We start from the raw sequence: 57323 nt of genomic DNA on the forward strand, positions 1-57323 counted from the left end.
GCCAGGATCAAACTCTCCACAAAAACATTTCAGTAAAAGAAACCGAGCCGTGAAAAGCCCAAACCCAACCAAAACAAAACCACCCAACAAAAAACGTTGGACTGGCAATCCTTTGAAAAAACGTTGGTCATGTATCCGACGAGGAAAAACCACAACCAACAAAAAATAGTGAAACCATCACACGTCCCACCGTCCAACAGCACCACCCAAAGAAAAAGCAGCACTGCCACCGGCACACACCACAACAAAAATCATGGCGCACACGCACAACAATCACACCAAACAAAAAAGTATTGGCACACTATCGAGTTCTCAAACAACACACGCACACCTGACAGCTGCGATTTCGCTTCTGTCAAAAGCGGCTTGAAAAACATTACCGAGAGTAACGAATCATGTCAACTCGTTGACTTTCTGCAGTTGTTCCGACTGCCGAAGCAGTGGGCTAAACATTAGCCACACGCTTCGAATGAATGCAAACTGCGCTGCTCAAACGGCATTTCTGAGATATCGGTACCGACTCACACGCGTTTTACGCCCGCGAAGTTCTTCTTGCCGCGGCGCAGAACGAGCCACGTGCCGTGAAGGAAACCCTCGTCGCTAGGCACCCAGTCCTCGGATTCCACGCGCTGGTTGTTCACGTACACACCGCCCTCCCTGATCGAACGGCGGGCAGCGCCCTTCGAGTCGGCGAGGCCAGCACCAACGACCAGGTCGACGATCTGTGGCACGTCGCCTGCAGACACTTCGAACACCTCGGTCTCGGACACGGCGGACGCAAGGGTCTTCTCGTCTAGCTCGGCCAGGTCCGCTTTGCCAAACAGCGCCTCCGCAGCCAGCTCAGCTGCCTTGCGGGCATCTTCTCCGTGAACCAAATCCGTCATCTCCTGCGCAAGACGGCGCTGGGCTTCACGCTTGAAGGGTCGCTCTTCAACTTCCTGCGCTAGGCGGTCGAGCTCCTCCTGATCCAGGAACGTAAACCAGCGGAGGTAGCGGACCACGTCGGCGTCAGCGGTGTTCAAAAAGTACTGGTACCACGTGTACGGGCTGGTCATTTCCGGGTCCAGCCAAAGAGAGCCGCCACCGGTGGATTTGCCAAACTTCTTGCCTTCGGAATCGGTCACGAGCGGCACGGTCAGCGCATGCACGGAAGCGCCGTCCATGCGGCGGTTAAGGTCGACACCTGCCACGAGGTTGCCCCACTGGTCGCCGCCGCCAATTTGCAGCACGCAGTCGTACTCGCGGTGGAGCTGCACGAAGTCGTTCGCCTGCAGGAGCATGTAGGAGAACTCGGTGTACGAGATTCCGTCGGACTCCAACCGGCGCTTGACCGTCTCGCGACCGAGCATTGTCGAAATGGAAAAGTGCTTGCCCAGGTCGCGCAGGAACTCGATCACGCCGAGCTTGCTGGTCCAGTCCGCGTTGTTCACCAGAAGTGCGGCGTTGTCCCCCTCGAAGGAGACGAAGCGGGACAACTGCCCGGAGATTCGGTCGGCCCAGTCCGCAACGGTGTCGGCGGAGTTGAGGGTTCGTTCGCCGACGTCTCGCGGGTCGCCGATCATGCCGGTGGCGCCGCCGGCGAGCACGATCGGGCGGTGGCCAGCCATCTGGAAGCGGCGCAGCATCAGCAGCGGCACCAAGTGGCCAGCGTGCAGCGACGGTCCGGTCGGGTCGAAGCCGCAGTACAAGGTGATGGGCGATTGCGCGGCGCCGCGGAGCGCGTCTAAGTCGGTTGACTGGTTGATCAGGCCGCGCCAAGCGATTTCGTCGACGATGTTCTGGGGGGAAGACATGAAAAAAGAACGCTCCTTCTTACGCGTGGTGGGCGGGGTGGGGCTGCGCTTCGTCGATAAGCAGCACCGGAATGCCCCCATCTATCCGGTACGCGACACCGAGCCGCTCGTTGATCAACAGCTGCTCATCTTCGCTATATCGCAGCGGACCTTTGTCCTGCGGGCAGACCAGAATGTCGAGCAAACGCGGATCGAGACTCATAGGGCTAATCGTACCTGCCCGCGATCTCCTCGCCGCCGTCGAGGCCGGGCAGGGCGCCGAGTTGGTTGCGGAGGAATTTCGCCTGCGAATCCATCGCACGCAAGTTGTCGTCCACAATGCCCTGCTTGATCCGGCCGACGGCGCTGGTGAGGGTGGAAAGCGAATCGGTCACCACTGCCACGGCGCGCGGGTCCTGGCGCTGCGGGGCTGCAAGGTAGGTCTGTGTGACCTCCGGGTAGTACACCTTCACCACGTCCCACATCGTCTGACGGTGCTCGGGCGTGGGTGTGAGATGGTCCCACTCCCCCAGCACGAAGCGGACGTTGCTTTCCAGCTCCTGCGCCTGGCGGACCACGGCGGCCGGTGCGGCGGCCTGCCGCAGCTGGGCTGCGGTCCGGTTCAGCGCGTCGTCGAGAAGTGTGGGCGTCGGCGTCGTGGCGGACGGAAGCGCTCGCTGCTTCGGCGGCGGGGTGAGCACGGCCCCGGCACCGTACGCGGCGATGGCCGCGACCGGCCAGAGCGGCCCGAAATTGAACGCGATGTGGAGGACCACCACTAGGATGGCCACGAGGAGGCCGACTTGGTTCTTTCGCGACAATAGGTAGTTGGTTGCCTTACTGGAATCCACGGATCTCCTTGAATGCCGAAGCCAGATCGCCGTTCATGGCGTCGAACACCGCGCCACCGGTCAGCTCGGCGAGCTGTTCCATTTCGGACGCGTTCGAGTTGCCGTACAGGATGATAAAGACCGGAACACGGCGCAGCTCCGCCGGTAGTTCGCGGTACGCCCTGCTGAACTCGTCAAAGTTTTCGCCCATGTTCGCCTGGCCGTCGCCAAGAAGCACGATGGAGGGGATGCCGTCGGAGGTGTCGGTCGCGGCGAGCGCCGCCAACAGCGCCGGGTAGAGTGCGGTCCCGCCGCCGGCGGCGAGGCTGTCGACGTACCCGTTCAGCTGCGCCGCGGAGTCGGGGGTCGCCCGGTCGAAGACCACGGTGAGCGGTTCGTTGGGGACATCGTCGAAGGACCACAGGGTCACGGTCTCGCGGTCCCGAAGCGAGACGTCGCCGGTGAGGGTGGACGCGGTGCCGTCGATAAGCGAATGCATGATCTGCTTCAGTGAAGCTAGCCGCGTTCCCTCCATCGAACCGGAAACGTCGAGCACAAACGTGGTGGTGCCAGGTTTGCGGTACTGGTTGTTGTAGGCGTAGAGCAGGTCGTCGACGACCCCCTGGTTCGCGGGGAACGGCAGCTCAATGACCTGCTGACCTGCGATTTCCGCAGGCACGCTGGCAACCTGAGCGACGGGGCGGCGGTAAGTGTTCGCGACGTCGTCTTGGTGCTCCAAGAGCCAGTCGGCGAGCGCGCGGACGCGATCCCCTGCCTCCGGCGACGCCGGATTTGCGAGGGTAGATAAGGGGTAATCGGCGGAGATGACGCCGTCGCTCGGCACGATGACCTCGATCGGCTGGCCGTCCGCGCGCAGCTGGTGCAGCGTCGCCTCGTAGTTCACGATGGCGTCCGCGCGCGACGGGTCCGCCACGAACGCGTCGGCCAACCAGCCGGAGGAACCAGAGACCAGCGACTGGGCCTGAAACAACCCCTCCAGCGTGGTGCTTACCCGCTCCAAATCCGCGGGACTAATCGCCTCGCCAGTGTCAGCAACCGCCGTGGCGACAGACACGAGCGCCGAGAATCCCGAGTTAGACGACGACGGGTCGGTCATACCGAAGCGGAACTCGCCCGATTCAGCGGCGGCGGCGAAGTCCGCCCATGTCGGCTGGTTCGCGTCCCAACCGAGGCGCTTCGCAGCTTCATCCCAAACGCCAAAAGCAACGGGGCTAGTGGCGATTTTCGTCTCGTCTGCAAGCTTGCCCGACGCACCGATGAGGTTCACGTACCGGTTCGTTGCAAACCACGTGGCGTCGACTGCACCATCGAAATCGCCGCGGGCGAGCGACTGCGAGTTGTCCAGCGTGCCGCCGGGGAACTGCATCTCAATTGAGAATCCCAGTTCGTTTGCAGCTTGCTGCACCAAGTCTTGGATGTCTTTCAGCTCAGTCGCCGCGACAATGGTCAGATCCGAGGCGCTTCCGGGGCCCCCTGACGAACTCGAGGTGGTTTCAGTCGAGCACGCGGCCACGGCCACCGTTGCCAGCAGCGCAGTGATCAGCGCCCAAAGTTTCTTCACTGCTCTTCCTCCTCCTTCTTCAGCGGCGGGGCGATCGAGCCGTAGCGCGTGCCGACGCCGTCGATTAGCTGTTCCAAGCGGTCGTAGTTCGGCGCGTCGATGGAGTTGACGTAATCGGACGGCGCGGGAAGGCCGCGCTTTTCCATTTCGGTGGCCAGCGACCCCTGGTTTGCGGGCCGGAACCCGTGGCGCGCGGCGAGCTGTTGCAGCTGCGGATCGTTGGTGAGCAAGCGCCCGAGTTCTTTACCTTCCTCCGTCACCCCAACAATGCCGTGGTTCGCCAGCACGGTCGGGCTCAGCTGCAACAACACCATGTCGTCGCGGATTCGCGAGGTGTCGCTCATCAACTCACCGAGGTACTGCGCCTCATACACCATCACCATGGGTGCGGCGCCGATGCCTTGGCTTAAGTACTCCGCAAACGGTCCGGAAGACGAGGACTCGGAGTACCCCTGACCGGTGAAGAATGGCGCGATCTCCCCGACCAAGTACTGCGTGTCTTCTGCACGGTCCGGGTCGCGCTGCTGAAACTCCCAAGCCAGGAGGGACAAGTACATCGCCGCAGAATTAGACGTGCGGATATCCGTGGAACGGATCTGCACCGTGCGCGGCGACGGGAATGCGTCGGAAAAGTCGCGCCAACGAGCACCCGAGCGGGCGAGGTCGACGTAGCGCGCCATATCCATCACATAGGCACCGTTGTCCTCGGTCACCACGCCCTGCTCCTGCAGAATGTCCGCGATCGTCTTCCAGCTGGCCACCGCCATCGGCGAGAAGAACGGGTACTCCACGGAGTAGCCCGACCCCTGCTCGCGGACTTTCTGCGCCGCGGGCGCTGATGACGGGAACACGAAATCTTCAGCGGCAATGTCGGTGCCCGTTGCAATCTGGCGGGAGCCGGCGGTGGTGACGTGCACCTCGTACCCCAACTCCGCCAGCCGGGCCGCTACGTCCGGGTCCTCGAAGTAGGCGCGCTTCTCAGAGCCAATGACGCCGTGCACCTGGGTGAGACCGCCGTCCGCCTTTTCGGAGCCCGGGAAACCGGTCGACCCGTTGCGGCCAAGGACAACGGCGGCGATAACCACCGCAGTAAGTAAAGTCCCAAGCGCGATCGACACTATCCGTCTCCCGCGCTTGGGACTTTGCGTGCTCGTCGCACTGCTCGGAACGCTCATACGCACATCGTAGAGCGCGCCGGACGCCGGTGCTGCCTATTCGGGGCGCACCGGAGTAGCCGCCCACTGCCGGTAGCCGGCGCTTGCAGCTGCGACGCGCTCGCGCTGCTCCTCAACGCGCACCTTGGCGGTGCCGCCGCGGGTGGTGCGCGACGCTACCGCCCCGTCGATGGTGAGCACCTCACGGACCTCAGGGAGCAGTCGCTTATCGACGCCCGCGAGCTCCTCATCACTGAGCTCATCAAGGCCAACCCCCCGAGACTCGGCGATGCGCACGCAGGCGCCTGAAGCCTCGTGCGCCTCGCGGAACGGCACGCCCTGGCGCACCATCCACTCCGCCAAGTCGGTAGCCAGGGTGTAACCAGCGGGCGCGAGCTCGCGCATGCGGTCTTCGTGGAAGACAAGCGTGGACACCAGCCCGGTGAAGGCGGGAAGAACAATGCTCAGCTGGCTGACGGAGTCGACCAGCGGCTCCTTGTCCTCCTGCAGGTCGCGGTTGTACGCCAGCGGCTGCGCCTTCAGCGTGGCTAGCAGGCCGGTTAGGTTGCCGATCAAGCGTCCAGACTTGCCGCGCGCCAGCTCCGCGACGTCGGGGTTCTTCTTCTGCGGCATGATCGACGACCCGGTCGACCACGCGTCGTGCAGCGTAACGTAGCCGAACTCCGGGGTAGACCACGCAATGATCTCTTCCGCGAAGCGTGACAGGTCCACCGCGATCTGAGCGAGCACGTACGCCGCCTCGGCGGCGAAGTCGCGCGACGCCGTGCCGTCGAGCGAGTTGTCGGCAGCTGAATCGAAGCCCAGCTCCTCTGCGATCGCCTCGGGATCGAGTGCGAGCGAGGACCCGGCGAGCGCGCCCGAGCCGTACGGCGACACCGCCAGGCGCTTGTCCAGGTCCTGGATGCGCTCGAGGTCGCGCAGCAGTGGCTGCGCGTGAGCGAGCAGCGAGTGCGCGAGCAGGATCGGCTGAGCTGCCTGGAAGTGCGTTTTGCCCGGCATAATCGCGTCCGGGTGCGCCTTCGCCTGCTCCACAATCGCGTCGATCAGGTCAGCCACCTCCTGCGCGATATCGCGGATTGCGTCGCGCAGCCACATGCGGAACATCGCCGCGACCTGGTCGTTGCGGGAACGGCCGGCGCGCAGGCGGCCGCCCACTTCCGGCCCGACACGGTCGATCAGGCCCCGCTCCATGGCGCCGTGCACGTCCTCATCCGTCGGCAGCGGACCAAACGATCCGTCGGCGACGTCGGCGCCGAGCTGGTCGAGGCCGGTCAGCATGGTGTGCAGGTCGGCGTCGCTAAGCAACCCTGCCCTGTTGAGCACTTTGGCGTGAGCCTTGGAAGCGAGCACGTCGTAGGGCGCTAACACCCAGTCGAAGTGCGTGGACACGCTGAGGGCGAACATCGCCTCGGAGGGGCCGCCGGAGAATCGGCCGCCCCACAGCGCACCCTCGTTGGTCTTGTGCTGCTGCATACCGGGCCTACTTCTGCGCGCCAGCTTCGCGGTCGCGCTTGTTCGCGATCTGGGAGCTCAGGCCGTGCAGGCGCACAAAGCCCTTGGCCAGGGTCTGGTCGAAGGTGTCGCCCGTGTCGTAGGTGGCCAGGTTGAAGTCGTAGAGCGAGTGGTTGGAGCGGCGGCCGTTAACCGTCGCCTTGCCAGCGTGCAGCACCATGCGGATGTCGCCGGTGACGTGCTCCTGGGTCGACTCGATGAACGCGTCGAGGGAGCGCTTCAGCGGGCCGAACCACAGGCCGTCGTAGACCTCCTCGGACCAGCGCGCGTCAATGAGGCGCTTGTAGCGGGCCAACTCGCGCTCGACGGTGACGTCCTCCAGCGCCTTGTGCGCGGTGATCAGGGCGACCGCGCCCGGTGCCTCGTAGACCTCGCGGGACTTGATGCCCACCAGGCGGTCCTCCACCATGTCCAAGCGGCCGATGCCCTGCGCACCGGCGCGGCGGTTCATCTCCTCGATCGCCTGGAGCACGGTGACCTGGCGGCCGTCGATAGCCACCGGCTTACCGCCCTCGAAGGAGATGATGACCTCGTCCGGAGCGTTGCCCAAGGAGGGATCCTCCGTGTACGAGTACAGGTCCTTGGTGGGCGGGTTCCACAGGTCCTCCAGGAAACCGGTCTCAACGGCGCGGCCCCAGACGTTCTGGTCGATAGAGAACGGGCTGGCGGCGGACTGCTCGATCGGCAGGTCCTTGCCTTCCGCGTACTCAATGGCCTTGTCGCGGGTCCAGGCGTAGTCGCGCGCCGGGGCGATGATCTCCAGGTCCGGGTCCTGGTTTAAGAAACCGACCTCGAAACGCACCTGGTCGTTGCCCTTACCGGTGCACCCGTGAGCCACGTGGGTGCCGCCGAACTGGTGGCCGGCCTCGACGAGGTGCTTCACAATCAGCGGGCGCGAGATGGCCGAGACGAGCGGGTACTCGCCCTGGTACATGCCGTTGGCCTTAATGGTGGGCAGGCAGTACTCCTCGGCGAACTCGTCTTTCGCGTCCACGACGATGGACTCGACTGCGCCGCAGTCCAGCGCGCGCTGGCGCACAGACTCCATGTCCTCGCCGCCCTGGCCGAGGTCGAGAGAAACGGCGATCACTTCACCGCCGGTCATCTCCGCCAGGTACGGGATAGCCACGGAGGTGTCAAGGCCGCCGGAGTACGCCAGAACGACGCGGTTGGTCATGGAAATTGCTCCTTGTAGATGAGTAGAAGTTGCGGTTAGTTAGGTTACCCGCGGTCGCTCTCGCGTTTGCGGGGGGAGCTGGCAAAGAGTTGATCTGCCAGATCCTTGCCGGTGAAGGGTTCGCGGGCCAGGACGAAGATGGTGTCGTCACCTGCGATGCAGCCGGCGACTTGGTCGAGGCCCACCCGGTCGATGTAGCTGGCCAGGTACTGCGCTGCCCCAGGCGGGGTGCGCAGCACCGCGGTGGAGTACGAGTGGTCCACCGACACCACCAGCTCTTCAATCATCCGGCCGAGCTTTTCGCGCGGGCCGGTCTGGATGTCGTGCGAGGTCTCGGCCACGGCGCCGACGGTGTAGTAGGCACCGCTGCCGTCCATCGGGCGCACCTTGCGCGCCCCCAGTTCATCCAAGTCGCGTGACAGCGTGGCCTGGGTGATGTCGATGCCCTCGGCCAAAAGTAGGTCAGAGAGCTGCACCTGCGAAGCAACACGGGTGGCGGCGAGGATTTCGAGGATTCGCGCTTGGCGCGCGGTGCGCGACACCGGCTGCGTCATGGCTGGTGCTCCAGAAGCCAAGTCAGCAGCGCCTTCTGGGCGTGGAGGCGGTTCTCCGCCTCGTCGAAGACGCGCGATGCCGGGCCGTCGATGACCTCGGCGGTCACCTCGTTGCCGCGGTACGCGGGCAGGCAGTGAAGGAAGATCGCTCCGTCCGCGGCCGCATCCATCGTCGCCTGCGAAACCTGGTACGGCAGGAACGGCGTGCGGCGGTCCTTGCCGTCGCTTTCCATCCCCATCGACACCCACGTATCCGTGATCACCACATCTGCCCCGTCGACGGCGCCGACGTCGCTGGTGACCTCGATCTTCGCACCAGTCTCCTCGGCGCGGCGGCGGGCGCGGTCGACGAACTCGGTGCGCGGCAGGAAGCCCTCAGGGCCGATGACGGTGATGTCCATGCCTGCGGTGGCGAAGCCGATGAGGTAGCTGTTCGCCATGTTGTTGTCGCCGTCGCCCAAGTACACGGCGCGCTTGCCCGAAAGGCCAGCTGCGCCCTCCTCCGGGCAGAGGTTCTCGATGATCGTTTGCAGATCCGCAAGGATCTGGCACGGGTGGAGGTCGTCCGAGAGCGCGTTGACGATTGGGACAGTGGCCGTTTCCGCCATGTCCAGCAGGTTCTGGTGGGCGTAGGTGCGCCACACGATCGCGGAGACGTACCGGCTCAGTACCGCTGCGGTGTCTTGGTAGGTCTCCCCCTTGCCCATCTGGGAGTTGCCGGTTTCCGTCACAATCGCGTGGCCGCCTAGCTGCGCGATGCCCGTGTCGAAGGAGAAACGCGTGCGCGTCGACGTTTTGTCGAACAGCACGGCGACGGACTGCGGCCCTTCCAGCGGACGGTACTTGTACGGGTCGCGCTTCATCTCCGCCGCGAGCGCAAGCACCTCCGCCTGCTCCGCAGGCGAGAGGTCGTCGTCGGCGAGAAAGTGCCGTGGGGTGTGGTGTGCCATCAGTTCTCGTTCTCCGTGTTTTCCGTCTTCTCTTTCGCTTCCGCAATCACCGCTTCGACACGCGCGGCGGCTTCGCTCAGCTCCTCGTCCGCAATCACCAGCGGCGGGGTGAACCGCAGCACGTTGGGCTTAGGTGCGTTGACAATCACCCCGTGCTCGTACCCGAGTGCTTGGGCTTTTGCTGCCCAGTCGCCGTCAAGGACTGCGCCCAGCATCAGGCCGCGCCCGCGGACCTCCTTCACTCCCTCGATGGCCGCAACGCGCGACGCGAACGCCTCGCCCTTGCGGCGCACCTCGGCCAAGAAGGCCTCGTCCATGGTGTCCAGCACGACCTCGGCCGCGGCGCAGGAAACGGGGTTGCCGCCAAAGGTGGTGCCGTGCATGCCAGGGGTGAACCTCGCCGCGACCTCGCCGGTGGCGATCACCGCGCCGATCGGCATGCCGGCGCCAAGACCCTTCGCCATGGTCACCACGTCTGGGCGCACCCCAGGGGCAAGATCGTGCTCAAACGCGAAGAAGGTGCCGGTGCGGCCGACGCCGGTTTGCACCTCGTCGGTGATAAGGAGGATGCCGTGGGCGTCGGCAAGCTGCCGAAGCTCTTGCAAAAAGCCCTCGGGCGCGGGCACCACACCCGTTTCACCCTGGATCGGCTCGAGGAAGATCGCCGCGACATCCTCGGGGTCGATCTCGACGAGCTTGCGCACGTAGTCGATGTCGCCGTAGGGGTAGAACTCCACGCCGCCGGCGACCGGCTGGAAGGGCTTGCGTTTCGACGGCTGCCCGGTCAGCGCGAGCGAACCCATTGTGCGGCCGTGGAAGCCGTTGGCTGCAGCGAGGATCCGCGAGCGCCCAGTCAAGCGGGCAAGCTTGAACGCTGCTTCGTTGGCCTCGGCACCGGAGTTGCAGAAGAACACGCGGGCGTCGGGGTCGCCGAAGCGCTCGATCAGTTGAGTTGCCACGTTCACCGCCGGCCGGGAGGCGAAGATATTGGACACGTGCGCGAGCTGCGAGACCTGCGCGCTCACCGCCTCCACCACCGCCGGGTGCGCGTAACCGAGGGAGTTGACCGCAATGCCGGCGAGCAGGTCGAGGTACTCGCGGCCGTCCTCGTCCGTGACCGTCGACCCGGTACCGGAGACCAGCGCCACGGTCGGGGTTCCGTAGTTGCCCATCAACGCGGCTTGCCAGCCGCTGACAATCTCGCTCATTCGTTGTCGTCCTTCCGAAAGACTGTGCCTTCTGGGTACTCCGCCGCGTCGTAGACGTCCGGCAGCACCATTGTGCCAATGCCGCCCATGGTGAGAAGCTCCAGCAAAACCGAGTGCGCGATCCGGCCGTCGATGACGTGCGCCGCCTTCGTGCCGCCGCGCACCGCTGTCAGACACGCCTCCATTTTCGGGATCATCCCCGAATCCAGTGACGGCATCATCTTCTCCAGCTCGCCCACGGTGATCTTGGACAACAGCGAATCCCGGTCGGGCCAGTCGGTGTAGAGGCCCTCCACGTTGGTCAGCACCACGAGGCGCTCCGCACCGATCGCCGCGGCGAGCGCGCCGGCAGCCTCGTCGGCGTTGATGTTGTACACGTTGCCGTCGTCCCCCGGCGCAATGCCGGAGACCACCGGGATGCGCCCGGCCTCAATGATGTCCATCACCGCGGACGGGTCGACGTGGGTAATCGTGCCCACCAGCCCGATGTCCCGCAGCTCACCGTCGACCTCCACCAGGCGGCGCTCGGCGGTGAACAGCCCCGCGTCTTCGCCCGAGGTGCCGACCGCGTACGGGCCGTGGGAGTTGATTTTGCCTAGGAGGTCGCGGCCCACCTGGCCGAAGAGCACCATGCGCGCCACGTCTAGGATCTCCGGGGTGGTCACGCGGAAGCCGCCCACGAACTCGCCCCCGTCGAGCCCCAAGCGCTGCATCATCGCGCTGATCTGCGGCCCGCCGCCGTGCACGACGACCGGTTTCGCGCCGACGGTGCGCAAGAAAACCATGTCGGCGGCGAAGGCGTTTTTCAGCTCCTCGTCGATCATCGCGTTGCCGCCGTACTTCACCACGACGATTTTGTCGCGGTAGTGCTGCAGCCAGGGCAGCGCCTCGGCCAGCACATGGGCGCGCGCCTCGTTGCTCAACCGCTCGCTGTGGGGGTAGGTCATCGCAGTCGCTCCTTTTCTCTTACGTGCTGTACGCGGAGTTGATCTCCACGTATGAGTGGCTTAAGTCGGTTGTGCGCACCGTGGCCACGCCCGGCCCGCCAGTACCTAAATCCACTTCGACGTCGATGTCCACACCCGACAGGTCGACCTCGCGCGCACCCGGCGCACCGGTGGACGCCACGCACACGGGCTGACCGTTGAAGCTGACCGAAATGTTGTCGGGGTCCATCTCCGCATCCGCCATGCCGACGGCAGCCAGCGTGCGGCCCCAGTTCGGGTCGGAGCCGAACATGGCGCACTTGAACAGGTTGTCGCGCCCAATCGTGCGCGCGGCGTTGAGCGCCTGCGCGTTGTCGCCCGTCCCGCGCACGGTGATGCTCACGCGCTTCGTCACGCCCTCGGCGTCCGCCTGCATCTTCCCGGCCAGTTCCTGACACACGGTGAGGATCGCATCGTCCACCTCGTCCTGCGCGGGGGCGACACCGCTGGCGCCTGACGCCATCACGATCACGGTGTCGTTCGTCGAGGTCGACCCGTCAATGTCCAGCGTGTCAAAGGTCACGGCGGCCGCCTTGCGCAAGGCTGCGTCGAGGGCTTGGCTGCTTACCGACGCATCCGTCACCACCACAGCCAGCATCGTCGCCAACGACGGCGCGAGCATGCCCACGCCCTTGCCCATCGCGCCGACCGACCAGCCGTCGCGCTGCACAAACGCTTCCTTCGCCACGGTGTCCGTGGTCAGAATCGCCTCCGCGGCCGCGCGCCCGTTGTCGCCGAGCGACCCCGCCACCGCAGCGATACCGGCGCGCACCTTCTCCATCGGCAGCAGCTCGCCGATCAATCCGGTGGAGCACACCGCTACATCGTTCGGCTCAAGGGCAAGATGCTTGGCGACGCCCACCTGCATCTCCCCCGCATCCTCATCCCCCTGCTTACCGTTGCACGCGTTCGCGTTGCCAGAGTTGATCAGCACCGCTTTCAGCTGCCCGTCGCGCACCGCCTCACGGCTCACTTTCACCGGCGAGGCCGTCACGCGGTTGCGGGTGAACACCGCGGCCGCGTTGAACTCCGGCCCCTCGTTGACCACGAGCGCCATGTCCGGCTTGCCGGAGGGCTTGATGCCGGCCGTGGTCGCGGCAGCGACAAAGCCTGCGGGGGTGGACACCGAACCGTCAACCATTGTTTCCTCTCCCATTACGTTTCGCCTTCTCTGGTCTAGGGCGCGACAGCCTGGCGCGGCAACCCTGCGGTCTCGTCCAACCCCAGCGCGATATTCATGCACTGCACGGCCGCACCCGCGGTCCCCTTGACCAGGTTGTCGATCGCCGAGGTCACGAGCAGCACACCCGCGTCCTCGTCCACCTCGACCTGGACGTGGCACATGTTGGAGCCGACCACGTTCTGCGTCTGCGGCTGCACCCCCTCGGGCAGCACCCACACGAACGGTTCGTCGGCGTAAAACTCCTCGTACGCTGCGCGCACGCTCGCGGCGTCGACGCCGCTGTGCAGCGGTGCGGTGATCGTGGTGAGGATGCCGCGGGGTAGCGGCGCAAGCACCGGTGTGAAGCTCACGGTGATCGGTGCGTCGGTGGCCTCAGCGACGTTCTGCTTGATCTCCGGGGTGTGCCGGTGCGCGCCAGCGGTGCTGTAGGCCTTCAGCGAGCCCATGGTCTCTGCACCCAGCATCGCCACCGAGGCCTTCTTCCCCGCCCCGGACACGCCGGTCACAGACACAATCCGCAGGTCCGGCTTGGCGACGCCCGCCTGCACCGCCGGGTACGCCGCTAGCGTGGCACCGGTTGGGAAACACCCAGGCACCGCAACGCGTTTCGCTTTTGCAATGTCCTCGCGGTGGCCCGGCATTTCCGGGATGCCGTACGGCCACGAGCCTGCGTGCTGAGAGCCGTAGTAGCGCTGCCACGCGGCGGGATCCTTCAGGCGGAAGTCCGCCGCGCAATCCAACACCAGCGTGTCATCCGGCAGCTGGTTCGCGATCTCCGCGGAGAACCCGTGCGGCAGGCCGAGGAACACCACGTCGTGGGCCGCAAGCTTTTCCGCGGTCGTGGCCTCGATGACCCGGCCGGCCAGCTGCGGCAGGTGCGACAACACCTGCGCCGCCGGTTCACCCGCGGTCGAATTGCCGGTCAGAGCCCCGATCTCCATCTCGCCGGAGACGTAATCCGGGTGACCGAGCAGCAGCCGGAGGATCTCACCGCCGGCGTACCCTGTGGCGCCGGCAACAGCGACGGTGTAACTCATGCAAACGAACCTAGTACTTTATGCATTGGTTCGCAATTTATACCGAGCCGCTGCGACCTAGATGCCGCGCACCGCCGCTCCGTGCTCGGCCTCGGCGGCCTTGGCGGCGCGCAGGCGCGCCTCCGACGCCTCGTCCTCGGTCAATGTCTTGTCCACGGCGCGGAACACCAGGGCAAACGCCAGGGACTTCTTGTCGGGGCCGAGCTGATCGGACTCGTAGACGTCGAAAAGCGAAACGCTCTCGAGCAGCTCCCCTGCCGAGGCCTCGATGGTGCGCCGCACCGCCTCGGCCGGCACGTGCTTATCCACCACAAGCGCGATGTCCTGGTTGACCGCCGGGAACGCGGAGAGTACCGGCGCGGGCAGCGTCTCCGTAAGCGGCAGCGCGGTCAGATCGATCTCCGTGGCGCAGGTGCGCTCCGGCAGGTCGAGGGCCTCGAGGACCTGCGGGTGCAGCTCACCCGCGTAGCCGACGACGGTGCCGCCCACCTTCAGCGCTGCGCAGCGTCCCGGGTGCCACGGCAGCTGCTGCGCAGCCTCAACCTCGAGCGCAACACCCGCGGCCGCCGCGACCACCTGCGCGGACTGGATCGCGTCGGCCCAGGTGTAGGCGCGGCCCTTCCCCAGCGGGCCGTCGAGCTCGCTGTGGCCGACAGCTACGGTCGCCGCGTGCAGGTGCTGATCCGGCAGCGACTCGATCAGCTCGGTAATCGTCGCCTCATCCGGGCGCTCGGCAACGCTCGGCAGCGGCGAGGAGTCGCCGCGCTTCACAGCGGTTTGCGCCACCGAGAAGATCTGCAGGTCGTGGCGGCCGCGGGCCACGTTGCGGCCCACAGCCTCGAGCATCGACGGGAGCAGGGTCGTGCCCAGCACGCCGTAGTCGGCGTCGAGCGGGTTTTGCACCTTCACCACGTTGCGGCGCGGATCGTCGGCATCCAGGCCCCACGTGTCGAACGTGGTGTTCTTGATAAACGGCGTCGGAATGATCTCGGCGTAGCCGGAGTACGCCAGCGCGTGCGTCACAGCGCGGCGGCGTTTCTGCAGCGGCGACAGCCCGCGCCCGCCCACCGGGGTCGGCAGGATGGACGGGATCGCGTCGAGCCCTTCCAGCCGCACGATCTCCTCAACGAGCTCAACGGGAACGGTGAGGTCTCCGCGCCACGTCGGCGGGGTGACCTTCAGTGTGTCGTCGTCGGCTTCCACCTCGCAGCCGACCTCACGCAGGCGCTGCTCGACCGTCTCCGCGGTGTACTCAACGCCCGTGATTTCCGACGGCCGCGCCGCCCGCATCGCAATCGGCTCTCGCGCCGGCACCTCGCCGACCAGCGTGCGCCCCGCCTCCACGGTGCCGCCCGCGATCTCGGCGAGCAAGGCGCAGGCAATGTCGAGCGAGACCTCAACAATCGCCGGGTCCACGCCGCGCTCGAAGCGGCGCGACGCCTCGGAGGACAGCTTGTGGTGGCGGGCCGTCTTCGCCACGGTGAGTTCGTCCCACGTGGCCGCCTCGAAGTAAACGTTGGTGGTCTCATCCGAAATCTCGGAGGTGGTGCCGCCCATCACACCGGCGAGCGACTGGATGCCGTTGTCGTCGGCAATAACGACGTCGGTAGCGGTCAGCGTGCGCTTGACGTGATCGAGCGTTTCAAAAGTCTCGCCCGCTTCGGCGTTGCGCACGTGCAGACCACCGGCGATCTTGTCCGCGTCGAACGCGTGCATCGGCTGGCCGGTCAGGAGCATGACGTAGTTGGTCACGTCGGTCGCCGCGTTGACCGAGCGGATGCCAGACAGCATTAGCTCTCGCTGCATCCAGAACGGCGCGGGCGCTGCCGGGTCAATGCCGGCAACCTTGCGCACGCCGAAGCGCTTCGCCTTGGTCGACTCGTCGACGTTCACCTCGAGCACGTCACCTGCCGGGGCCGGCACGCCGGAGACGTCAATACCGGCGACGGACGGGTCTTCCGCCACGTCGGTGTAGCGCAGGTTAAACGCGGAGGCGATCTCGCGGGCCAGGCCGCGGGCCGACAGCGCGTACCCGCGGTCCGGCGTGACGTTGACGTCGAAGACCGTATCGTCGCTGCCGAGAATCTCTCGGGCGTCGGTGCCGGGGGTCGCGGTGCCGTCGGCAAGCGTAATAATGCCCTCGCTCTTCGCGGTGAGACCGAGCTCCGCCGCGGACGCCATCATGCCGTTGGAGATGTGGTCGTAGGTCTCGCGCGCGGCGATCTCGAACCCTCCGGGGAGTACCGCACCGGGCAGGGACACAACCACAAGGTCGCCCTCAGCGAAGTTGCGGGCGCCGCAGATAATGCCCTGCGGCTCACCGGTGCCGTTGGCCTGGCCGACATCCACCTGGCAGTAGCGGATCGGCTTCTTGAACCCGGTCAGCTCCTCGATCTCGAGGACGCGGCCGATCACCAGCGGCCCTTGGATCTCCGGCAGCGGCTGGTAGCCCTCCGTTTCAAAGCCGACGCGCACGAAGCCTGCGTCGAGCTCTTCGTCGCTCACAGTCCAGCCCTCGTTGCCCGCGTTTTGCAGCAGGGAGGTAATCCACTTCTTCGAAATCAGCATTATTGTTGCTCCTTACGCCTGCACGCCGAACGGGATAGTGAAACGGACGTCGCCCTCAACCATGTCGCGCATGTCCGTCAGACCGTTGCGGAACTGCAACGTGCGCTCAAGACCCATGCCGAACGCGAAACCGGTGTAGACCTCCGGGTCCACGCCCACGGCGCGCAAGACGTTGGGGTTGACCATGCCGCAACCGCCCCACTCGATCCAGCCCGCGCCGCCCTTCTTGTTGGGGAACCACACGTCCACCTCGGCCGACGGCTCGGTGAACGGGAAGTAGTTGGTGCGCATGCGGGTCTTCGTCTCCGGGCCGAAGAGGGTCTTGGCCAGGTGGTCGAGCGTGCCGCGCAGATGCGCCATGGTCAGTCCCTTGTCCACAGCGAGGCCCTCAACCTGGTGGAACACCGGGGTGTGGGTGGCGTCCAGTTCGTCGGTGCGGAATACCCGGCCCGGGCAGGCGATGTAGATCGGCACGTCGCGCTCGAGCATGGTGCGCACCTGCACCGGCGAAGTGTGGGTGCGCATGACCTGCTTGGAGCCCTCCTCGCCGATGTAGAACGTGTCCTGCAGCGTGCGGGCCGGGTGGTCCGGGATGAAGTTCAGCGCGTCGAAGTTGAAGTACTCGGCCTCCACCTCGGGGCCCTCGGCGACCTCCCACCCCATGCCGATGAAGATGTCGGCGATCTGCTCGCTCAGCGTCGTGATCGGGTGCATGCCGCCGGCCTGGCTGCGTGCGGTGGGCAGAGTGACGTCGACCGTCTCAGCCTTCAGCTGCTGCTCCCGGTACTCAGCCTCGCGCACCTGGCGAAGTTGCGCGTACTGCTTCTCGGCCTTGCCGCGGGCCATGTTGACGAAGCGCCCGGCGTCCTTGCGCTGGTCCTTCGGCAGGGTGCCGAGCGAGCGACGCGCGAGCGAGATCGGGGACTTCTCCCCCAGGTGCTCGCGGTGCGCCTCCTCCAGCGCGGGCAGATCCGGTGCTGCCTCGAAGGCTGCGATCGCCTCATCAGCAGCCCGGTTCAGGGCTTCCTCTGTCAGTTCAATCTGTGGGTTTTCGGAGCTCACTGCTCGCCCGCACCTTTCCTTCACGGCTGGGTTTCAAAGGGTTTCAAAACGCAGACAAGCATACCTGCGGGGGCTACGCCGTCCCGCGACGAGGACACGTTCTCGGCGCCAGCGATGCGGTACTCTGTCGGCTGACGACTCAGGAGCAGCGCGGGAGGTGGCGACATGCAGCTAAACGCCGGAGCAGAGCTTGTAAACGTTCTCGAGGAAACCGGTAGCTTCCCAGAATTTTCGGTGCCCGCCCGCGAACTGGACGATGCGCGGGTGCCGTTTCAGTCCTGCTAGCTCCCCTTTACCAGCTGCTGTCTCGATGGGTCATAGGTGTAGTCGACGATCTCACCCGACATAATTAGCTCGATCGCCCGGTTGATCACGTCTAGCGGAACAAGGAACCATTCGTTGGCGGCAACCGACCCACCGGCCTCGTCCACAATCGCAGCATCCAACCGTACAGCTGCAAAAAGTCGGTGTAGCAGGTGCTCAAGCGCGGACGGGCGGAGACTATACACTCGGTAAATCGCGACCTTCTCTACGGGGGCCATAAGGTATGTAGGGCTCTTCTCTGCACCCCGAATGCGCTTGTCCACCGGCGTGGTGGAGAAGCCAATCTTGTACAAGTCCTTCAGCCCCCGAATATCGGGGTGATCGCTCTTCGACCGAAGGACGTAGATAAACCCAGTATGCAGATCCGCGTCGCCAATCTCGGCGGCAGTGAAACCGGTACGAGTGATGGCAAAACCGCCCTGCTCCCCCATCCGCGCCCCGAACGACTGTCGGTACATGGCTGACTCGGTGCCATTTTCAAAAATGACACGCAAGCGCTCTTTGCGTTCTTCCTTGTGCTTGAGGCTCACCATCTCGGATTCTCGGACTTCGGCGATAAATGCCATCAGTCCTCTGAGGATGAAAAAGGCCCCAGGCACTACCGTCTGTGCACCCTTAAACTCTGTCATTGCGCAAGTTCCATCCGCAAGTTCAGCATGCTTCTGTTTGAACAACGGCTCGAACTTGTCGAAATCTTCACAGCGGCGGCGCAGTTCCCGCTCAGATTCTTTTGGCTTATCCCGCTTCGGCAGCGACGAGGTGTCGAAGATACCTCCAGCATCCCCGAGCAGATCGAGGGCGTCGGAGCTTAACAGATCATCAACCGAGATGGGAGCGTCCTGCACCTCAAGCAACCCATGCTCATCAATGTCGCTTAGAGCTTCGGTCTTAGTCTTGCTTGCACGGATACCCACAAGCCGAGCTCCGAATTTTCGCTCAGAGATGTTCATGGTTTCCGGATCCGGTTCGCGCCCCTGCGCGGACACAAACTCGTTGACTTCCAGGAAAGCACGCCGCAAACGATCCGTTTCGGTGACCGGCAGTGGTTTCTCCGGCATGTCAAGGAGACCATCCTCATCCGCCGCTATAAGGGCATCCAACTTTGCGAGGAACGCTTCTTCAGCCATTACTCATCCCCTTCCTGGTTCTCTGCGCGAGATTTCAACTCAGATTTCCGTTCGTTGACCACTTTCCGCATCACTAGCAGCGCCTCTGCCAACTGCTTCTCTTCCGGGTTGTCAGAACGCCGGTCAGGTTCGCGGCCTTCCATTTTCATCCATGCCTGCACCTTGGGGAACAGCTCCATCGCCTCTTCCGCCGTCATCTCAATCCGGGTGGTCGCAATTGCGTCCTGAATAAGCGACAGCAAACTGGGTGTCACTGACTTGGATAGGATCTCGAAAGCCCGCTGGAACGGGTTAATGGAGTCGATGAGGTTGATACTCAGCTCATCGACGTTGATGAACTGATTCGCCATCTGAATGAACCGTTTGTCCCCAACCTCCTTCACCTCGCCGGTCTTGACAACCGAATCCACGACTACTCGCTGGCGAACTTCCTCAACTTCGTCATCGCTGAGGTCTGGGTACTGCTCTCGGATAATTTTGGGAATGAGGACTTTGTTCGTGGTCTCCGGGTCCACCTTGCCCACCGCCGCTCGTGCGAAGGTGGGGTCTTGCAAAATCGTCGCCTTTAGATCGTTGAGGTCCGTGTCCACAATCTGCTTTACCCGGGGTGTGGACGGCTCTTTAAACCCGTCGATCTTCACCGTGTTTCCCTCGGACTTGTCATCCGGATCATGCTTGGGTTTGAACTCGAAGTTTTGGGCCAGCACCTGTTCCATGAGCAACGACGCGGTGATGGCCTTGAGCATGTTATTCACCGAGATGGTGACCTCGCTCTGCACCGCATCCGGCTCTGCCAGCAAGTTTGTGAACTGCGCGTGCGATTTGCCCTCGCTGTCGCGCGTGACCCGCCCGATGATCTGGATGATCTCCGTCAGGGAGGAACGGTAGCCGATGGTCAGGGCGTGCTCGGCGAACGGCCAGTCGAAGCCTTCCTTTGCCATGCCCAGCGCGATGATGATGTCTACCGCGTCCTGGTCCTTCGAGGCCACATCCACCAGGTAGTTCAGGGTGCGGGCGCGGGCCTTCTGGTCAGTGTCGTCCACTAGGTCAGCGATGCGGAGCGTTTCACCATTGTCGTGGCGCCGCACCACGATGATGCCGGTGTCCTCTTCCTCTTCAATCACCACGCCGATTGAATCGATGATGGCGCCGACCTCCTCGATTTTGTCCTTGGTGGATTCGCCGGAGTTCACGTTCGGGATGTGCAGGATGGTTTTCTTGTCTAAGTCGAGCACTTCGCCCACCGCGTCGGTGTAGCGTCCCTGGTAGAAGTGGTGCCCGATGCCCAGGGACTTCAGATGCTGGTACCCGTTCAACTGGTCGTAGTAGTTGAACGTGACGGGCGTGAACTTCGCTTCGTCTTCCGGCAGAAGCACGGGCACCGTGTCGCCGCGGAAGTAGGAACCAGTCATGGCCACGATGTGGGCGTCGGAGCCGTTCATCACTTCCCGCAGCAGGTAGCCGAGGCGGCTGTTGTCCAGGTCGGCGGAGACATGGTGGAACTCATCGATAGCCAGCACCGTGCCGTTGAATGCATCGGGTGTAAGTTTCTCGAATGCGAAACGTAGCGTAGCGTGCGTGCACACAAGCACCGCATCTGGCCCCTCAAGGAAGCGGATGAACTGCGCTACCTTGCTCGTGCTGCTGCCCGGCGTGCACAGGTTATTTTCGGGTTTAATTTCCCAGTCAGCGTAAAAACCGTGGGAGCGCAGATCGGTCGGAGCAAACGAACCGCCGATGGAACGCTCCGGCACCGCCACAATCACCTTCCTACGACCTTGATAAAAAAGCTTGTCCAGCGCAACGAACATCAACGCGCGGGATTTGCCCGACGCCGGCGGCGCCTTAATCAAGAGGTATTGCGCCGCGCGCTGTTCGTACACGCGACGCTGCATTTCGCGCATCCCCAGTCCGTCTGTGCTCACCGAGGTCCCCGCCTGCGCGTACTCCACGCGAATGACGCTGTCCTTCACGTTCTTTCGGTTCATCGTGGCCATGAGTTCACTCCATTTCGTCGTTCCGCTTTTGACGCTGCCCATTGTCGCAGGCCCCTCGGACACCACTCGGCAGAGTTAGCACACACGTTCCCACTCGCTACTTTCTCGCGGTTTTCCTCGAGCGCTTCGCAGGCTTCGCCGCCTCTTCAGCGGCGATCATTTCCTCGTACAGTGCGAACAGGTCCGCCAGTCGCTCCTCATCCGAGGTATATGGCTTCGTCGAGTACAGCGAATCCACCAATTCATCATTCGCTTCATGGGCCTCCCGCAGGTTTCGCGGCATTGAGTCCCGGTCATACACCTCCGCCAACGTTCGCTCGCAGTGGTACTCTCGCACATCCAAAATCCGCAAGGCCGTCTCGTTCAATCGAGCCTTCTTCTTCTCGACGCCCTCCGGCACCGGAAAGTTGTTATATACAATCGTGTTCGAATACCTGAAGTCCGTTTTCATCTTCCCGCCAACCGCCCGAACCCAGGCCATGTGCATTTGGGAGGTGAGGAGGGCAAAGAGCCACGGCTCCGCGTCGTAGACGGCAAAAGCAGCATTCGAGATAACTGTATTTGGCCCCAGATATCCCATCGGAATATACGCGCGGAGCTCGGAGGAGACGCTGGGCACGATGATGGAATCCGTTGGTTTATAGGCAATCTGCACAAAACGGTGAGGTTGAGAGGCGTATTTTGCCGTGCTCGGAGCTTTACTCTCGGACCGTTCCCTTGCAACCCGGTCCAACCTGCGCGAAATTTCTGGAATGCGTCGCGCATCTTCGATCTGGGAATCCTCAATCCAAAGACAGTAACGATCTTCACCGTTGATGTATTCGCTCGCTCCGGTGTAGCGCTTGATAAATGGTTCCGCTACAGGAGTTTCATCGAGGAGTCTCCGCGCATCCTGCGCTGTGAGATCGAGTGGGCCCCGGGGCATGCTTCCGAAGACCATGGGTGGGAAGACGCGAGCTAACGGGGTGTTTCGACGGCCCATGAAAACCGAGGCTGCATCCGCCAAATAACCATTGATGTTACCGACCTGATTTTTTATCCCATCGGTGTACAGGAACTTCGGTGCATCGCTCTTCGCCCGCAGGCCGATCACCACAACGGTGACGCCAGCATTCCCCTTCGCATTGTTTTCCCATTTGAAGGAGGTATAAGCAAACCCGATTTCAACCCCCATGTCGAAGATAATGGGGAACATCAATCCAACATGCTCACCCTGCACGACGGAGTTGGTAGAGACCAGCGCTAGCTGCGCAACGGTGCCGGCGATGTACTCCGCACCTTTGATGAACCACAACGCGATGTAGTCGAGATTCTTACTGTACGGCCGGTCGCCGAAGACGTACCCGTAATCCGCCTTCTGCTCCGCGGTCTGCTTCTTGGAGCCTGCGTACGGCGGGTTCGAGATCAGGTAGATCTCCTCTTCCCCGTTGTTCGGGCAAACTTGGTTCCAGCCCATGCGGGTGGCGTTGCCGGCGTGGATTTGGCCGGTCTCCTTCAGTGGGATAAGCGGAATGGCCACCTTGAACTGCTGCTCGAATTCGCGGTTCATCTGGTGCTTCGCAATCCACAGCGACAGGATGGCCACCTCGACGGCGAAGTCATCGATCTCGATTCCGTAGAAGTTCTCGATACTGATGCGGGATTTGTCGAAGAGCGGTTGTGCTTTTGCCAGCTCCGCCTGCCGTTGCAGGATCGCGTGCTCAAGGCGGCGCAGCTCTTTGTATGCAATGACTAGGAAGTTGCCGGAACCGCAGGCGGGGTCGAACACCTTGATCGCCGCGATGCGATCAAGCAAGCGCGCCAGCTTGGTGGAGCTGTTGTAGGCCGAGTCAAACTCGTCGCGAAGCTCGTCAAGAAACAGCGGCTCGATCGTCTTCAAAATGTTTGGCACCGACGTGTAGTGCTGACCCAGGTTCGAACGCTGTCCTGGATCCACGATCGCCTGGAACATCGAACCGAATATGTCCGGATTGATGTCTTGCCACTTCAGCGTGCCCAGATCAATGAGCGCCTCACGGGCCTTTGCACTGAAGCGGGGCACTGTCAGATGCGCGTCGGAGCGGAAAAGCCGGCCGTTGACGTAAGGGAACTCCACCAGATAGGCGGGCTTTTTCGCCGGAGCAGGCTCGTCCAGGGCTGCAAACAGTTCGCGCAGGAATGTGTCGGTATCGGAGCCATCGCCAAGCGTCTGCGAAGCCACCGCGTTCGTGAATTGATTATCGCCGAAAATGCCTGTGTCCTCGGCGAAGAAACAGAACAACAGTCGGGTAAAGAACACATTGAGGCCGTGGCGGGAGGTGTCGGCAGCCATCATGTCGGGGTTGGCAGAGGCGAGCTCGTCGAAAAGCTTGCCCATGCGCTCCGCCGCCTTCACATCGGCGTGCGATTCAGACGTGTACTGCGTTTTCTCCATGCCCGCCCATGGGAGGAAGAAAGTGAAGTGTTGGTCGATCTGACGGATGGGGAACGTGCGGTTCTCCGTCGTCTTCGTGTCGAACGCCAGTACATCTTCGTAGTCCGTCACGATAATGAACCGCGGACTGTACTTCACCACCGTCGGCGCGGTGCGAAGCCGCTCCAGCTCTTCCAGGAGACCACCGTCCACCTCGCTGAAATACACGACGTTCTTTTGTGCTATTTCATGGGTCGGGTCATCTGCGACGTTGAGACTTCCATTGCGCAGGCGCGTGACGTTGCCCTTCGACCGTCCAAAGGCGAGAAGAAGATCGAAGATAAACTCCCGGTCATACTCAACCTGGTTTGCTAGGTGTGCGACCCGTTTTTCGATCGCCTTTAGGTTCAGCCGTGCCATGCGGAAGAGTGTAAGCGGGCACCGCTCTATATAGGGATGACGACCCGGAAATCGACCGTCTCGAGTACGTCGACAGAGAGCGGACACGCACGGGTGGAGGTTACTTGCCTGCTAGCTCTGCGAGGCGAACCAGATCGTCCTCACCCAGTTTTGTTTGGCGCGCGCACTCCGCGATTAGCGTTCTCCGAGCGCTTTGGCCGATTCCCAGAGGCAGATACTCGCGGCGGTTGCGAGGTTGAGCGACTCGGCGTTGCCCTGAATTGGAATGGAAACGCGGTAGTCGGCGGTTTCGAGCAGGTCCTCGGGCAGGCCGTGGGCCTCGTTGCCGAAGAGCCACGCCGTGGGCTGGCGCAGGGCATCGCCGGGCTGGGCCAGGTTGAGGTCGCCGTGCATTGTTGTGGCGAACGTCGATAAGCCTGCTGCCCTGAGCTCCCCTATCACGCGGTTGATGTCCCGGTCGCGGGCAACCGGGATGTGGAAGAGCGAGCCTGCGGTGGAGCGAACCACCTTGGGCGACTCCGGGTCGACCGTGTCGCCGGCGAAGATGACCGCGTCGGCCCCCAGCGCGTCCGCAATGCGGATGATCGTGCCCGCGTTGCCTGGGTCGTTCGTCTCCACGCACACGGCGACGGTGCCCGGCTTACCCTTCAGAATGGATCCCACCGACCACAGCACCGGCCTACAGACGGCGAAAATGCCCGTGTGCGACACCGTGTCGGCGAGGTGGTCGGCGGCTTTGTCGGTGATCGGGTGGATGTAGACGTCCATGTAGCGCGCGGTGGTCACCACTTCGGCGAAACGCTCCGCGGCGGTCTCGGTGACGAAAAGGTCCGTCGCCGCACCCGTGGCGGTCGCGGCCTCGACGGAATTCTCCCCCTCCACAAGAAACGCCTTCGCTTTCTTGCGGCCGGCAGCGCGCTTGAGCTTCGCCGCGTTCACCACCCGCGGGGTGCGCTCGGTGTAGGGCTGGGTGAAATCCAAAGTCATGGCACACAGCCTACGTCGGCGCCGCGATACGCTTGCAGCCGTGATGAGATCCTTGCGCGCAGACGCTGCTTCAAGACGCGCCGCGATCGTCGGTACCGCTGTAGTGCTCGCCGCGGTTGCGGCGGTGAGCCTGGCGACTATTGCCGGCGGCGTTGGTGACGGGATCGTCAGCGGCACTGTGATTTTCCCTTTGGCTGCTGCCGCGGTTTTAGGTGCGGCGTACTTCTCCCCTGTCGCGGGGGCCGTCGGTTACGGCGTCTTGCTGCAGTTCGCCGCGGCGCACGCAGCGTACCGCGGCCCGCTCATCGTGGCCGGGTCGATCCTGTTGGTCGCGCTCCTCGGGCTACGTGCGCGGCCGCGAGCGAGCATCCCTTTAGCGCTGCTGACTTGGTACTTACTCCAGACGCACCTGACGGCCGGGGTGGTCGTTCCGGACGACCTGGCCACCGCCGTATTCCTCCTGCTACTGCTCGCGGCTGCGTGGGCCAGCGGCACCGCGCTGCGCAACGCAATGAAGGTTCGCAGCGAGGCGTATGCGCGTTATAAGCAGCAGCTTGACGACGAACGCGAGCGCACCGTCAAGGCCCTGCACGGGTCAGTCGCGGCGTCGTTGACCTCCGTGGTCTTACGCAGCGAGGCGCTAGCCATGGCCGGCAACGCGGAGGACGCAGCTTCAGCGCAGCTGATCGCCGAGGACGCCCGCCGCGCGATGCACGAGGTTCGGGAGCTCATCCGGTTCATGCGCTCCGACGACGCGTTGGCGGTTCTCGCTCCCGCTGAGGTGACCCCGTTTGCCTCCCTCCAGGAGCTCACCGAGGTGCTGCGAAGCCACGGCTTCACCGTGATCGAGTCGGGGCTGGAACCCGCGGTGTTCAAGGGCGCGTCTCTGCCCCACGCCGCGGAGGTCTGCCGCGAGATGCAGACGAACCTGCTGAAGTACGCCGACCCGAGTCGGCCGGTCATTGTCGCGGCCGTGGCGGACGACGGCGCCGTCACCGTAGCGGTGCAGAACATGATCGCTCCGCGGCAGCGCAACGTCCACATGACAACGGGCATCGGGTTGGAGGACATCGAGGCGCTGGTGGCGGCCGACGGCGGCTCGTTCTCGTCTGGCTTCGAGGGTGACACGTGGCGCTACGAGCTGCGAATTCCGAATGCACCAAAGTAGCCTCCCCGGGTGGGTACTTTCGTTCCCCCTTCGCGCGCCTCATTGCGACTGCCGGCTGCAAAGGCGGATAATGAGGGCCAGCTAGTTTCGCGTCACCAGAACGAAAGGACCCGTTCCCATGCGCACCCGTGTATCGCAAACCCCGAAGCGCGTCGCCGCAGCTGCCTTGGCTGCCGCAGCACTCACCGCGATCGCTCCGGTTTCCGCCGCCCAGGCCGAGGTTGCTGAGGTTGCTGAGGTTGCTGAGGAGAAGGTCATCACCACCTTCGCATCCGGCGCAGTCGGCGACACCTTCGAATGCGGCGGCATCATCGGCCGCCTCTGGTGCAAGTAAACCAAGCGGGGCTTTAAGCGGTGAGCAACGAACGCATCCGGGTGTTTCTTGTCGACGACGACCCACTCGTCCGCGACGTCCTCACCCGCTACCTGCTAACTGCGGGAGACATCGATGTCGTGGGCAGCGCCTCCAACGGCGCCGAGGCCCTCGACCTCATCGACCCGGATCAAGTAGACCTCGTGCTCTCCGACGTCTACATGCCCAAGATGGGCGGAGCCACGCTTCTCCACCACCTCAGCCAGCGGCCGAACACGCCGGCGTTTCTCGCCATCACATCGCTAGAGAACGACAAGGCGATGCTGGACATCCTCGCCCACGGCGGCCGCGGCTACATCCTGAAAAGCCAACCGCCGGACGAAATCGTTCTCTCCGTGCGACAGGCGGTCACCGGCGGCACCGTGGTCTCCCCCGCCGCCATGAACAATCTGGTCCGCTACCTTGCGCCGCACGACGCCGAAGCATCCGCTCCGATTGCCGGCAACGAGCGTTCCTACCCAGCGGGGATCACCGCCGCCGAGCGCAGCGTGCTCGACCTGCTGTGCGAGGGCCTCAGCAACGCCGACATCGCCAAGCGTCTCAACTACTCGGAGTCGACCGTGAAGAAGCACGTGTCGAACCTGCTCAGCCTGTACGACGTGACCTCGCGCCTCGATTTGGTGGTGACGGTGCTCAGCGGCCGCCGGTAGGTGGCTTGGTCGCCGGTGGGTGGCCGGTGGGCCGCCAGCGGATCGCAGTCCGTCGCTGGCGAGTCGTGCTGATAGCGGGTAACTTCCGCCCGGGCCGACGTTTCCGCAGGTCGCAAAATGGCCTCTTCCGAGTTACCCGCTATCACCGATCGGCACGCGCCGGTAAGCCGCCGGCCGGTGCCCATCGGCAGCCGGTCCGCCGCCGGTAGGCTGCCAGTGGGTTGCGCTGATAGCGGGTAACTTCCGCCCGGGTCGACGTTTCCGCAGGTCGCGACCAAGCCATCTCTGAGTTACCCGCTATCACCGATCGCCACCCAGGCGTCCCAAGCCAGCAAAAAGTCCCCGCCGCCGCAAAGTAAGCGGCAGCGGGGACTTGCTCGTAGAACGAGGCGTTCTTACGCAGCGTTCACGGGAGCGTTGACGTCCTCCGGGAGGGCGTTCTTCGCAACCTCGCACAGGGCGGAGAACGCAGCAAAGTCGTTCACAGCCAGCTCGGCGAGGATCTTGCGGTCAACCTCGACCTCAGCAAGCTTCAGGCCGTGGATGAGGCGGTTGTAGGTGATGTCGTTCATGCGAGCGGCAGCGTTGATGCGCTGGATCCACAGCTTGCGGAACTCGCTCTTGCGCTTGCGGCGATCGCGGTAGGCGTAGGTCTCGGAGTGGACCCACTGCTCCTTGGCCTTGCGGTACAGGCGGGAGCGCTGGCCGCGGTAGCCCTTCGCGGACTTGAGGATCGCGCGGCGCTTCTTCTTGGCGTTAACTGAACGCTTGACACGTGCCATGAGTTCTTACTTCCTTGTCTTTCTTCGTCGTGGTAGTGAATCAGGCAGTGCTTAGGACATGCCGAGGAGGCGCTTGGTGCGCTTGACGTCAGCCGCAGCGACGTCCGTGGTGCCGGACAGCTTGCGGCGGCGCTTGGAGGAAAGCTTCTCGTTGAGGTGGCGCTTGCCGGCCTGCTCGCGACGCAGCTTGCCGTTACCGTTAACCTTGATGCGCTTCGCGGTGCCCTTGTGGGTCTTCTGCTTCATTGTGAAAGCCCTTCAGAATCGTTGACGTGCTACTTCTTGCCCTTGCGAGCAGGTGCGAAAACCATGGTCATGTTGCGGCCGTCCTGCTTCGGACGGGCCTCGACCACCGCGAGATCCCCAATGTCGTCTGCAAGACGCTCGAGGAGACGGAAGCCGAGCTCCGGGCGCGACTGCTCGCGGCCGCGGAACATGATCGTGACTTTGACCTTGTTGCCCTTCTCTAGGAAGCGCTCAACATTGGCCTTCTTCGTCTGATAGTCGTGCTCATCGATCTTCGGCCGGAACTTCTGTTCCTTGACCACAGTCTGCTGCTGGTTCTTGCGGGCCTCGCGGGCCTTCTGATCCTGCTCGTACTTGAACTTGCCGTAGTCCATGATCTTGCACACGGGGGGCTTGGCGTTCGGCGCCACCTCGACCAGGTCGAGATCGGCGTCGTACGCCAGTTTGCGGGCGTCGTCAGTGCGGACGATACCCACCTGCTCGCCGGACGGGCCGACGAGACGAACTTCCGGGACACGGATACGTTCGTTGATCCGAGCTTCAGCGCTGATGAGAACACTCCTATAAACGAGGAAAACAATGTCAGTTGCTACCGGTGCTACCGGGCCACGCGCCGAGCCCTCCCTAAGAAAAAACCCGCTGGAACCGTTTGGGTTCAGCGGGAGTTCGTCAGCAGATCAGATCGCGCATGCGCAATCCTCTCGTACCGTTTACCCGTAGCCAACTCTAACCGGCGGCGTGGGGTGGGAAGAACTCCACTTGTGGCCCGCACACCTAGAAAAGGTGCACTGGGCGGTAGTGCTGGTAAAAGTACCACGCCCCACCGCCCATCTCCAAATTGGCGCGCACAGCGCCACGACGGCCGCGCGGTTAAGCCTCGGCGAGGATGTCCTTCAGGAACTGGCCGGTGAAGGACGCGTCGACCTTTGCAACGTCCTCAGGGGTACCCTTCGCCACAACGGTTCCGCCGCCCGAGCCGCCCTCGGGGCCCATGTCGATGATCCAGTCCGCGCTCTTGATCACGTCGAGGTTGTGCTCGATCACCAGCACCGTGTTGCCCTTGTCCACAAGGCCGTTGAGCACCAGCATCAGCTTGCGGATGTCCTCGAAGTGCAGGCCGGTCGTCGGCTCGTCGAGGATGTAGATGGTGCGTCCGTTGGACCGCTTCTGCAGCTCCGCCGCGAGTTTCACGCGCTGGGCCTCGCCGCCGGAGAGCGTGGTTGCGGACTGGCCGAGGCGCACGTAACCCAGACCCACGTCCACCAGCGTCTGCAGGTAACGGTGGATGGACGTGATCGGCTCGAAGAACTCGGCCGCCTCAGAGATCGGCATGTCGAGCACCTCGGCGATGTTCTTGCCCTTGTAGCGCACCTCGAGCGTCTCGCGGTTGTAGCGCGCGCCGTGGCACACCTCGCAGGGCACGTACACGTCCGGCAGGAAGTTCATCTCGATCTTGATGGTGCCGTCGCCGCGGCACGCCTCGCAGCGGCCGCCTTTAACGTTGAAGGAGAAGCGGCCGGCCTTGTAGCCACGCACCTTCGCCTCCTGCGTCTCCGCGAAAAGGTTGCGGATTTTGTCGAACACGCCGGTGTACGTCGCCGGGTTCGAGCGCGGGGTGCGCCCAATCGGCGACTGGTCCACCTGCACCAGTTTGTCCAGGTGCTCGAGCCCCTCAACCTTCTTCACGCGCCCCGGTACCTGGCGGGCGCCGTTGAGTTGGTTCTGCAGGGTCTTCGCCAGGATCTGGTTGACCAGGGTGGACTTGCCGGAACCGGAAACGCCGGTGACCGCGACCAACACACCCAGCGGAATCTCCACGCTGACGTTGTCGAGGTTGTTTTCGCGCGCGCCGACGACTTTGAGCTTGCGGTCCTTGTCCACGGCTCGGCGTTCCGACGGCACCTCGATCTTCTTGCGCCCAGACAGGTAGTCGCCCGTGAGCGAGTCTTTCGCCTTCTCAATCCCCTTCGGCGCGCCTTGGTAGACCACCTCGCCGCCGTACTCGCCGGCGCGCGGGCCGATGTCGATCAGCCAATCCGCCTCGCGGATCGTGTCCTCGTCGTGCTCGACCACCACGAGCGTGTTGCCCAGGTCGCGCAGCTTCTTCAAGGTCTTGATCAGGCGCTGGTTGTCGCGCTGGTGCAGGCCGATCGACGGCTCATCCAGCACGTAGAGCACACCTGCGAGGCCGGAACCGATCTGGGTCGCCAGACGGATGCGCTGGGCTTCGCCGCCCGAGAGCGTGCCGGCTGAGCGGGCGAGGGTGAGGTAGTTCAGGCCGACGTCGATAAGAAAGTGCAACCTCGCCTGAATCTCCCGCAGCACGGCACCTGCGATCATTTCCTGCCTGTAGCCCAGCACCAGGTTGTCCAGGTACTCGGAGGCGTCCTCAATCGACAGTTCGGTCAGGCCTGCAATGGATTTCTCGCCGTGCGTCGTGGAATCGAGCCTCACCGCGAGGATCTCCGGCTTCAGGCGTGCGCCCTTGCACGTCGGACACGGCACTTCGCGGGTGTAGGCCAGCAGACGTTCCTTCTGTGCGTCGGAATCCGCCTGCTCCATCTTGCGCTCGAGGTATCCGATCACACCCTCGTAGGCGGCGGTGTAGGAGCGCTGCCGGCCGTAGCGGTTCTTGTACCGCACGTTGACCTGGGTGGACGAGCCGTGCACCAAGTGCTTCTGCTGCGTCTTGGTCAGGGAGCTGAACGGCGCGTGCGCGTCGAAGCCCTCTTCCTTCGCCAACGCCTCGATGAGCTTTACAAAGTAGGCCTTGTTCGGGCTGGAGTTCCAGATCTGGAAAGCATCTACCGCGGGCGCGTCCGGGTCCGGGATAACAAGGTCGATGTCGACCTCCTTGCGCACGCCTAAGCCGTCGCAGGCCGGGCAGGCGCCGAACGGCGAGTTGAAGGAGAACGCCCGCGGCTCGTACTCCTCCACGTCCAGCTTGTGTCCGTTCGGGCAGGCCATCTTCTCCGAGAAGATCTGCACCCGGTCCGGGTCATCCGCGTCCAGGTCGACGAAGTCGAAGCCCACCAGACCGTCCGCCAGCTTGAGCGCCGTTTCCACCGAATCCGTCAGGCGCTGCTTCTGGCTCGCCTTCACGGTCAGACGGTCCACCACAACGTCGATAGTGTGCTTGACCTGCTTCTCCAGCTTCGGCGGGTCCGACAGCTGGTACGTCTCACCATCGACGGTGACGCGGGCGTAACCCTGGGCGGCGAGGTCTTGGAACAGGTCGGCGAACTCACCCTTGCGCTTGCGCACCACCGGCGCGAGCACCTGGAACTTCGTTCGCTCCTCCATCTGGAGGATCTGGTCGACGATCTGCTGCGGCGTCTGCCGCTCGATCACCGCGTCGCACACCGGGCAGTGCGGGGTGCCGGCGCGCGCGTAGAGTAGACGCAGGTAATCGTAGATCTCGGTGATCGTGCCAACCGTGGAGCGCGGGTTGCGGTTCGTCGACTTCTGGTCGATCGAGACCGCGGGACTCAACCCGTCGATGTAATCCACGTCCGGCTTGTCCATCTGGCCGAGGAACATGCGCGCGTACGACGACAGCGATTCGACGTAGCGGCGCTGGCCCTCGGCGAAGATGGTGTCGAACGCCAGCGAGGACTTACCGGAGCCGGACAGGCCGGTGAAGACTGACATCTTGTCGCGCGGCAGCTCGATGTCGATGCCTTTGAGATTGTGTTGGCGCGCACCGCGCACAGTCAGCCGTTCAGCCACAGAAGTGATCGTCCTTTCGCCTCGAACCCCCATCAACCTACCAACTGCCCACACACGCCTGCTATTCCTCGCCGCTAGGGTTGGATGCATGGAAAATGCCTTGACGCTGCACCACGTTTCGGTCTCCGACATGGACAACAACTGCTACCTTCTGGCATCCAGGGGGCAGGGGCTGCTAATCGACGCAGCCGATAACGCCCCAGCCCTTTTCGCGCTCGCAGACGAGGCCGGGGTCACCATCACCGATGTGCTGACCACCCACCGCCACCGCGACCATGTCCGCGCGCTACCGTCCGTGCTCGAGGCGACAAAAGCAACCCACTGGGCGCCGTACCTGGAGTCGCCGGCGCTTCCCGCCCCCGTCGACCACGAACTCAACGACGGCGACTACCTCGAGTTTGCCGGGCAGCGCCTGTCTGTTGCGATCCTGCGCGGCCACACCCCTGGCGGCGCCTGCACAGCAGCGGTGATTGACGGCGAAACGCACCTGTTCGTCGGAGACTCGCTGTTCCCCGGCGGTCTGGGCAAAACCTCCTCCGAGGGCGACTTCGTACGACTGTTTAAAGACGTCAAGGAAAAAATCTTCGACCGCTTCGACGATGACACCGTGATCCATCCCGGCCACGGCGCCTCCACCACCGTCGGCGCTGAGCGCCCTCACCTTGATGAATGGTGGGAGCGCCGCTGGTAGTCGCCAAACCCCGCCTCGCTGGCGGCGAATGTTGTCTACAGTGGGTTGTATAACTGCATCATTTCAACGTAGAAGGATTGGTTAGATCATGATTCGCAAGATCGCGCGACCAATGCTCGCATCGGTGTTCATCATCGATGGCGTGCAGACCGTGCTTAACCCGGCAAGCGCCAAGGAGAGCGCCGACAGCGTGCTCAAGCAGCTGCGCGCCGCTACCCCCCGCCAGTACCGCGCCTTCCTGCCGAAGGACCCGGAGACTGCGGCACAGATCGCTGGCGGTGTGAAGGCCGGCGCCGCGTCGCTCTTCGCCCTCGGCAAGGCTCCTCGCACGGCCGCGGCGCTGCTTACCGCCACCTCCGCCGCCTCGTTGGTGGGACGCAACGCGTTCTGGGAGACCAGCGACGCTGACGAGAAGGCCCGCCGCAAGGCAGGCGCGCTGACCGACCTCGCCCTCACCGGCGGCGTCCTGCTCGCCTCCGTGGACACCGCGGGCAAGCCGGACATGAAGTGGCGCGCGCAGAACGCCGCGAAGGTCGCCCGCAAGAACGTGCAGCAGGCGCTGCCGACCCAGTCCGAGGCCGAGAAGGCCTTGAACAAGGCGGGCAACTGGTTCTCCGACGCCACCGACCAGGTCGGCGACTACATCGACGACAACAAGGGCGACTGGAAGAAGGCGGCCCACAAGGCTGGCGACGCGGCGCAGGACCTCTTCGGTGACGCGCGCAAGCAGACGTCCAAGTTCCTTTCCAACGCCGGCGACTGGCTCGACGACGCGACCGGCGAGGTCGAGGACAAGTACCAGGACCTCAAGCCGAGCAAGGTCCAACAGTACAAAGCGAAGCGCAAGGTCAACAACTTTGTGGGCGACGCGCAGAACTGGGCCGAGGACGCATGGGACGACGTGACCCCGTCCGCGCTGCAGAAGTTCAAGGCCAAGCGCAAGGTGAACTCCGTTGTGGATGACCTGCAGTCCTCCCTCGACGATCTCACCCCGTCTGGCCTGGACAAGTTCCGCGCAAAGCGCAAGGTGAGCAAGAAGGCCTCCAAGCTGCAGGACCGCGCGCAGGATGCCGTGGACGACCTGCAGACCGCGTGGGACAACCTCGACGCCTCCCCGAGCTGGTGGCAGAAGCGCAAGTGGAAAAAGAAGGCTAACAAGGCTGAAAAGCAGGCGAAGAAGCTTGTGAAGAAGGCGCAGAAGAAGCTGGGCTAGCCCAAGCTTCGGCCCCGGGAACCGGAATAATCCGGCCCCCGGGGCCGTTTTTCTCTTTATGCGTGACTACGAGCAGAAGCAGTTGGCCGAGGAGCAGGCGCATGTCGACGTCCTGTTCCAGCACTTGGGCGCCGAAGTTGACGCCGCCCGCGCCAAGCTCGCCGAGGTGCAGGCCGACGTGGACCCCGACAACCCGGACTCCGATGCGCTTGTCCGCCGCGAAACCGAGTACCACGCGCTAAACGCAAAACTGGACCAACTCGGCATCGCTGAGGTGGGCCTTGTCTTCGGCCGGGTGGACGTGCACGACGACACCCCCGAGAACCCCGTAGCGGGGCGCACCGACCTCGACCGCCGCTACGTTGGCCGCTTGGGTTTGAGCGACCGGGCAGATCACTACCGCACGCTGTTGCTCGACTGGCGCGCCCCCGGTGCGCGTCCCTACTACCTGGCCACCACGGCGCACCCCGAGGGAGTGGAGACCCGCCGCAACATCCGGATGCGGGGCCGAACGGTGACGGCGGTCGACGACGAGGTGCTCTCCGGCGAAGGCGCGCCTACGGAATCCGACGGCGCGGGCGTCGGTTCGGAGGCCGCGCTGCGCCGCGCCATGAACGCGGCGCGCACCGGCCACATGCGCTCAATCGTCGAGACCATCCAGCGCGAGCAGGACGAGATTATCCGCGACCCAACCCGCGGCGTGATGGTAGTGCAGGGCGGTCCCGGCACCGGCAAGACCGCGGTCGCGCTGCACCGTGTTGCCTACCTGCTCTACACCTGGCGCGAGCAGCTCTCGCGCACCGGTGTGCTCATCATCGGCCCCAACGACACCTTCCTCGACTACATCTCCCGCGTGCTGCCGGAGCTCGGTGAGACGGGCGTAGTGCTCACCACCATCGCCGATCTTGTGCCCGGTTTCACCCCGGAAGCGCTCGCATCGAACGAACCTTTCGCAGCGCGCGAGGTGAAGGGCTCTGAGGAAATGGCGGTGATTTTGAAGCGCGCTGTGCAGGCGTACGAGACGGTTCCGAAGGAGCCGGTTGCATTGCTTATCGACGGGGTGCCGGTCTCCGCCACTCCAGCCATGGTCAAAGCGGCCCGCACCCGCGCGCGTCGCTCGCGCAAACCCCACAACGCCGCCCGGGCCCACTTCGCGGAGGAGCTGACGAGCCAGATCGCCGCGGCGCTGGCGCACCGCATCGGCGAGGACCCGCTCGGTGGGGAGAACCTGCTTTCCGCGGCGGACGTGGACCAGCTGCACGACGACTTAGCGGAGCACCCGCAGGTGGGTTCGCTGATCAACGCTCACTTCCCCACCCTCGCGCCCGCCGACGTCCTCGATGCGCTGTTGACCAGCCGCGAAGCCATCGCCGACGCCGCTGGGGATTACGACGAGTACACCCAAGATGCGCTCTACCGCGAGCCGGGTTCGCCGTTCACGCCGGCAGACGCGGCGCTGGTTGATGAGCTCGCTGTCCTCATCGGCACGGACGACGCCGAGAAGGAACGCCGCCGCGAGGAGGAGGAATGGCGCGCACAGGTCGCTGAGGCTGAGGACGCGCTGGACATCCTCGCGTCGTCGGAAGCCACCGACAACGACGACGACCAGTTCGAAGCCGAGATCCTCTCCGCGGCCGACGTCATTGACGCGGAGACCCTGGCAAGGCGCCAACATGTGCGCGATACCCGTTCCACGGCCCAGCGCGCCGCGGAAGACCGGGCGTGGGCGTACGGCCACGTGATCGTGGACGAGGCTCAGGAGCTCTCGCCGATGGAGTGGCGCATGGTGTTCCGGCGCTGCCCCTCTCGGTGGATGACGCTGGTCGGCGACACTGCTCAGACCTCGGCGCCGGCCGGCACGGACGACTGGGAGGCGACGTTGGAGCCGTTTGTGGGAGGGCGGTTCCGTATGCACGAGTTGACGGTGAACTACCGCACCCCGGCAGAAATCATGGCGTACGCGGATGAGGTGTTGGTGCGGGCTGGGGGCGACAAGGCGGAGCAGACAAGCATCCGCTCCGGCGCCCCAGTCGCCCACTACCCGCACGGCACCGACCCAGACGAGGTCCGGGCCCCGCTGGACGAGCGCTCGTGCGCCGTGATCGACGCGGGCAACGTCGGGCTGATGAAGGGCCTCGAGTTTGACCACGTCATCGTGGTCGAGCCGCGCAAAATAGTAGAGGCCTCGCCACAGGGGTGGCAAGACCTCTACGTCGCCGTCACCCGGGCCACGCAGACCCTGTCGGTGATCGGGGAACTGTAACTAGCTACTCGGTGACCGTGTGGACGATCATCACGTCGCAGTCGGACTGGCGGGCGACATCTGCCGGCACCGACCCGAGAAGACGGCCGGTCAGGGAGTTGATGCCGCGGTTGCCCACAACGAGCAGCTCAGCGTTGTTGTCGTTCACAATTGCCATGAGCGCCTCAACCGGGGTGCCCGGGCGGGTTGCGGTCTGCACGTCCTTCGCACCGTGGGAGCGGGCGTGCTCAGCCGCAGCCTCCAGGTTCTTCAGCGCCTGGTCGTCGCCGAGGATGGTTACGGAATCCTGGCGCAGCGCCTTGGAGGCGTCCTCCTCAGACTTGTAGTAGGCGGTGCCGATAACCAGGGTGGCGTCGAACGCCACGGCCATCTTGGCGGCGCGCTCAACAGCGAGGAGAGAGGACTTGGAGCCGTCGGAGCCGACGACGATGGTGTTGTAGTAGTTGCCCATGGTCTAAAGTGTAACCCTTCAGCATCAGCTACGTGCTTCGGCCCGAGTGTCCACCAACATCACATCCACGCGGGCCTTCACCGCCACGTTGCCCGGCACCGTGCCGAAAACACGGCCGGCGAGCGAGTGCATGCCCTTGTTGCCCACGACGAGGAGATCGGCACCGATCTCGGCCACGGCCTCGATGAGCACGTTCGCGGGCTTACCGGCCCGGGAGATCAGCTCCACCTCCCCGGCCTGCTCCTCCTCGGCCACCGCCTCGGCGCGCGCCAGGATCTCCTGGGACTCGGTTTCGGTGATGGTGTTGGCGCCGGTCAGCTCCGCGTTCGTGGAGTTGAGCACCGATCCGGATGCCGAGTAGTGCGCGCAAAGAATGGTCAGCTTTGCGCCGTACACGCGGGCCAGGCTGGCCGCGGCACGTACCGCCGCCATGGAGCGCGGCGTGCCGTCGGTGCCGACCGCGACTGAGGAATACGAATGCATGCTCGTTATCGTCCTTGCATTTCTCGTACCGCTAGTTACCAGTCTCTTTCATACCACGCAGTTCCTTGCGCAGATCGGCGATTTCATCGCGCAGGCGGCCGGCGAGCTCAAATTTGAGTTCGCGGGCGGCTTCGCCCATTTGCTTTGTCAGGTCGTCGATAAGCACCTGAAGCTCATCCGACGCCATCGCTGACACGTCCGGGCGGTCCGCAACCGCCGCATCGGAGCTCAAGCTTGGCGACGCAGCGTCCCCTTCACCGTTCTCGTACACCTGGTCCAGGATGTCCGCGATCGCCTTGCGCAGCGGTTGGGGGTCAATGCCGTGCTCGTTGTTGTAGGCGATCTGCTTCTCGCGGCGGCGCTCCGTCTCGTCGATCGCCTCCTGCATGGACTCGGTGATCTGGTCGGCGTACATGATGACCTCGCCGGAGACGTTTCGGGCGGCGCGGCCGATGGTCTGGATCAGCGACTTGGTGGAGCGCAGGAAGCCCTCTTTGTCGGCGTCCAAGATGGCCACGAGGCTGACCTCGGGCAGGTCGAGACCCTCGCGCAGCAAGTTGATGCCGACGAGCACGTCGTACTCGCCGAGCCGCAGCTGGCGCAAAAGCTCCACGCGCTGCAGGGTGTCGATGTCGGAGTGCAGGTAGCGAACCTTGATGCCGTTGTCCAGCAGGTAGTCGGTGAGGTCCTCGGCCATGCGCTTGGTCAGGGTAGTCACCAACACGCGTTCGTCCTTGGCGGTGCGTGCGCGGATTTCGTGGATCAGGTCGTCGATCTGCCCCTTGGTCGGCTTCACGGTCACCTTCGGGTCCACCAGGCCGGTCGGGCGGATGACCTGCTCGACGAACTCGCCGCCTGAAGCCTCGAGCTCGTAGTCGCCCGGGGTGGCCGACATATAGACGGTCTGCCCCACGCGCGCTTCGAACTCATCGAAGGTCAGCGGACGGTTATCCACCGCGCTGGGCAGGCGGAAGCCGAACTCGACCAGGTTCCGTTTGCGCGACATGTCGCCTTCGAACATGCCGCCGATCTGCGGCACGGTGACGTGGGACTCGTCGATGATGGTGAGGAAGTCCTCCGGGAAGTAGTCAATCAGCGTGGCCGGCGCCGAGCCCGCGGGGCGGCCGTCCATGTGGCGGGAGTAGTTCTCGATGCCGGAGCAGAAGCCCACCTGCTGAATCATCTCCAAGTCGTACTCGGTGCGCATGCGCAGGCGCTGCGCCTCCAGCAGCTTGCCCTTGCTCTCCAGCTCCTCCAACCGGTCCGCGAGCTCGAGCTTGATGTCCTCGATAGCGCGCTCCATGCGGTCGTCCGTGGCCACGTAGTGGGTGGCCGGGAAGATGCGCACCTCGTCTTCCTCGCTGATCACGTCGCCTGTGAGCGGGTGGATGTAGTAGAGCGAGTCGATCTCGTCGCCGAAGAACTCCACGCGCACCGCCACCTCTTCGTAGGCGGGGATGATATCGACGGTGTCGCCTTTGACGCGGAAGGTGCCGCGCTTGAAGTCGATGTCGTTGCGCTCGTACTGCACGTCCACCAGAAGGCGCAGGAAGCGGTCGCGCTCCACCTCCTCCCCGACGCGCAGCACAATGGAGCGGTCGAGGTAGGACTGCGGGGTGCCTAAGCCGTAGATGCACGACACCGAGGCGACGACGACCACGTCGCGGCGCGACAGCAGCGCGGACGTCGCGGAGTGGCGGAGGCGCTCCACGTCGTCGTTGATCGACGAGTCCTTCTCAATGTAGGTGTCTGTCTGCGCGATGTAGGCCTCGGGTTGGTAGTAGTCGTAGTACGACACGAAGTACTCCACCGCGTTGTTGGGCAACAGTTGCCGCAGCTCGTTCGCCAGCTGCGCGGCCAGCGTCTTGTTCGGCGCCATCACTAGCGTGGGCCGCTGCTGCTGCTCAATCAGCCACGCGGCGGTTGCCGACTTACCGGTACCGGTTGCACCCATAAGCACGACGTCTTCCTCGCCGCGCCGAAGGCGGGCATCCAGCTCCTTAATCGCTGCCGGCTGGTCGCCGGAGGGCTCGTACTCGGAGATGACCTCAAAACGCTTTTCGCGACGCTCGATCTCGCCGACGGGGCGGAACTCCGATTGCGCGAGGACGGGGTGTTCAGCAGCAAAAGCCATGCTGGCAAGCATACGCCCAGCACAATCCCAGCGACGAACACTGAAGATGAGGCTCCCGTCGCCATTCCACATCCCCCATTGGGATTCAACCAGTGCTGCGAGAAGGGACGTATCCCTGCAGTTCAGCCCGCCGGAGTACCGTAGGTAGTATGTTCGAGACCTTGCAGAACCTGATGGCCCCGGCTTCTGTGATCTTCGTGGTGGCGATCATGTTCTCCACCGGCCTTTCGCTCAAGGTCGATGATTTGAAGAAGACCCTCGTGGGATGGCAGTTCTTCGTTCGCCTCCTGCTGGTGAATTTTCTCGTGGTCCCCGGCACCATGCTGTTGTTCGTCCAGCTGGCTAAGGTCGCACACCCCTACTCCACCGGCATGCTCATCCACGCGTGTGTGGCCGGGGCGCCCCTGATTATGGCGCTCACGCAGCTGAGTAAGAACCCGGTCGCGCTCGGCGCTACCATCCAGCTGGTGCTTATGGTCGCCACCGTGGTCATCATGCCGCTGCTGCTACCCGCGGTGCTGGGTATCGAGGACGTTTCTTCAAGTGCGTTAATCGAACCCCTGCTGTTGCAGATGGTGTTTCCGCTCGCAATCGGCATGGTTGTGTTTAATGTGGCACCGACGCTGACTGCCAAGATCCGCCCGCTGGTGCGTACCCTGGCCAACGCAGTCATGATGTTCTTTCTCGTCCTGTCTGTGGTCGCCTTCGGACCCTACTTCGGCGATCTACAGTTGTGGAAGGGCGTGTTGGTGGGCATGCTCGCCCTCACCGTGGCGTTTTACGTCGGTTACGGCACCGGCTTGGACGGCGGCGGCGCGAAGTCTCAGCTGGGTGCCCTGGGCACTGCGCAGCGCAACACAGCCGCGGGCGTGATCAGCGCGATGGCGTTCGACGAGCCGCTGGTGTTCATCACCTTCGTGTTCATCAACAGCTTCATGATGTTCGTGCTCATGGCCTTCGCGAAGCGCTTCGGCGCAGGCAAGACGATGCCGCTGCTCTCCGCGTTGTTGGACCAGCGTCCGGTTGCCGCACAGGAGCAGTAGGAATCCTCCCGGCCGTCCCTGCGCTAGGACGCGTACTTCCGGGTGGCTGCGAGCCAGTCCTCCAGCTCACCGGTATCGGCCCACAGGTCGTAGAGCTCGGACTCACCGGGGCGCGTTGCTTTCGCTGCGTGGCGGCGGATCCACCGCCGGTCATCCAAACTGAAGGGGAAGTCCAACGCGTGTGCGACAGCTTGGTTCGGGACGTGGCCGTTGAGTACCGCGGCCAGTGCAATCACGGATTCCGCCTCGTCGGCACCCAAGGGCCCGCGACCGCATTCAAACCGGAACTGGTCCATGCGAAACGTGCCGTCCGCCAGGGCGACGACAGCTTCCGTAGCTGGGTCGTTGTCGAACGGACCCGTATCCCAAGTTCCCATGGCGGAGTAGGTTAAACCGCAGAGGTTAACGCCCGGTAAATTTCGTTGGTCTAGAACAAATACTTTAGGTTCCAATTATCTCAACAAGTCGCTCTACTTGGGGCGCGAGTTGGGATTTCGGACCGTTGTTGTCGATGACGAAGTCGGCAGCGGCGCGGCGGGTAGCGTCGTCAAGCTGGCGGGCGATGCGCGCCCGAGCGTCGTCCTCATCAAGGCCGCGCGAGGAGACGAGACGGCGCACGCGTTCCTCAGCATCGACATCGACAACCACGGTGAGGTCCATGTCGTTGTGCAGACCCTGCTCCACCAGCAGCGGCATATCGTAAACGGCAACCTTGTCCCCCCGTGCCTCAGCTGCCGCAAATTGACGCTCGGCATCAGCACGAATTGCGGGGTGGGTAATGGCGTTGAGCTTCTCCGTCTCTCCCTCGGAAGCGAACGCGCGGCGGGCTAACCCTGCCCGGTCCAAGGTGCCGTCCTCGCGGATGAGGTCCGCGCCGAACGTCGCCGCCACCTCGCCGAGCACCGGTGAACCGGGCTTCATGATCTCGCGCGCGATCTTGTCCGCATCCACGATGGTGTAGCCGGTCTCCCCCAGCATCGCCGCCACCGTCGACTTGCCGCTGCCGATACCGCCTGTGAGCCCGATGCGTTTCATAGGACCCAAACGTAGCAAAACGGCCCGCTGCCAACCGTGGAGTTCAGCAACGGGCCGTCGCCAAGCAAGCCAGCCTAAGGCGGGCTAAAGGTTAGTTGCCGGCCAGCTTCTCGCGCAGAGCAGCGAGCTGCTCGTCAGAAGCAAGGGAACCACCCTCAACCTCGGAACCGTCTGCCGCCGGAGCGCCGGCACCGGTCTCGGAGGTGTAGTTGGTCTCGGAGGAGTAGTTCGAGTCGTTGCCGCCCTGCTCCGCAGCCTCAGCTGCGGCAGCGCGGTGGCGCTCGATCTGCGCGGTGTGCGCGGTGTGGCGACGCTCTGCCTCGGCGTAGCGTGCCTCCCACTCCTGGCGAGCCTCCTCGAAGCCCTCCATCCACTCGTTGGTCTCTGGGTCGAAGCCCTCCGGGAAGATGTAGTTGCCCTGCTCGTCGTAGGAGTCGGCCATGCCGTAACGCGACGGGTCGAACTCCTCGGTGTAGTCCTCGTCTGCCTGCTTGAGCGACAGAGAGATGCGGCGGCGCTCAAGGTCGATGTCGATGACCTTGACCATGACCTCTTCGCCGACACCGACAACCTGGTCCGGCACCTCAACGTGGCGCTGAGCCAGCTCGGAGATGTGGACGAGGCCCTCGATGCCCTCCTCGACGCGGACGAACGCGCCGAACGGGACGAGCTTGGTGACCTTGCCCGGGACGATCTGGCCCACAGCGTGGGTGCGGGCGAAGACGCGCCACGGATCCTCCTGGGTCGCCTTCAGCGACAGGGAGACGCGCTCGCGGTCGAGATCGACGTCGAGCACCTCGACGGTGACCTCGTCGCCCACGGTGACAACCTCGGACGGGTGGTCGATGTGCTTCCAGGACAGCTCGGACACGTGGACCAGGCCGTCAACACCGCCAAGGTCGACGAAGGCGCCGAAGTTGACGATGGAGGACACGACACCCTTACGCACCTGGCCCTTCTGCAGCTGGTGCAGGAAGTCGGAGCGGACCGCGGACTGGGTCTCCTCCAGGTAAGCGCGGCGGGAGAGAACAACGTTGTTGCGGTGCTTGTCCAGCTCAATGATCTTGGCCTCGAGCTCCTGGCCGATGTACGGATCCAGGTCGCGGACGCGGCGCATCTCGACCAGCGATGCCGGCAGGAAGCCGCGCAGGCCGATGTCGAGGATGAGGCCACCCTTGACCACCTCGATGACCGTACCGGTAACCGGCTGGTCGTTAGCTTGCAGCTCCTCGATGGTGCCCCAAGCGCGCTCGTACTGCGCACGCTTCTTGGACAGCAGGAGGCGGCCTTCCTTGTCCTCTTTGGTCAGGACGAGAGCGTCGATCTCGTCGCCAACCTCGACGACCTCATCCGGGTCGACGTCGTGCTTGATGGACAGCTCGCGGGTCGGGATAACGCCCTCGGTCTTGTAACCGATGTCGAGCAGCACCTCGTCGTGGTCAACCTTGACCACGGTGCCGGTGACGATGTCGCCATCGTTGAAGTACTTGATGGTCGCGTCAACTGCGGCGAGGAATTCCTCAGGGCCACCGATGTCGTTGATAGCAACCTGGGGTGCGTTGGAAGTGCGCATATGTATATGTGCTCCGAAAATAGGAGATCGAAATGTGTAGGGGCATATCTCTCGGCGGCACCGTGAAGGCGCGCAACACGGTGGGGCTACGATCTCACGACAAGAGTGGTAGGGCCCTCCTATTACGGCCGCCGCCACCCCGTCGCATTGATACGCCCGCATAACAGTAGTGACTTTGACCAGCTGAAGCAAATAAACATGAGTGCAGAAACGCAGGCCAACCGCCGCCATTGGGACGCAGACGCTACGCGCTACCACGCCGAGCATCCGGAGTACCTGAGCGGGTTTTACTGGTGCCCGGAAATGCTCAGCGAAAAGGAAGCGCAGTTGCTTGGTGACGTTCGCGGCAGATCCATCCTCGAAATCGGCTGCGGATCCGCCCCCTGCAGCGCATGGCTTGCGGAGCATGCCGCGGACGAGAACACATTTGTGACCGGCTTCGACATCTCCGGCGCTATGCTCGCGCGCCGCCCCGGTACCGCGGCTGAGCTCCCCCTTGTCCAGGCAGACGTGCTGGCCATCCCCTACCGCGGCGGCGTTTTCGACACCGCGTTCTCCGCCTTCGGCGCCCTGCCGTTCGTGGCCGACCTCGACGCGGCACTCGCTGAGATTGCCCGGGTGCTCAAACCCGGCGGCCGTTTCGTTTTCTCAGTCACCCACCCCATGCGGTGGGTGTTTCCCGACGACCCCGAGGCGCTGCACGCCGAGATCAGTTACTTCGAGCGCGCCTATGTGGAGGTCGACGACAACGGCCGCTTGAGCTACGCGGAGTTCCACCGCACCTTCGGCGACTGGGTGCGCGCCCTTCGCAGCGCCGGCTTCGAGCTGGAGGACGTGCTCGAGCCCGAGTGGCCGGAGGGCTTAGCAACCACGTGGGGGCAATGGTCGAGAAAGCGCGGCGAGCTGTTCCCGGGCACCGCGATCTTCATCTGCCGGCTCCGGTAGACAAGCCTGTAGAACCTGTTAAGTTCGTAGACAGCCGTACAGGTGAGCGGCATGGAGGGATAACTGAATAGCTCGCGGGGCGGGTGCCGGTGGTGACCACCGCGGCACCCGCCCCGTTTCATTGTCTTTCCGGCTAGTGCGCCGCCTCGTCCCAGTTCGTGCCCTCGCCGGCGGAAACTTCGAGCGGGACGAGCAGCTCAATGGCGCCGTCCATTTCGCGCTCGACGATCTCGCGGACCGCGTCCAGCTCGCCCGGGGCGACTTCGACCACCAATTCGTCGTGGACCTGCAGTAACACTCGCGAGGTGTAGCCGTCCAAGGCGGCGTCGACACGCAGCATCGCCACCTTGATGATGTCGGCGGCTGTGCCTTGGATCGGTGCGTTCAACGCGGCGCGCTCAGCGTTCTCGCGCGCGAGCCGGTTATCGGAGGTGAGCTCGGGCAGGTAGCGGCGGCGCCCGAAAATCGTGGAAGTGTAGCCGTCGCGGCGGGCCTGCTCCACCACCTCATCTAGGTAGCGTTTCACACCGCCGAAGCGCTGGAAATAGGCCTCCATAATTTGTTTTGCCTCCCCTGCCGGGATGCCCAGCTGGTTAGACAGGCCGTACGCGGACAGCCCGTACACCAAGCCGTAGCTCATGGCTTTGACGCGACGGCGCAGTTCCGGGGTGACCTGGTCGATCGGTACTTCGAAGACTCGCGAGCCCACGAAGTTGTGCAGGTCCTCCCCCGCCTTGTACGCCTCGATCAAGCCCGCGTCCTGGCTTAAATGGGCCATGACACGCATCTCGATCTGGGAGTAGTCGGCGGTGAGCAGGCAGTCGTAGTTCTTACCCACGGTAAATGCGGAGCGGATCCTCCGCCCGGCCTCCGTGCGCACGGGGATGTTCTGCAGGTTCGGCTCCGCGGAGCTTAGGCGGCCTGTCGACGCCACCGTCTGGTTGAAGGTGGTGTGAATGCGCCCGTCCGGCTGAATCGTCTTAATCAGCCCCTCGATGGTGGACTTCATCTTCTGGTACTCGCGGTGCGCGAGCAGGTGGTCCAGGAACGGGTGCGGGTGCTTCTCAGCCAGAGCCTCGATCTCGCCGGCTGCGGTGGAGTAGCCGGTTTTGGTCTTCTTCGTCTTCGGCAGGTCGAGTTTGTCGAAGAGGACCACGGAGAGCTGCTTGGGGCTGGAGAGGTTGAGGGTGGGCTCGTCGACAAGCTGCCGCGCTTCCTGCTCCACCGCGGCGACCTTGTCCGTGTAGTCGCGCAGCAGCTCGTCGAGCACGTCCTGGTCCACGGCGATGCCGGCGTCCTCCATCTCGGCGAGCACGCTGGTCAGCGGGATTTCCAGGTCAGCGTAGAGCTCGAAGGAGTCGATGGCGCTGAGTTGGGCGGACAGTTCGGCGGCGAGTTCGAGGACGGCCGAGGCGGCGTCGTGAAGCGCCGTGCTCCGCAGCTGCTTCTGCAAATGCCGCTGGTAGACGTCCTCCAGCGCGTAGGTGCGCTGGCCCGGGCGCAACAGGTAAGCGGCAACCGCCGTGTCGTGCGCAATGCCGCGCAGCGTGATGTCGCGGCCGCGCAGCATGTGGTAGGCGGCCTTCGCGTCGTGCAGGAATTTGGGTGAGTCGGACTCGGCCCAGCGCTTCAGCGCCGCGTCCTCCTCCGGGGACAGGTCGGCTGCGTCGCGCTGGAGGGCTTTTCGCTGCTTATCGACGATAGCGATCCCCTCCACATCCCCCCTCCCAGGAGCAACAGTGCCCGTGAGGTACACGGCCACACCTTCGCCCTCGCGGGCCGCAAGCCACTCGTCGAGGGGGATATCTTCCACGACCACGTCTGGCAACGCGACGGTGTCGGCCGAGGCGGTGTCGGCAGGCGCGCCGGTGGTCTCCACCACCGCAAGGACGCGCTCGCGCAGGTTCACGCCGAACTCCAGATCGTCGAAGGCGCGGGCCACCTCGGCCACGTCTGCCGGCTTGAGCTGCAGATCGTTAGGCCCGACCGGAAGTTCAACGTCGGTGACCATCTGCGTGAGCTGGCGGTTCATCTTCACCTGCTCGATGCGGTCGCGGAAGTTCTGACCCGCCACACCCTTCACGTTCTCGGCGCCAGCGATCAGTGCGTCGAGCGAGCCGTGCTCCACAATCCACTTCGCGGCCGTCTTCTCCCCCACCTTCGGAATGCCCGGCAGGTTGTCCGACGGGTCGCCGCGCAGCGCCGCGAAGTCCGGGTACTGCGCCGGTGTGAGCCCGTACTTGTTCTCCACCTCTTCGGGCGTAAAGCGGGTCATCGTGGACACCCCGCGGGTCGGGTACATCAGCGTGGTGTGCTCGTCCACCAGCTGGATGTAGTCGCGGTCGCCGCTAACCAGAACGATCTCGAAATCGCCCTCGGCGCGGGCCTCGGTGACCAAGGTGGCCACGATGTCGTCGGCCTCGAAGTTCTCCTTCGACAGGGTGGCGATGCCGAGGGTGGCAAGCGTCTCCTCAATGATTGGCACCTGGCCCTTGAACTCGGGCGGTGCCGCGGAGCGCTGCGCTTTGTACTCGGGAAACTGCTCGGTGCGGAACGTCTGCCGGCCGACGTCGAACGCGACCGCCATGTGGGTGGGCTCCTCATCCGCCACGATGTTGGCCAGCATGGACAGAAAGCCGTACACCGCGTTTGTGTGCTGCCCACCGGAGGTGGAGAAATTCTCCGCGGGTAGTGCGTAGAAGGCGCGGAAGGCCATGGAGTGGCCGTCGATAAGCAGAAGGCGTTTCACGGCCTCCAAGCTACCCGGCCAAGCTGCGCCGGACTACGGGCGGGTGGGGGCCGGCGGGTAGTGGCCGCCGAAGCCTGCGTACGGTGCCGGCGCGGGTTGAGCCGGCGCGGGTCGGGGCGCTGTGTCTACTGCCGCTGCGCGCAGGCCAATGCCTGCGATGGCAGCGCCGGCGACGGAGGCGACGAGCCAGACGATAGCGCCGGCGGTGTACCTACTCCAGAGCTGGTTCTCGGACTGCAGGGCGCAGACGAAGAACCACACGAACTCCCACCCGTACGCGGTAGCCGCGGTCACCCACGCCGCGCGCCAGCGCTTCGTGGCGCCGAGCACTGCCGCTGCGACGACAAGCGTGAGGAACCCGTAGAAGGTGAGCGTGTAAAAACCATCGTTCATGACCTCGACGAACCACGCGATCGGGGCACGGGTAAATGCCGCCAAGAGCACCGCCAGCACTGCGCTCGCACCCATGAGCGACCAATGCTTGCCCTGCGGTGCCGGGTTCGGCGACCACAGCGCAACAGCCGTGCCGGCGCGCTTGGCTCGGACGAGCTCCGCGATGCTGAGCGCAGCGCCGGCGAGGCCAAGCGCCATCCATAACCAGGTCCCCGCGCCCACCGCAGCGTCACGCGCCCCGTATTGGTCAACTCTTTGTTGCAGGGAGACATCGTCAAAGTAGATCTTGACCGGAAACGAGGCGAGATGGACTGCCCAGAAGAACTGAGTGAGTGCGGCAATCAGGGCGATCACCGGGGTTGCCCACCAGCCACGGGCGCGATGGGCGAGTGCAACGGTAAGGACAAGGCTTAGGAGCACGACCACCGCGGCGATCGGCAACACGATCCACTGGTTTACAAACTCGCCACGAAGCAGCAGCGAGGTGTCGAAGCCGGTGTGAGTCTCGCCGTCGGATGACCTGACTGTTCGGTGGCCAAGGAGCGTGCGCACCTCGACGATGCTCCACGCACCCAAGGTCGCGCTGGTCTTGTACGCCTGCAGAAACGAGGTGACGAGGGACAGCGCGGCCACCACCGCCATGCCGATCGGGAACACCCGCAGCAGCTGGTTCGTCTTAACGGTTTGCGCAGGCGCGCCTGGCCCGACGGGCGGCGGCGGAGGGGCGCCCTGCGGGCCGAAGGCCGGCTGGTAGGACTGCTGCGGATGGGAGGGCGGGCTCCAAGGATTGTGCGTCACGGTAATTTCCTTCGTTGCTCTCTCGCCTAACTGCCTGCGCTTGTACGACCACCGTTATACATTAGGCAGGAAAATACCAGCCAGAGTGTAGGGAAATTTTAATGATTTTCATCCTGCTCGCCGTCGCCGCGATCGTGGCCGTCGGCTATTTCATTTTTAAGGAGGTGCACGCAGCTTCCGCGATTTTCGCGGTGGGTGTCCTGCTCCTCATCATCGCGGCCGCCACCGGCCGGATCGAGTACTCGTCGGCGAAGATTGAGCCGAGCGGCAACGCGTTCTACGACGAGCTTTTGATCATTGAGTCGCTGTTCAAGTCCCGGTACTCGGGTACCGGTATGGCGATCATGGTGCTGTTCGGGTTCGTGGGCTACATGCGCCACATCGGCGCCGACGCCAAGACCGTTGTGGCGCTTTCCAAACCGCTGCGCAAGTTCAACGGCTCCTACTGGCTGGTGCCCATCGGTTTCCTCGTTGGCACCCTGCTCTCACTCGTCGTCCCATCTGCCGCTGCCCTATCGCTGCTCTTGGTCGCAACGTTAATGCCAGCGCTCATCGCAGCTGGCCTGTCGCCGCTGACGGTGGGCGCGATCATCGTGACGTCCTCCACCATTGCCCCCTCCCCGCTCGAAGCTGGTCTGATCCAGGGCGCGTCGCTGGTGGACATGACCGTCACCGAGTTCGTGTTCGGCAACGTGGCTAAAGCAACCATTCCCGCACTGGTCATCGTGGCGTTCACCCACATGTGGTGGCAGCGCCGCTGCGACATTAAGGACGCAGCGAAGATGCAGGCTGAGGTTGGCGCTGGTGTTGGCGCGGGCAACGGTTCCGCCGGCACCGGCGCCGAGGTGACAGCCGCGGACGCCGCGGAAATGCAGGAATCCGAATCCGACCGGCGCGTGCGCGAGGCCGTCGAGCGAGCCGAGGGCCTGCCCGGCTTCTACGCCATCCTCCCGCTGCTGCCGCTCATCCTGATCATCGTGTCCGCGATTCTCAATCGCATGGGCGTGATCTCGTTCGAGGCGGAGATCCTCCCAGTGACCGTGGTCTCCCTCATGGTGACCATGGTGATCGAGGCGATCAGGCTTCACGACATAAACTACGCCGTGGACTCGCTGAAGGAATTCTTCGCGGGGCTCGGCGAGGCCGCTGCGGGCGTGGTCGCCCTCATCGTGGCCGCTGCCATCCTGGTCGAGGGCATTACCCAGATGGGTGTCATCGACGGCCTGACCACCATCGCCCAGCGCTCTTCCGGCGCCGCGGTGCTGATGGTCATCATCTTCGTCGCAGCCACCGGCCTCATGGCGCTGCTCACCGGCTCCGGCGTGGCTCCGTACTTCGCTTTCTCCGAGATGGTGCCGGGCCTGGCAGCCCAGACTTCGATCCACGCTCCGCAGATGCTCACCTCGATCTGGTCAGCGTCGAATCTCATGCGGCAGGGCTCGCCTGTCAACGCGGCGGTGATCATCGTCTCCGGCGCGCTCGACGTGAACCCTGTTGAACTGGTGCGTCGCACGCTGGTGCCGATGCTCGTCGGCACGATCGCTTCCGTCGTCTTCGCTTTCATCTTCATCGCGTAGCGTGGCTACGAAACCGCTGGTGGGCACGCGATTCAACGATGCGCCCACCCTGCGCTACACTTTGAAATCACGCCGCTGACGCTTGAACGCGAGCTTTCACGCGGCGCGGATGCCCCAGTAGCCCAATTGGCAGAGGCAACGGATTCAAAACCCGTCCAGTGTGAGTTCGAGTCTCACCTGGGGCACACATGACAGACTTACGGGGATCTTGGAAAACTCGCTCTAGATTCTCGCGACCGCGCCGGCTGTGTGCGTCTGAATTCAGTACGGTCGCAAGGACGAAACGTAAAGACACTCATTTTAGGGAAAGTTGTCGATTTACCAACGACAGCTTAGATGCACTTAGCACGCACTAGCCGTGTTTCTTGTTCCACCGATACCGGCGGAAGTAAAAGATCGGCAAAATAAGGACGTAGTAAACGCCTAGTGTAAATATGACTGGGATCAGCAGTTCATCTAGGTTGAAATTGCTCCAGAATGAGCTGTTTGCGCTGGGGTGCTGGGTGCCGGATTCCTCGTTGACGGGAAATACCACGTACATGGCGATTGCCCCGAGAGGCACAATGACGAAACTCTGCCACCATGGCGGAACCCATGGCGCCCCATTTTCGTCTCTGGCGGCGAGCGCCCCTCCGAAACCCATTTCAAACCTAGATCCCATCCCCAGAACCTCCTTAGCTGATGTGCATCTGTACACTTCTCGACTTCGGGTTCGTCTGCACTACGGTTTTGGGTCTCAACGAGGATGCCCGTGGAACTTAGTCTACGACTGGACCGTAATGCCGTTGGTTAAAGAATTCTTCGAAATCCCGAAGAACCCCGCTCACCCGCCTCGACGAGAGGCTTGGTGGGCGGGGTTCTCTGCTGTGTGACGGCTACTTGCTCGTGCGAGTGAGCACCATCATCTGCTTGTTGTCGTCGGTCGGCTGGAGCGTCAGCGTCTCGCCGTTGAACTGGCCCTCGAACGCGAGGTCTTGGCCGGTCTTCACGTCGGCGAGCTTGATCTTCTTTCCGCCGTCTTTGGACTGGCAGCGGGCGTCGTCCGTGTTGCCGGCGTTATCGGTGAACGACCAGCGGCACTTGTTGCCCAGCTCCAGGGTGGCGGTGCCCTCTTTTGCACCGGTGTCGATGTTGGTGACATCGCCGGTATACGTGCCCGCCGTCGAGCTGCCGCAAGCGGTGAGGCCGACGGCGGTCAGGACCGTTGCTGCTACGAGTGCTGTCTTTTTCAACTCTGTCCTCCTGTTGAGCAAAGTAAGAATGTCCTTAAATCGTTGTGCTGCTGACAATAGCGCGCCGTCGTAAAGCAGGACTATCCCCCGTGACCGGATTCGCGGCCGTCGAGATAAAAACGTTATCATCTGCGGTATGCGCAAAACCTTGGCTACTGGCGTCACCGCCTCTCTTCTCCTCTCGGGTGCCCTTGTCGCACCGACCGCGTCTGCACAGACCGCCCAGCCGGCAGGCACCGGCGCGAACAGCTCTATCGAAAGCTCGAGTTCAGCTGACAACGCCGGCGAGAAGAAGCTGGGCTCGTCGCGGGATGAGACGAAGAATGTTCCGGAGGCGCCGTCGATAGGCAAGCGCTCCGACGCCCTCGATTTCCTGGACGCCGACCCGTACGGCGACCCCCTCTACATCGACCCGGAGAAGAACCCGCTGAAGAAGGTCTCCAGCTCCGAAATGTTCACGGACTGGACCAAGGACATGCCGGAGGGCACCGGCAAGGATGTCGTCCAGGGTTGGGCGGCTGGCTCATCCATTCCGGACACCGCGAACCCAATCGAACTGTGGAAGCAGGAAGTCCAGGGCCTGGGCATGATGTCGTCCGGTCTTGCCACCGGCGACTTCGCGCAAAGCTCCCGCGGTTCTAGCCAGGCAACTTCGGTGATTATCCCGGTGCTGGTTGGCAGCCTGGTGATTGGCCAACTCATTGAGTTGGTGATGCGCGGCCTGCGGATGGCGGGTATTGAGGTCCCGGCCCTGACCTTCTAGCGGTTAGGTGGGCAGTCCCCCTCTACATAACTGGGCGCAGCTACTTCGGTGGCTGCGCCTTTTTTCGTTACGTCCCCACCCACAAGGGCCCGAATCGGCGCTCTTCCCCCTGAGGGTTTATTATGCACTGCGGTGTATGTTTTTCTTTCCGACGTGATTTTTGGTGACGGATGCGATTTTTAGGCAACAACCCGAGGCGCGCAGCGGCGCTGATACCCGCCGCGGCGTTGCCGCTGGCACTGGCGGGGTGCGTGACCAACCACGAGGGTGGAAACCCCGACGGTTGGGAAGCGATCGTCCCTGAGACCGTGCCTGAGATCGCGGCGATGGTCCCGGCCGAGGTTGCTGCAGACGGGGCGTTCTCCATGGGCACGAACCCACCCTTCGCACCGTTCGAGTTCAAGGATTCCGACGGCAACTTAATCGGCCTCGAGCTGGACTTGGGCCGTGCGCTCGCGGGCGTGATCGGGCTGGAGTACCGCCCGCAGGAAATGGACTTCGCCATGATTCTGCCGGCCGTGCAAGCCGGCAGTCTGGATGCTGGCATGTCGGGCTTTACCGACAACGAGGAACGCCGCCAGACCTTTGACTTCGTCAACTTTCTCTACGCGGGCATCCAGTGGGCGAAGCAGCCGGACGCAGATATCGACCCCGCTAACCCGTGCGGCTTGACTGTCGCTGTCCAGCGCACCACTGTCTCGGACACCGACGACGTCCGCCCGAAGAGCGAGGAGTGCGTCGCCCGCGGCGAAGACCCGATCACGGTCCTGGCGTTCGACACCTCTGACAACGCGGCGCTCGCTGCGCTGGTCGGCCGCGCCGACGCGCTGAGCGCCGACTCCCCCGTGACGGCGTGGGCAGTGCAGCGTTCCGACGGGCGCATGGAGCTCGTCGGCGACATGTTCGACGCCGCGCCCTACGGCATCGCCGTGCCGAAGGATTCTGGCCTAGCTCCTGCGCTGGCTGCCGCCATGCAGCACCTAATAGACACCGGCGACTACAACCGCATTCTCGCCCAGTGGGGCGTGGATAGCGGCCACCTCGAGCAAGCGATGATCAACGAAGAGCCGTACGCACAGCAACCAGAAGGGCAACGATAACCATGAGCAATCGCGTGACACCGCGAAACCGCCGGGAGGCTCCCGCGCGTCCCGAGCGTATTGAGGCCAAACCGCTGCGCCACCCCGGACGGTGGGTCCTCGCCGCTATCTTGGTGGCGCTTTTCATCTGGTTCGTCGTCGGTGCAGCCCGAAACGAGGCGTACGGGTGGGACACCTACTTCCAGTACCTCTTTGACACGCGAATCGCCCGCGCCGCGCTGCACACCATCGCGATCACGGTCCTCGCGATGGTGATCGGCGTCGTCGGCGGCGTGATCCTCGCCGTGATGCGCATGAGCCCGAACCCGGTGTTTAAGTCAATCGCGTGGCTGTTCCTCTGGGTCTTCCGAGGTACTCCGGTCTACGTCCAGCTCATGTTCTGGGGCCTGATCGGCGCGATCTACGATTCGATCAATCTAGGGTTCGCCCAGATCTCGCTGGAGCCGTTCACCTCTTCGGCGTTCATGCTCGCCGTGGTGGGCTTGGGTCTCAACGAGGCCGCCTACATGGCTGAGATCGTTCGCTCCGGCGTGTCCTCGGTGCCCGAGGGCCAGATCGAGGCGTCGAAGGCGCTCGGCATGGGCTGGGGCCAGACCATGCGGCGCACAGTGCTCCCCCAGGCGATGCGCATCATTATCCCGCCGACCGGCAACGAGTTCATCTCGCTCTTAAAGACCTCTTCGCTCGTGGTGGCTATCCCCTATTCCCTTGAGCTCTACGGCCGCTCCATGGATATCGCGGCCGCGTTGTTCGAGCCGGTTCCGCTGCTGCTTGTGGCGGCGACGTGGTACCTGGCAATCACCTCGATTTTGATGGTCGGCCAGTTCTACCTGGAGAAGTACTTCGACCGCGGCGCGTCGCGCCAACTCACCTCCCGTCAGCTGGCGAGCCTCGCGGACGCGGAGGGCACCATCCCCAAAAACGTCCAGATCATCGACGCCCCGGAAAAGAAAGGCCGTTAACGCCATGACAATCAAGCACACCCCCATGGTGCAGGCCGTGGATGTCTGGAAGTCCTTCGGCAACTTGGACGTGCTCAAGGGCATCAACTTGGAAGTGATGCCGGGCACCGTAACGTGCATCATCGGCCCGTCCGGCTCCGGTAAATCGACGTTTCTGCGCTGCGTGAACCACCTGGAGCAGGTCACAGCCGGTCGCCTCTACGTCGACGGGGAGCTCATCGGCTACCGCGAGCGCGACGGCGTGCTCTACGAGATGAGCGAGAAGGACGCCGCGAAGCAGCGTCGCGATATCGGCATGGTGTTCCAGAACTTCAACCTGTTCGGCCACCGCACCGTACTCGACAACATCATCGAGGCTCCCGTCCACGTCAAGGGCCAAAACACCGCCGAGGCGAAGGCTCGCGCGATGGAGCTGCTCGCCATGGTCGGTTTGGAGACGAAAGCAGACGCGTACCCGATCCAGCTTTCGGGTGGCCAGCAGCAGCGCGTCGCCATCGCGCGCGCGGTTGCGATGGACCCGAAGCTGATGCTTTTCGACGAGCCAACCTCCGCCCTCGACCCCGAACTCGTCGGCGAAGTGCTCCGTGTGATGCGCGCACTGGCCGACGAGGGCATGACAATGATCGTGGTGACCCACGAGATGGCGTTCGCGCGTGAAGTCGCCGACAACGTGATTTTCATGGCCGACGGCCAGATCGTCGAGGCAGGTCCCGCGGACGAGGTCCTCGAGCGACCGAAGGAGGAGCGCACGCAGGCCTTCCTGTCCACCCTGTTCTAGGCGGTCAGCAGGCCGGTTATACCGCGTACAAGCGCGGTGAGACCACCGAACGCCGCCAACCCCAAAGCCACGCGGTAGGCCGCGGCCACGGGCACTTTGGTGGCAACTCGAGCACCAGCAACGATTCCGGCCACCATGGCCGCGGACGCGGCTCCCCAAGTTGCGGACGCAACTGCTGCGAGGTCCGCGGCGCCCGTGGCCTCCTTTATCCCGAACGACAACGCCCCGCTGACCAGAAAGATCGGCTGCAGCGTCGCGGCGTAGATCGATTTCGGCCAGCGCGCTGCTTGCGCGTAGACCGTGATGGCGGGGCCCGCGACGCCGGCGAGCGTGTTCATGAAACCCCCGACCGCCCCGGCAAACGCCGCTGGCCACGTTCCCTCAATCGGGGGAACGTAGCGTTTACCTAATGTGACCACGCTCAACGCGGCCAACAACAGCACGCCCACCACTACAAGCAGCACGTCAGGCGACACCGCCCGGATGAGAAAAGCACCCGGCACCGCACCCAAAATCAGGCAGGCGGCAATGGGTGCGACGCGGCGCCAGTCCACGTTAGCGCGCATTGCGATTGTGTTGGACGTCGCGTTAATGGTGGCCAGCACGTTGACCAACATGACGCCTTGGACAGGCCCCATGAGCACAGAGAGTGCAGGAGCGGCAATGAGCCCCAGCCCCATCCCGGTGACGCGTTGCAACGCGGCCCCGGAAAAGACAGCGAGAACCACCCCGGCAATTATGGCGGCCGACATGGCTACTTCAGTTTCTCAGCAATGGCGCGGTGCACCGCCTCAGGTACCAATCCTGTGATGTCGCCGCCGTACTTGGCCACCTCCTTGGTCAGGGAGGAGGAGATGTAGCCGTACTTCTCGTCTGTGAGCAGAAAGTAGGTGTCCACCCCGCTTAACCGCCGGTTCATCTGCGCCATGGGCAGCTCGTACTCGTAATCCAGCGCAGAACGCAGCCCCTTCACCAGCGCGGTGACGTGGTGCGCGGTGGTGTAATCCACTAACAACCCGCCCCAGCTGTCCACCCGCACGCCCGGGATATCGGCGGTGACGGTGCGGATGAGCTCGACGCGCTCGTCAATCGTGAACAGGCCCGATGTTTTCGTCGGGTTGCCGGTCACAAGCACGATGACCTCGTCGAAGTGGCGCGAGGCGCGGGTGACAATGTCCAAGTGGCCGTTCGTGATCGGGTCGAACGAGCCGGGGCACACAGCGGTGGTCATCTACTCCTCCTTAGCTTCCGGGTCTTCGTAGACGGCCATGTCCATGCGGGCGATGCCGTACAGGCGCTTCTTCAACTTCTGCCCGGTTGGGGTGAATTCCGGCGGCCAAGCGGTTTCGGGGCTTTCGCGGTGGCGCTCGATGACGACAACGGCCCCGTCGACAAGCAACGGCTTCAGCGCCTCCACCATCTCTGCGACTGCCTCGTCGGCGAGGTCGTAGGGCGGGTCCGCGAGCACCATCGAAAAGTGCTTGCGCGGTGCGCGGGCGACGTACGTGGACGCCTTCACCGGCTCGACGGTCACGTCCGGGTGCCCCACCACGGACACGTTGTGCTCGATGATCTGCACAGCGTGCGGGTCGTTCTCCACCAGCACGACCGACTCCGCGCCGCGGGACGCTGCCTCTAGGCCCAGCGCGCCGGAACCCGCGAAGAGGTCCAGCACCCGTTGGCCGGGGAAGCCGAAGCGCACTTGGAGGGAGGAAAACAGGCCCTCGCGGGCGCGGTCCGACGTCGGGCGCGTGCCCTCCGGCGGCACCTTGATCTTGCGGCCTCTGGCTTCGCCCGAGATGATGCGGGTCATCGACATGGCCCCGCTCCTTTCTGCTGCACAGTGTGTGCTCTAACTCTTATCCAAATACTCGAAGTCTTCCGCCACAAACGTCGCCGTTGCGGCGCGCGCGAACTCCAAATTATCCGCGACGATGTTTGCCGCGTCGTCGTAGGCCCGTTTCACCAGATCGAAATCGTCGACCAAGTTCACAAGCTTTAGCGTGCGGGTGATACCCGATTGCATCGTGCCCAGCACGTCGCCTTCGCGGCGGTTGAGCAGGTCGAGCTCCGCGAGCGCGAACCCGTCGTTGGTCTTCGCAACTTGCGCGACGCGCTCGAAGGCGGGGCTGCCCTCCGGCGCGAGCGTGTGGAAAAGGCACAGCGACTCGTTGCCGCCGCGGCCCACGCGCCCGCGCAGCTGGTGCAGCTGGGAAATGCCGAAGTGCTCCGACTCCCGGACCATCATGACCGTCGCGTTCGGCACGTCGACACCGACCTCGATCACCGTGGTGGAAACCAGCACGTCGATCTGACCGGCGGCGAAGTCGCTCATCACGTCGTCTTTCTCTACGCCCTTCATTTGGCCGTGGAGCAGGGCTACCTCGAGGTCGCGCAGCGGACCGGCTTGCAGCGCGGCGGCGGTCTCGAGCACACCCCCTTCCCCGTCGATGCGTGGGCAGACGATGTAGGCCTGGTGGCCGGCCGCGACGTCCTCGCGGATCTTTTCCCACGCCCGCTCGACCCAGCGCTCGAGCCACTGCGGCACGACGGCCGACTTAATCGGCTTGCGCCCGCCCGGCAACTCTTTCAGCGTGGAGACTGAAAGGTCGCCGAACACGGTGATCGCGATGGTGCGAGGAATCGGCGTCGCCGTCATCACCAGCAGGTGTGGAGTGAGCTCACCAGCCTTGGCGCGCAGCTGGTCGCGCTGCTCCACCCCGAAGCGGTGCTGCTCGTCGACGACGACCATGCCGAGGTTGAAGAACTCGACCCCGTCCTGGATCAGGGCGTGGGTACCAACCACAATGTCGGCTTCCCCGGTGACGATCTTCAACAGCGCGTCCTGCTTCGCCGCAGCTGGCATGGAGCCGGTCAGCGCCACCACCTTGACCGGCACACCGGCAGCCATCAGCGTGCTGGTCAGCGACCGGGCGTGCTGCATGACCAGGACTTCGGTCGGTGCCAGAAACGCGCACTGCGCGCCGTTGTCCACGGCCTGCAACATGGCGAGCAGCGACACGATGGTCTTGCCCGAACCCACCTCGCCCTGGAGCAGGCGGTTCATCGGCTGTGTGAGCGAGATGTCTGCCGAGATGTCGGTCAACACGCTGGATTGGCCCCGGGTGAGCGGGTACGGCAAGCGCTTGAGCAGCAGGTCCTGGTCGCCGCCCTCCTTGCGCGGCAGCGGCGGCGCGCTGCGGTGCGACGCGTCCGCTCGGCGCACCCCCATCGCGAGCGCGACAGACAGCGCCTCGTCGTACTTTAGGCGCGCGAGCGCCGCTTCTGGCCCGTCCGGGCCCGGCTCGTGGATCTGGTGCACGGCGGCGTTGAGTGGCAGGTACCCGAT

Annotated in this window: 50 protein-coding genes and 1 tRNA gene (1 of these 51 running past the window's edge); 14 read left to right on the forward strand and 37 right to left on the reverse strand. The window is 63.9% G+C overall.

The window, feature by feature from the left end:
• Nucleotides 1-521: 521 nt before the first annotated feature.
• The 19 genes from tyrS to V6D40_RS03235 form a co-directional block, all read right to left on the reverse strand.
• Nucleotides 522-1793: a tyrosine--tRNA ligase gene (gene tyrS / locus V6D40_RS03145; protein ID WP_334288914.1), complete on the reverse strand. Its 1272-nt coding sequence runs from the start codon at nucleotides 1791-1793 to the stop codon at nucleotides 522-524.
• Between the two features lie 19 nt (nucleotides 1794-1812).
• Nucleotides 1813-1995, reverse strand: a complete 183-nt coding sequence (locus V6D40_RS03150; RefSeq protein ID WP_334288915.1) for a Trm112 family protein — start codon at nucleotides 1993-1995, stop codon at nucleotides 1813-1815.
• Between the two features lie 4 nt (nucleotides 1996-1999).
• Nucleotides 2000-2623: a hypothetical protein gene (locus tag V6D40_RS03155; RefSeq protein WP_334288916.1), complete on the reverse strand. Its 624-nt coding sequence runs from the start codon at nucleotides 2621-2623 to the stop codon at nucleotides 2000-2002.
• Complete coding sequence (locus V6D40_RS03160) at nucleotides 2610-4184, reverse strand: VWA domain-containing protein (protein WP_334288917.1); 1575 nt, start codon at nucleotides 4182-4184, stop codon at nucleotides 2610-2612. The genes V6D40_RS03155 and V6D40_RS03160 overlap by 14 nt, the downstream gene beginning before the upstream one ends.
• Entirely contained in the window at nucleotides 4181-5269 is a 1089-nt protein-coding gene (locus tag V6D40_RS03165) for a hypothetical protein (protein ID WP_334288918.1), read from the reverse strand. The genes V6D40_RS03160 and V6D40_RS03165 overlap by 4 nt, the downstream gene beginning before the upstream one ends.
• 126 nt (nucleotides 5270-5395) lie before the next feature.
• Nucleotides 5396-6832 (reverse strand): argininosuccinate lyase, encoded by a 1437-nt coding sequence (gene argH, locus V6D40_RS03170; RefSeq protein WP_334288919.1) that lies wholly within the window; start codon nucleotides 6830-6832, stop codon nucleotides 5396-5398.
• 7 nt (nucleotides 6833-6839) lie between these two features.
• Complete coding sequence (locus tag V6D40_RS03175; RefSeq protein WP_334288920.1) at nucleotides 6840-8048, reverse strand: argininosuccinate synthase; 1209 nt, start codon at nucleotides 8046-8048, stop codon at nucleotides 6840-6842.
• Nucleotides 8049-8092: 44 nt separating this feature from the next.
• A complete protein-coding gene (locus V6D40_RS03180) occupies nucleotides 8093-8602 on the reverse strand; it encodes an arginine repressor (RefSeq protein WP_334288921.1) in 510 nt (169 codons plus the stop codon).
• A complete protein-coding gene (argF, locus tag V6D40_RS03185) occupies nucleotides 8599-9552 on the reverse strand; it encodes an ornithine carbamoyltransferase (protein WP_334288922.1) in 954 nt (317 codons plus the stop codon). The genes V6D40_RS03180 and argF overlap by 4 nt, the downstream gene beginning before the upstream one ends.
• Entirely contained in the window at nucleotides 9552-10760 is a 1209-nt protein-coding gene (locus V6D40_RS03190) for an acetylornithine transaminase (RefSeq protein ID WP_334288923.1), read from the reverse strand. The genes argF and V6D40_RS03190 overlap by 1 nt, the downstream gene beginning before the upstream one ends.
• The gene (gene argB, locus V6D40_RS03195; RefSeq protein ID WP_334288924.1) at nucleotides 10757-11707 is read right to left on the reverse strand and encodes an acetylglutamate kinase; all 951 of its coding nucleotides are present in this window, start codon (nucleotides 11705-11707) and stop codon (nucleotides 10757-10759) included. The genes V6D40_RS03190 and argB overlap by 4 nt, the downstream gene beginning before the upstream one ends.
• Before the next feature lie 19 nt (nucleotides 11708-11726).
• A complete protein-coding gene (argJ, locus tag V6D40_RS03200; protein ID WP_334289096.1) occupies nucleotides 11727-12887 on the reverse strand; it encodes a bifunctional glutamate N-acetyltransferase/amino-acid acetyltransferase ArgJ in 1161 nt (386 codons plus the stop codon).
• Between the two features lie 35 nt (nucleotides 12888-12922).
• Complete coding sequence (gene argC / locus V6D40_RS03205) at nucleotides 12923-13966, reverse strand: N-acetyl-gamma-glutamyl-phosphate reductase (RefSeq protein ID WP_334288925.1); 1044 nt, start codon at nucleotides 13964-13966, stop codon at nucleotides 12923-12925.
• Nucleotides 13967-14023: 57 nt separating this feature from the next.
• Entirely contained in the window at nucleotides 14024-16534 is a 2511-nt protein-coding gene (gene pheT, locus V6D40_RS03210; protein WP_334288926.1) for a phenylalanine--tRNA ligase subunit beta, read from the reverse strand.
• Nucleotides 16535-16546: 12 nt separating this feature from the next.
• Complete coding sequence (pheS, locus tag V6D40_RS03215) at nucleotides 16547-17596, reverse strand: phenylalanine--tRNA ligase subunit alpha (RefSeq protein ID WP_334288927.1); 1050 nt, start codon at nucleotides 17594-17596, stop codon at nucleotides 16547-16549.
• Between the two features lie 281 nt (nucleotides 17597-17877).
• Nucleotides 17878-19047, reverse strand: a complete 1170-nt coding sequence (locus tag V6D40_RS03220) for a GIY-YIG nuclease family protein (protein ID WP_334288928.1) — start codon at nucleotides 19045-19047, stop codon at nucleotides 17878-17880.
• Nucleotides 19047-21035, reverse strand: coding sequence for a DEAD/DEAH box helicase (locus tag V6D40_RS03225; RefSeq protein WP_442891883.1), 1989 nt, complete (start codon nucleotides 21033-21035; stop codon nucleotides 19047-19049). The genes V6D40_RS03220 and V6D40_RS03225 overlap by 1 nt, the downstream gene beginning before the upstream one ends.
• Before the next feature lie 106 nt (nucleotides 21036-21141).
• Nucleotides 21142-23856, reverse strand: coding sequence for a DNA methyltransferase (locus V6D40_RS03230; protein ID WP_334288930.1), 2715 nt, complete (start codon nucleotides 23854-23856; stop codon nucleotides 21142-21144).
• 174 nt (nucleotides 23857-24030) lie between these two features.
• On the reverse strand, nucleotides 24031-24843 hold the full coding sequence (locus V6D40_RS03235; RefSeq protein WP_334288931.1) for a TrmH family RNA methyltransferase: 813 nt from the start codon (nucleotides 24841-24843) through the stop codon (nucleotides 24031-24033).
• 43 nt (nucleotides 24844-24886) lie between these two features.
• Between V6D40_RS03235 and V6D40_RS03240 the strand changes: the two genes are divergently transcribed.
• The 3 genes from V6D40_RS03240 to V6D40_RS03250 all read left to right on the forward strand — a co-directional run bounded on the left by V6D40_RS03240 (nucleotide 24887) and on the right by V6D40_RS03250 (nucleotide 27034).
• On the forward strand, nucleotides 24887-26011 hold the full coding sequence (locus tag V6D40_RS03240; RefSeq protein ID WP_334288932.1) for a histidine kinase: 1125 nt from the start codon (nucleotides 24887-24889) through the stop codon (nucleotides 26009-26011).
• Nucleotides 26012-26129: 118 nt separating this feature from the next.
• Entirely contained in the window at nucleotides 26130-26345 is a 216-nt protein-coding gene (locus V6D40_RS03245) for a hypothetical protein (RefSeq protein ID WP_334288933.1), read from the forward strand.
• Nucleotides 26346-26365: 20 nt separating this feature from the next.
• A complete protein-coding gene (locus tag V6D40_RS03250; RefSeq protein WP_334288934.1) occupies nucleotides 26366-27034 on the forward strand; it encodes a response regulator transcription factor in 669 nt (222 codons plus the stop codon).
• A gap of 395 nt (nucleotides 27035-27429) precedes the next feature.
• Here the strand turns inward: V6D40_RS03250 and rplT are convergent, their stop codons facing one another.
• From rplT to uvrA, 4 genes are all read right to left on the reverse strand, one after another.
• The gene (gene rplT / locus V6D40_RS03255) at nucleotides 27430-27816 is read right to left on the reverse strand and encodes a 50S ribosomal protein L20 (RefSeq protein WP_334288935.1); all 387 of its coding nucleotides are present in this window, start codon (nucleotides 27814-27816) and stop codon (nucleotides 27430-27432) included.
• A gap of 51 nt (nucleotides 27817-27867) precedes the next feature.
• Nucleotides 27868-28062: a 50S ribosomal protein L35 gene (gene rpmI / locus V6D40_RS03260; protein WP_334288936.1), complete on the reverse strand. Its 195-nt coding sequence runs from the start codon at nucleotides 28060-28062 to the stop codon at nucleotides 27868-27870.
• A gap of 29 nt (nucleotides 28063-28091) precedes the next feature.
• Nucleotides 28092-28643, reverse strand: coding sequence for a translation initiation factor IF-3 (gene infC, locus V6D40_RS03265; RefSeq protein WP_334289097.1), 552 nt, complete (start codon nucleotides 28641-28643; stop codon nucleotides 28092-28094).
• A gap of 289 nt (nucleotides 28644-28932) precedes the next feature.
• Entirely contained in the window at nucleotides 28933-31791 is a 2859-nt protein-coding gene (gene uvrA, locus V6D40_RS03270; RefSeq protein ID WP_334288937.1) for an excinuclease ABC subunit UvrA, read from the reverse strand.
• A gap of 88 nt (nucleotides 31792-31879) precedes the next feature.
• Between uvrA and V6D40_RS03275 the strand changes: the two genes are divergently transcribed.
• From V6D40_RS03275 to V6D40_RS03285, 3 genes are all read left to right on the forward strand, one after another.
• Nucleotides 31880-32482, forward strand: coding sequence for an MBL fold metallo-hydrolase (locus V6D40_RS03275; protein WP_334288938.1), 603 nt, complete (start codon nucleotides 31880-31882; stop codon nucleotides 32480-32482).
• Between the two features lie 88 nt (nucleotides 32483-32570).
• The gene (locus V6D40_RS03280) at nucleotides 32571-33695 is read left to right on the forward strand and encodes a DoxX family membrane protein (protein WP_334288939.1); all 1125 of its coding nucleotides are present in this window, start codon (nucleotides 32571-32573) and stop codon (nucleotides 33693-33695) included.
• Nucleotides 33696-33753: 58 nt separating this feature from the next.
• Nucleotides 33754-35958 carry a HelD family protein gene (locus tag V6D40_RS03285; protein ID WP_334288940.1) on the forward strand — a complete coding sequence of 735 codons (2205 nt, stop codon included), beginning with the start codon at nucleotides 33754-33756 and terminating at the stop codon, nucleotides 35956-35958.
• Between the two features lie 4 nt (nucleotides 35959-35962).
• On the opposite strand, the gene V6D40_RS03290 is transcribed toward V6D40_RS03285, so the two are convergent.
• From V6D40_RS03290 to uvrB, 3 genes are read right to left on the reverse strand one after another with little or no spacing between them, the layout of a single operon-like run.
• The gene (locus V6D40_RS03290; protein ID WP_334288941.1) at nucleotides 35963-36409 is read right to left on the reverse strand and encodes a universal stress protein; all 447 of its coding nucleotides are present in this window, start codon (nucleotides 36407-36409) and stop codon (nucleotides 35963-35965) included.
• 24 nt (nucleotides 36410-36433) lie between these two features.
• Nucleotides 36434-36892: a universal stress protein gene (locus V6D40_RS03295; protein ID WP_334288942.1), complete on the reverse strand. Its 459-nt coding sequence runs from the start codon at nucleotides 36890-36892 to the stop codon at nucleotides 36434-36436.
• A 31-nt stretch (nucleotides 36893-36923) separates the two neighbouring features.
• Nucleotides 36924-39026 (reverse strand): excinuclease ABC subunit UvrB, encoded by a 2103-nt coding sequence (gene uvrB, locus V6D40_RS03300; protein ID WP_334288943.1) that lies wholly within the window; start codon nucleotides 39024-39026, stop codon nucleotides 36924-36926.
• Between the two features lie 149 nt (nucleotides 39027-39175).
• On the opposite strand from uvrB, the gene V6D40_RS03305 reads away from it, so the two are divergent.
• On the forward strand, nucleotides 39176-40069 hold the full coding sequence (locus tag V6D40_RS03305; RefSeq protein WP_334288944.1) for a bile acid:sodium symporter family protein: 894 nt from the start codon (nucleotides 39176-39178) through the stop codon (nucleotides 40067-40069).
• 23 nt (nucleotides 40070-40092) lie between these two features.
• Here the strand turns inward: V6D40_RS03305 and V6D40_RS03310 are convergent, their stop codons facing one another.
• The 3 genes from V6D40_RS03310 to rpsA all read right to left on the reverse strand — a co-directional run bounded on the left by V6D40_RS03310 (nucleotide 40093) and on the right by rpsA (nucleotide 42677).
• Nucleotides 40093-40446: a DUF4259 domain-containing protein gene (locus V6D40_RS03310; protein ID WP_334288945.1), complete on the reverse strand. Its 354-nt coding sequence runs from the start codon at nucleotides 40444-40446 to the stop codon at nucleotides 40093-40095.
• Nucleotides 40447-40510: 64 nt separating this feature from the next.
• Nucleotides 40511-41104: a dephospho-CoA kinase gene (coaE, locus tag V6D40_RS03315; protein WP_334288946.1), complete on the reverse strand. Its 594-nt coding sequence runs from the start codon at nucleotides 41102-41104 to the stop codon at nucleotides 40511-40513.
• Nucleotides 41105-41195: 91 nt separating this feature from the next.
• Complete coding sequence (rpsA, locus tag V6D40_RS03320) at nucleotides 41196-42677, reverse strand: 30S ribosomal protein S1 (RefSeq protein ID WP_334288947.1); 1482 nt, start codon at nucleotides 42675-42677, stop codon at nucleotides 41196-41198.
• Nucleotides 42678-42875: 198 nt separating this feature from the next.
• On the opposite strand from rpsA, the gene V6D40_RS03325 reads away from it, so the two are divergent.
• Nucleotides 42876-43622: a class I SAM-dependent methyltransferase gene (locus tag V6D40_RS03325; protein WP_334288948.1), complete on the forward strand. Its 747-nt coding sequence runs from the start codon at nucleotides 42876-42878 to the stop codon at nucleotides 43620-43622.
• A gap of 133 nt (nucleotides 43623-43755) precedes the next feature.
• Here V6D40_RS03325 and polA read toward each other — a convergent pair whose 3' ends face one another.
• A complete protein-coding gene (gene polA, locus V6D40_RS03330; RefSeq protein ID WP_334288949.1) occupies nucleotides 43756-46380 on the reverse strand; it encodes a DNA polymerase I in 2625 nt (874 codons plus the stop codon).
• A 24-nt stretch (nucleotides 46381-46404) separates the two neighbouring features.
• Nucleotides 46405-47562 (reverse strand): hypothetical protein, encoded by a 1158-nt coding sequence (locus tag V6D40_RS03335; protein ID WP_334288950.1) that lies wholly within the window; start codon nucleotides 47560-47562, stop codon nucleotides 46405-46407.
• A gap of 101 nt (nucleotides 47563-47663) precedes the next feature.
• Between V6D40_RS03335 and dcuC the strand changes: the two genes are divergently transcribed.
• Both dcuC and V6D40_RS03345 read left to right on the forward strand, forming a co-directional pair.
• Nucleotides 47664-49139 (forward strand): C4-dicarboxylate transporter DcuC, encoded by a 1476-nt coding sequence (gene dcuC, locus V6D40_RS03340; protein ID WP_334288951.1) that lies wholly within the window; start codon nucleotides 47664-47666, stop codon nucleotides 49137-49139.
• A gap of 111 nt (nucleotides 49140-49250) precedes the next feature.
• A tRNA-Leu gene (locus tag V6D40_RS03345) sits at nucleotides 49251-49324 on the forward strand.
• A gap of 167 nt (nucleotides 49325-49491) precedes the next feature.
• Here the strand turns inward: V6D40_RS03345 and V6D40_RS03350 are convergent.
• Both V6D40_RS03350 and V6D40_RS03355 read right to left on the reverse strand, forming a co-directional pair.
• Nucleotides 49492-49800 carry a hypothetical protein gene (locus V6D40_RS03350; RefSeq protein WP_334288952.1) on the reverse strand — a complete coding sequence of 103 codons (309 nt, stop codon included), beginning with the start codon at nucleotides 49798-49800 and terminating at the stop codon, nucleotides 49492-49494.
• A 214-nt stretch (nucleotides 49801-50014) separates the two neighbouring features.
• Entirely contained in the window at nucleotides 50015-50371 is a 357-nt protein-coding gene (locus V6D40_RS03355; protein ID WP_334288953.1) for a hypothetical protein, read from the reverse strand.
• Nucleotides 50372-50507: 136 nt separating this feature from the next.
• On the opposite strand from V6D40_RS03355, the gene V6D40_RS03360 reads away from it, so the two are divergent.
• The 4 genes from V6D40_RS03360 to V6D40_RS03375 all read left to right on the forward strand — a co-directional run bounded on the left by V6D40_RS03360 (nucleotide 50508) and on the right by V6D40_RS03375 (nucleotide 53974).
• The gene (locus tag V6D40_RS03360) at nucleotides 50508-51134 is read left to right on the forward strand and encodes a hypothetical protein (RefSeq protein WP_334288954.1); all 627 of its coding nucleotides are present in this window, start codon (nucleotides 50508-50510) and stop codon (nucleotides 51132-51134) included.
• Nucleotides 51135-51304: 170 nt separating this feature from the next.
• Nucleotides 51305-52234, forward strand: a complete 930-nt coding sequence (locus V6D40_RS03365; protein ID WP_334288955.1) for an ABC transporter substrate-binding protein — start codon at nucleotides 51305-51307, stop codon at nucleotides 52232-52234.
• A gap of 2 nt (nucleotides 52235-52236) precedes the next feature.
• A complete protein-coding gene (locus V6D40_RS03370; protein WP_334288956.1) occupies nucleotides 52237-53196 on the forward strand; it encodes an amino acid ABC transporter permease in 960 nt (319 codons plus the stop codon).
• Nucleotides 53197-53200: 4 nt separating this feature from the next.
• Nucleotides 53201-53974: an amino acid ABC transporter ATP-binding protein gene (locus tag V6D40_RS03375; protein WP_334288957.1), complete on the forward strand. Its 774-nt coding sequence runs from the start codon at nucleotides 53201-53203 to the stop codon at nucleotides 53972-53974.
• On the opposite strand, the gene V6D40_RS03380 is transcribed toward V6D40_RS03375, so the two are convergent.
• The 4 genes in view from V6D40_RS03380 to V6D40_RS03395 are tightly spaced (at most 39 nt apart) and all read right to left on the reverse strand, a layout consistent with a single transcriptional unit that may run on beyond the window.
• Complete coding sequence (locus V6D40_RS03380; RefSeq protein WP_334288958.1) at nucleotides 53971-54726, reverse strand: sulfite exporter TauE/SafE family protein; 756 nt, start codon at nucleotides 54724-54726, stop codon at nucleotides 53971-53973. The two genes, V6D40_RS03375 and V6D40_RS03380, sit on opposite strands and share 4 nt — an antisense overlap.
• 2 nt (nucleotides 54727-54728) lie before the next feature.
• On the reverse strand, nucleotides 54729-55205 hold the full coding sequence (coaD, locus tag V6D40_RS03385) for a pantetheine-phosphate adenylyltransferase (protein ID WP_334288959.1): 477 nt from the start codon (nucleotides 55203-55205) through the stop codon (nucleotides 54729-54731).
• Nucleotides 55206-55787: an RsmD family RNA methyltransferase gene (locus tag V6D40_RS03390; RefSeq protein WP_334289098.1), complete on the reverse strand. Its 582-nt coding sequence runs from the start codon at nucleotides 55785-55787 to the stop codon at nucleotides 55206-55208. It lies immediately after the preceding gene.
• A gap of 39 nt (nucleotides 55788-55826) precedes the next feature.
• On the reverse strand, nucleotides 55827-57323 hold the 3' portion of the coding sequence (locus tag V6D40_RS03395; protein WP_334288960.1) for an ATP-dependent DNA helicase RecG. The gene runs 606 nt beyond the window's last position; the window shows 1497 of its 2103 coding nt (coding positions 607-2103); its start codon lies off the right edge, out of view; it ends in the stop codon at nucleotides 55827-55829.

The sequence above is a fragment of the Corynebacterium sp. Marseille-Q4381 genome (assembly GCF_036881695.1).
GTDB lineage: Bacteria > Actinomycetota > Actinomycetes > Mycobacteriales > Mycobacteriaceae > Corynebacterium.

What these genes read in the sequence shown, in the direction of transcription:
- rplT (WP_334288935.1), bottom strand. Translation starts at nt 27,816, where the DNA reads ATGGCACGTGTCAAGCGTTCAGTTAACGCCAAGAAGAAGCGCCGCGCG.
- uvrB (WP_334288943.1), bottom strand. Translation starts at nt 39,026, where the DNA reads ATGGCTTTTGCTGCTGAACACCCCGTCCTCGCGCAATCGGAGTTCCGC.
- V6D40_RS03220 (WP_334288928.1), bottom strand. Translation starts at nt 19,047, where the DNA reads ATGGCTGAAGAAGCGTTCCTCGCAAAGTTGGATGCCCTTATAGCGGCG.
- V6D40_RS03275 (WP_334288938.1), top strand. Translation starts at nt 31,880, where the DNA reads ATGGAAAATGCCTTGACGCTGCACCACGTTTCGGTCTCCGACATGGAC.
- rpmI (WP_334288936.1), bottom strand. Translation starts at nt 28,062, where the DNA reads ATGAAGCAGAAGACCCACAAGGGCACCGCGAAGCGCATCAAGGTTAAC.
- V6D40_RS03390 (WP_334289098.1), bottom strand. Translation starts at nt 55,787, where the DNA reads ATGACCCGCATCATCTCGGGCGAAGCCAGAGGCCGCAAGATCAAGGTG.
- V6D40_RS03180 (WP_334288921.1), bottom strand. Translation starts at nt 8,602, where the DNA reads ATGACGCAGCCGGTGTCGCGCACCGCGCGCCAAGCGCGAATCCTCGAA.
- argC (WP_334288925.1), bottom strand. Translation starts at nt 13,966, where the DNA reads ATGAGTTACACCGTCGCTGTTGCCGGCGCCACAGGGTACGCCGGCGGT.
- coaE (WP_334288946.1), bottom strand. Translation starts at nt 41,104, where the DNA reads ATGAAACGCATCGGGCTCACAGGCGGTATCGGCAGCGGCAAGTCGACG.
- V6D40_RS03240 (WP_334288932.1), top strand. Translation starts at nt 24,887, where the DNA reads ATGAGATCCTTGCGCGCAGACGCTGCTTCAAGACGCGCCGCGATCGTC.
- V6D40_RS03325 (WP_334288948.1), top strand. Translation starts at nt 42,876, where the DNA reads ATGAGTGCAGAAACGCAGGCCAACCGCCGCCATTGGGACGCAGACGCT.
- V6D40_RS03365 (WP_334288955.1), top strand. Translation starts at nt 51,305, where the DNA reads ATGCGATTTTTAGGCAACAACCCGAGGCGCGCAGCGGCGCTGATACCC.
- V6D40_RS03295 (WP_334288942.1), bottom strand. Translation starts at nt 36,892, where the DNA reads ATGCATTCGTATTCCTCAGTCGCGGTCGGCACCGACGGCACGCCGCGC.
- argB (WP_334288924.1), bottom strand. Translation starts at nt 11,707, where the DNA reads ATGACCTACCCCCACAGCGAGCGGTTGAGCAACGAGGCGCGCGCCCAT.
- V6D40_RS03370 (WP_334288956.1), top strand. Translation starts at nt 52,237, where the DNA reads ATGAGCAATCGCGTGACACCGCGAAACCGCCGGGAGGCTCCCGCGCGT.
- V6D40_RS03280 (WP_334288939.1), top strand. Translation starts at nt 32,571, where the DNA reads ATGATTCGCAAGATCGCGCGACCAATGCTCGCATCGGTGTTCATCATC.
- V6D40_RS03285 (WP_334288940.1), top strand. Translation starts at nt 33,754, where the DNA reads ATGCGTGACTACGAGCAGAAGCAGTTGGCCGAGGAGCAGGCGCATGTC.
- V6D40_RS03310 (WP_334288945.1), bottom strand. Translation starts at nt 40,446, where the DNA reads ATGGGAACTTGGGATACGGGTCCGTTCGACAACGACCCAGCTACGGAA.
- V6D40_RS03290 (WP_334288941.1), bottom strand. Translation starts at nt 36,409, where the DNA reads ATGGGCAACTACTACAACACCATCGTCGTCGGCTCCGACGGCTCCAAG.
- V6D40_RS03190 (WP_334288923.1), bottom strand. Translation starts at nt 10,760, where the DNA reads ATGAGCGAGATTGTCAGCGGCTGGCAAGCCGCGTTGATGGGCAACTAC.
- V6D40_RS03350 (WP_334288952.1), bottom strand. Translation starts at nt 49,800, where the DNA reads ATGGGATCTAGGTTTGAAATGGGTTTCGGAGGGGCGCTCGCCGCCAGA.
- rpsA (WP_334288947.1), bottom strand. Translation starts at nt 42,677, where the DNA reads ATGCGCACTTCCAACGCACCCCAGGTTGCTATCAACGACATCGGTGGC.
- argJ (WP_334289096.1), bottom strand. Translation starts at nt 12,887, where the DNA reads ATGGTTGACGGTTCGGTGTCCACCCCCGCAGGCTTTGTCGCTGCCGCG.
- argF (WP_334288922.1), bottom strand. Translation starts at nt 9,552, where the DNA reads ATGGCACACCACACCCCACGGCACTTTCTCGCCGACGACGACCTCTCG.
- V6D40_RS03360 (WP_334288954.1), top strand. Translation starts at nt 50,508, where the DNA reads ATGCGCAAAACCTTGGCTACTGGCGTCACCGCCTCTCTTCTCCTCTCG.
- V6D40_RS03230 (WP_334288930.1), bottom strand. Translation starts at nt 23,856, where the DNA reads ATGGCACGGCTGAACCTAAAGGCGATCGAAAAACGGGTCGCACACCTA.
- dcuC (WP_334288951.1), top strand. Translation starts at nt 47,664, where the DNA reads ATGATTTTCATCCTGCTCGCCGTCGCCGCGATCGTGGCCGTCGGCTAT.
- V6D40_RS03305 (WP_334288944.1), top strand. Translation starts at nt 39,176, where the DNA reads ATGTTCGAGACCTTGCAGAACCTGATGGCCCCGGCTTCTGTGATCTTC.
- coaD (WP_334288959.1), bottom strand. Translation starts at nt 55,205, where the DNA reads ATGACCACCGCTGTGTGCCCCGGCTCGTTCGACCCGATCACGAACGGC.
- V6D40_RS03380 (WP_334288958.1), bottom strand. Translation starts at nt 54,726, where the DNA reads ATGTCGGCCGCCATAATTGCCGGGGTGGTTCTCGCTGTCTTTTCCGGG.
- V6D40_RS03245 (WP_334288933.1), top strand. Translation starts at nt 26,130, where the DNA reads ATGCGCACCCGTGTATCGCAAACCCCGAAGCGCGTCGCCGCAGCTGCC.
- V6D40_RS03150 (WP_334288915.1), bottom strand. Translation starts at nt 1,995, where the DNA reads ATGAGTCTCGATCCGCGTTTGCTCGACATTCTGGTCTGCCCGCAGGAC.
- V6D40_RS03225 (WP_442891883.1), bottom strand. Translation starts at nt 21,035, where the DNA reads ATGAACCGAAAGAACGTGAAGGACAGCGTCATTCGCGTGGAGTACGCG.
- V6D40_RS03235 (WP_334288931.1), bottom strand. Translation starts at nt 24,843, where the DNA reads ATGACTTTGGATTTCACCCAGCCCTACACCGAGCGCACCCCGCGGGTG.
- argH (WP_334288919.1), bottom strand. Translation starts at nt 6,832, where the DNA reads ATGCAGCAGCACAAGACCAACGAGGGTGCGCTGTGGGGCGGCCGATTC.
- V6D40_RS03175 (WP_334288920.1), bottom strand. Translation starts at nt 8,048, where the DNA reads ATGACCAACCGCGTCGTTCTGGCGTACTCCGGCGGCCTTGACACCTCC.
- tyrS (WP_334288914.1), bottom strand. Translation starts at nt 1,793, where the DNA reads ATGTCTTCCCCCCAGAACATCGTCGACGAAATCGCTTGGCGCGGCCTG.
- pheT (WP_334288926.1), bottom strand. Translation starts at nt 16,534, where the DNA reads ATGCTGATTTCGAAGAAGTGGATTACCTCCCTGCTGCAAAACGCGGGC.
- V6D40_RS03375 (WP_334288957.1), top strand. Translation starts at nt 53,201, where the DNA reads ATGACAATCAAGCACACCCCCATGGTGCAGGCCGTGGATGTCTGGAAG.